Genomic DNA, 47,784 nt, shown 5'->3' with positions numbered 1-47,784 from the left:
GGGACTCTCAGTGGTCCTCCCCCGTGCAACGGGGGAGGGGGACCGCCGAAGGCGGTGGAGGGGGCGGCCGGAGGCGCCGGTGTTTGTGGTCGCCCCCTCCACCAGCTCCGCTGGTCCCCCTCCCCCGCTGCGCGGTGGAGGACCACTGAGAGATCGGTGGCTCTTCATATGCGATCGCCCTGCCCTTGAGGGGGAGGGTGGGGGGTGGGGGTCCATCGGTGATCACAGAACCATCCCCACCCCCAACCCCTCCCCTCAAGGGGGAGGGGAGCAGATCGACTGCCGGTCTACGCCGTTCCTACATCTTATGTTCCGCGTGCTCGCAGGTCACGGCCGGGTTGAACGGCATCAGGTCGCCCATCGGGTTGGCCCGATAGAGCCAGACATGCTGGTCGTAATGCGGCGTGAAGCCATGCGCCTCGTCGCCGGCTGTCGCCGGGTCGTCGGCCATGTGGTCCCAGGCGCGCCCGTTGAGCACCAGTTGTTCGGTCTTGCCCGCGGCATCCCAGGCCGCCTGGAACACCAGGTTCTCCACCGCCACCAGTTCGAGCGAGCCGTCGGCCTGCGGCTCGTAGATCAGCACCGAGGGCTTCATCCAGTCGGTATAGGTGCCTTTGCCGTCGACCCGCGGATCGGTGCCGGTAATCTCCAGCAGTGCTGGATGGATGTAGTGAATGCCCATGGCCCCAAGCTCGGCCGGCAAGCCGGAGTTGGCAGCCGAGACGCAATGGTTGTCCGGCGTGATGTAGCCATCGGCCAGCGCCACCTGCACGTCCTTGTACTTGTCGATGGCCTTGCGCATGTCGTCGAGGTTGACATCGGCGGCGACCGCCACCACCGGGCAAAGCGAAGCGGCCAGTGCGAGTAAAGCGAGTCCTTTCATCTGATCCTCCCAGAGACAGGCGCCGCAGGCGGGCGGCCGGCGGCTGCGGATGCAACATATCACGCCGAGAACGGCCCCAGCCAGTAACAGCTCGCGCGACATTCCTTGGTGATTTCTAGTACTTGCAAAAACGATTGGCGGGTCGCACAAGGCACATCGCGCATATCGTCTACAGATATGTTAGCATCCATGAGCCAGAATGACTGGCTCGCTATGACCGGATACTGACCTTGGTCGCCATCACACAGCAGAGTCTTTCCGCACTACTTTTCACCTGCCTCGGCGCGGCGGCGCTGGCCGCTGAAGCGGTCGTCGGCACGCCGCCAACCTGGGCCGACATAAACCCGATCGTCACCAGGCATTGCGTCATGTGTCATTCCGCCCAGGGCGCCGGGAAAGGCCTGCGCCTCGATAGCTACGCCCTGGCGCTTGCCGGCAGCACGGATGGCCCGGTGCTGCTGCCGGGCGACCCCGAAGGCAGCGAACTGATCCGGCGCCTCAAGGGGATCAGCAGCCCACGCATGCCGTTCCTGAGCTACCCGCTGGCGGATGACGAAATCGCACTGTTCGTGCGCTGGGTGGAGGCGGGGATGCCGGAACGGTAGAGGCGCCGACTGATAGAGACGGCCCCCACCCGGCCTCCCCCATAAAGGGGGCGGTGAAGAGGAGTTTGTGGCTCGATCGCGCCCGACGCATCGGCGGGGCACCTCCCCCTTTATGGGGGAGGATGGGAGGGGGCCGTCTGCTGCCGTTGATCGTCACTTCAAAGAGACGACCTACTTCCCCGCCAACGCCCCGATCCCGCCGCCGATCGCCACGTTCAGCGCCACATAATTGCTCGCATATTGCCGCGTCGAGGTCGCCAGTTGCGCCTTGGCGTCAAACAGGCTGCGCTCGGCGTTGAGTACATCGAGTATCTGCCCCTGCCCTTCCTGGTAGCTCTTTCGCGCCAGTTCGAGCTGCCGCTGCGCACTGTCGGAGACCTTGGTCGCCGCGTCGATGCTGCGGCCGTCGCGGCGAACGGCGGCGAGCGCGTTCTCGGTCTCCTCGATGGCGCCGCGCACCGCGCTCTGCCAGCTGAGATAAGCCTGATTCACTTTCGACAACGCCGCCTGGTGGTTGGCCCTGGCCCGTCCGCCATCGAGGAATGGCAGGTTGAGCGTCGGCCCGAACCCCCAGCTGGTGCTGTTGCCGCCGGCCAGCGCCGCCAGCTGGATATTGCCGCTCAGCGTGATCGACGGATACATCTGCGCTTCTGCGATCCCGGCATTGGCCGTCGCCGCCAGCAGCGCCCGCTCGGCCGCCTGGATGTCCGGCCGCTGCCGGATCAGGTCGGCCGGAACGCCGGCATTCACCTTGGCCCGCGGCCAAGGCTGCGGCGCGCCCTTGATCAGGTCCTTTTCGATGGCGCTCGTCGACTGCGCCGTCAATGTCGCCAGCCGGTTGAGGCTGCGCACGAACCCCAGCTCCTGGCTCGGCAGCTGCAGCGAGGCGGCATCGAGCGCACTCTGCGCCTGCAGCACGTCGAGCTGCGAGCCGGCGCCGTTGGTGAGCAGCGACTGCGTCAGCTCCAGCGTCTGCTGGCGGGTGGAGAGGCTCGAGCGCGTAAGTGCCAGCGATTCCTGATAGTAGCGCAGGTCGATATAAGCGTTGGTGAGTTCCGACAGGAAGGTCAGCCGCGCCGTATCGGCCGAGAGATAGGCGCTGTCGAGATTGGCCTCGGCGGCCCGGCGCGAGTTGCCATATTGCCCGAACAGGTCGAGCATCCACGACGCAGTCGCGCCATAGGTGACCGACGAACTCGACGCACCCGAGCCGCCGCTTTCGCGGCCGGCGACGCTGCCCGAGGCCGAGGGCAGCACCGTGGCGCCGACGGCGATCATTCCGGCATTGGCCTCGTTGATCCGTTCCACCGCCTGGGCGATCGAGAGGTTCTGGCTGAGCCCGCGATCGATCAGCCGGCTCAGCCGCTGGTCGCGGAACGCCGTCCACCACGCCGTCTTGCTGTTGTCGACCGAGGCTGCCTTGGGCGCGGCCTTGAACGTCGTCGGTACCGCCATCTCAGGCTTGTGGTAGGCGAGCGAGGAGCAGCCGGCGAGCAGCGCCGCCATGCCGGCAGCAACGAGGAGTCTCGCGGGGCGCCCGGCAGGCGCCCGCAAAGCCGATGCGGTGATCATATCAAGTCCTTGGGTTATCGGATCAGTGCGGGGCGACCTCGGCCGCCTCAGGCGTTGGGTGATGCTGCGCCGGCTCGCGCCGACGCAGCACACGCTTGACCAGTCCGCTCAACGAGTCGGTGTAGGTCAGCATCACGGGAACGACGACCAGCGTCAGCAGCGTCGAGCTGATCAGCCCGCCGATCACCGCGTGGGCCATCGGGGCGTTCTGGCTCGAACCTTCATGCAGGCTCAGCGCCAGGGGCAGCATGCCGAACACCATGGCCAGCGTCGTCATGATGATCGGGCGGAAGCGGGTGCCCCCGGCCTCGACCAGCGCCTCGTAGAGGTTCCAGCCTTCGCGCACATGCTGGTTGGCATTGTCGACGAGGAGGATCGCGTTTTTCACCACGAGGCCCATCAGCATGATGAAGCCGATCATCGACATCATGTTGAGCGTCGAGCCGCCGACCAGCAGCCCCACCAGGACGCCGATCAGCGACAGCGGCAACGCCATCATGATGGCGATCGGCTGCACGAAACTGCCGAACTGGCTGGCCAGCACCAGGTAGATGAACACCACCGCGAGCAGCAGCGCCGAGCCGGCGGACGAGCCGATCTCGCCCAGCTGTTCGGCATCGCCGCCCATCGACATCCGGTAACCCGCCGGCATCTCGATCGCGTCGATCGCCGCCTGGATCCTGGGCATCACGTCGCCAATGTTGGCGCCGCTCAGATTGGCATCGACCGTCACCTGCCGCGACAGGTCCTGCCGGTTGATCTCGGCCGGGCCGGTCGAGGTCTCGATATCGGCAATGTCGCCGAGCCGGATCACCGAGCTGTCATTGCGGCTGATCGGCAGGTTGGAGAGGAGCTCGACGCTGTTGCGCTCGCCTTCCGGCAACCGCACCACCAGCTTGTAGGTTTCCTCGGCCGGCGACGTCCATTCGCTGACCTCTTCACCTGACAGCATCGGCTGCAGCACCGCGCCGACCTGCTGCAGCGAGATGCCGGCTTCGCTGGCGAGCTCGCGATTGACCCGGATGCTGACGATCGGCTGCGCCGCATCGAGCGACGTCTCGATATCGGTCAGGCCGGGGATCTGCGCCAGCTTTGCCGCCAGCTGGTCGGTGAGATCGCCCAGCACGGCAAAACTGTCGCCATAGGCGGTGACCTGGATGGGCTTGCTCAGGCTGCCGAAACCACTGGAGACGCCGACAATGGTCTTCACGCCGGGCACCTGGGCGAGAAGATCTCGAACCGGCGCCGTCATTTCATGCGGCATCAGCTTCCGTTCGCCCGGCGGCACCATGGTGACGACGACGGTGCCGGCATTGGAGCTCGGGACGCCCTGCCCGCCGGCGACGGTGGCATAGGTGCGCTTCACTTCGGGCAGCGTGCGGAGCAGCGCTTCGACCTGCCGCACTTTCTGGCCGGTATACTCGAGCGAGGAGCCCTGCGGCGTCTCCACCTCGACCTGGAATTCGCTGTTGTCGGTGGCCGGCGTCACCTCGAAGCCGACCAGCGGTACCAGCGCGAAGCTTGCAAAGAACAGCGCTACGGCAGTGGCGAGCGTCGTCACCCGGTGCCTCAGGCACCAGCGCAGCAGCGCCCGATAGCCGCCGGCGCACCACTCGAAAAAGTGGTCGAACTTCGCCACCGCCCGGCCGAGCGGGCCGCGTTTGGCGCCCGGCTCGGAATCCGGGTCGTGCCAGACCGACGACATCATCGGGTCGAGCGTGAAGGCGACGAACAGCGAGATCAGCACTGCCACCGACACGGTGACGCCGAACTGCAGGAAGAACCGCCCCATGATGCCGTCCATGAAGGCGACGGGGAGGAACACCGCGACGATCGACAGGGTCGTCGCCAGCACGGCGAGGCCGATCTCGTTGGTGCCATCGAGCGCCGCCTGCACGTGGTTCTTGCCCATATGCAGGTGCCGCATGATGTTCTCGCGCACCACGATGGCGTCGTCGATCAGGATGCCGACCGACAGCGACAGCGCCATCAGCGTCATCATGTTGAGCGTGAAGCCGAGCGCGAACAATACCGTCATCGTGCCGATGATCGAGATCGGCAGGGTCAGCGCGGTAATGACGGTCGAGCGCCACGAGTTGAGGAACAGAAAGACGATCAGCACGGCGAGCACCGCGCCTTCGACGATCATGTTCTGCACCGTGTGGAAGGATTGCTCGACCGGAACCGCATTGTCGGCCACCACGTCGATGCTGACATTCTCGGGCAGCTCGCGTTCCTGAAGCCGCTCGAGCTCCTGGTGCACGGCCTTGGCGACGCCCACCGTGTTGGCGCCCTGCACCTTGATGATGTTGATCGCCAGCGCCCGCTCGCCATTGATGAAGGCGAGGCTCTCCTCGTCGCCCTGCCCCTGGGTGATGGTCGCGACATCGCCCAGCCGCACCGCCTGGCCGCCGGTACGGGAAACGATCATGTTGCGGAAATCCTCGACATCCTCGAGCCGGCCTTCGACCTGGATGGCGCGCGACACCGCGCCCTCCGTGATGGTGCCGGCCGGCAGGTCGAGATTGTTCTGGCGGATCGCCGCGATCACCTCGGACATGCTGACGCCGAACCCGTCGAGCCGGTCGGGATCGACCAGCACGTCGAGTTGCGCCGGCACCCCGCCGACGAGATCGGCGCTGCCGACGCCGGGGATGTTGCGCAGCCGATTGACCACCACGTCATCGGCCAGCTGCGTCAGCTCGCGCGAGCTGAGCGCGTCGGAGCGGATGGCCAGCGACATGATCGGCATGGCGTTGGGATCGAACCGCAGCACGCGCGGCTTGTCGGCATTATCGGGCAGGTTCGCTTCGATGCCGGCGATCTTGTCGCGCACCTCCTGCACCGCGTCGACCGAGCTCACCTCCATGTCGAACATCATGATGATCATCGCGGCGTTCTGCTGCGCGATCGATTGCAGCGTATCGATGCCGCTGATCGAGTTCACCGCGTCTTCGATCGGCTTGATGATGTCGTTCTCGACCGATTGTGCCGAGGCGCCGGGATAGCTCACCACCACCGCGACGACCGGCAGGTCGATATTGGGCATCTGCTCGATGGAGAGCCGCGAGTAGGAGTAGAGGCCGAACACCAGCAGCGCCACCATGACCATGGTGGCGAAAACCGGGTGGCGGACGCTGATTTTGGTGAGGAACATGGCTCAGTTCTCCACCACGGTGACGCGCATGCCGGGCTTGAGGTCGTCGAGCCGGCCAGAGACATAGCTTTCGCCGGCCGCGAGGCCCGAGGCGAGTTCGGTCATCCGGCTCGAGGCCCACTGGCGCTTGACCTCGACCGGCTGGCGCAGCAGCGCGCCATCGGCGATCCGCAGCACATAGCGCCCTTCGGCATCCTCGCGCACAGCCGCGTCGGGCACGGCAAACGCCCCCTTCGTCTCTTCGATGACGATGCTGCCCGAGGCGAACATGCCGCCACGGAGCTTGCCTTCGGGGTTGGGCACCGAGATCAGCACCGGCACGGTGCGGGTGCCCTTGGCCGCGACCGGGCTGACGCCCTCGACCGTCGCGGCAAAACTCTGGCCCGGCAGTCCCTCGACGGAGAGGGTTACGCCCTGCCCCGGCTTGAGTTGCGGACTGGCGCTCACCGGCACATAGGCGGTCATTTCCATCATCGAGAGATCGACGAGGTCGAACAAGGCGGCGCCCGAGGTGATCAACTGGCCCGGTTCGATCGAACGCGCCGCGACGATGCCGTCGAACGGCGCAGTGATGGTGGCGTTGCGGATCACCAGTTCCGCCGCCGCCACCTGCGCTTCGAGCGCCGCGAGGTTGGCCTTCAGCGCTTCGATCGAGGCTTTCTCGGATTCGACCGTCGCGCTGGGGGTGAGACCACTATCTGCAAGCCGCAGGGTGCGCTCGAGCTGGTTCTCGGCCTGCGCCAGCTGAGCCCGGGTGGCTGCCGCAGTGCTGCGCTGCTGGCTGAGCTGGATTTGCGAGGTCTCGACATCGACCGTCGCCAGCACGTCACCGGCCTTGACGCTGTCGCCGATGCGCGCCTCGACGCTTTTGAGCGTGCCGTTGACCTGCGAGGCAATGGCAATCGAGCGCCGCGGCATCAGCGAACCCGTTGCTTTGAGCGTTTCGGCCAGCGTCGTGGGAGCCGCCGTGGCGACGTCGATCGTCAGCAGCCGCTTCACCACATCCGCGGCCGGTGTGGCGGTTTCGGCCGGCGTCGAGGCCTGCGGCGCCAGCATCGGCGGCAACACGAACACCGCGAGGCCGACCACCACTATGGCGGCGCCGGCCCAAGCCCAGGGGAAGCGCGCCGGCTGGATACCGGCTGCCAGCAGCGCCCGTTTCTTCAGTTCGCGGCGGCTCAGCGCCCATTCGGGCTTCGGAGTCGGCTGGATTGCGGGCTCGTCCATGGCGCAGTCCTCAGGTAGATGGGTCCAAACGTCTCGCCGCCCTGGAGCGACCCGGGGCATTGCGAGCGATGGCTTGTCTGCCGCCAAGCTTGCATGAACCTTGCGCAGCCCCGGCGCGGCACGCATGGGTCGGTTGCGTGGTGCACCCGGCACGGCGCAACTGCTTGTTGTCGCCCGGCGCAACTACTTGTTGTCGCCCGGCGCAAGCTTTCGGCAAGCTTGATCGGCGATGACGACGAAGGAGGTGCCGATGCGGCTATTGCTGGTGGAAGATGAGCCCGACATGGCGGCGCTGCTGCGCGCCGCGCTGGAGAAGCACGATTTCGTCACCGATCACGTACCCTCGATCGAATACGCCATCGAGGCAATCGAGACGGTGGCGCATGATCTCATCATCCTCGATCGCCAGCTCGGCGATGGCGACGGCGCCTCGCTGATCGCCCATATCCGCAAACGCCGCCCGCACACCCCTATCGTCGTGCTCTCGGCCATGGGCGGCGCCAACCACCGCATCGAAGGGCTGAACCTCGGCGCCGACGATTACCTCGCCAAACCCTTCGTGGTCGACGAGCTGGTGGCGCGGCTGCGCGCCGTGCTGCGTCGGCCCAGCCAGGTGGAAACCGCGCCGCTGGCGATGGGCAACCTGTCGCTCGATCTCAACCACGGCGATGTCTTCGTTAGTGGCGACAAGGTCGACCTGCCGCGCCGCGAGTACCTGGTGCTCGAAAGCCTGATGCGCCGCTCCGGCCGCACCGTGCGCCGCGCCGTACTCGAAGAGGATGTCTACGGCTCCGACGACGAGATCCAGTCCAACTCGCTCGAAGCCCATATCTCGCGGCTTCGCCGCAAGCTCGCCGAGGCCGGCAGCACGGTGGAAATCCACCCGGTGCGCGGCGTCGGTTACCTCCTCAGGCAATCATGATCCGCGAACCGAGACCAATCCGCCTCGAACGCCGCCTCACCCGCCGCATGATCCAGGTGCAGGCGGTGGCGCTGCTGCTGTTCTTCGCGCTGGTGGTATTTCCGCTCGGCATCTACCCGGCACTCCGCTTCATCGACGCGCCGCCGCTCGATCCGGGCAACCCCGAGACGTTTGCCGAAGCGATCCGCCCCACCGCCGACGGTGGCGCCGAGGTGGAGATGACCCCCAAGCTCAAGGCACTGATCGCCGACAAGCCCGGGGTCTGGTTCCTCGCCTCGACCGAGGCGGGCACCAAGGTGTCATACGGCAAGATTCCAGTGTTCTACGATGAGTTGGATACGGCGCTGTGGGAGTTCGCCTCGGTCGATGTGCGCCCACGCGCCGGATCTCCGGTCGACGCGCTGCAGCTCGAGCGGCACCGCAGCCAGATCGGCGATGTCATGGTGGCGTCGGGCGGCGGGCGGACCATCGGCGTCGTATCGTTCGTCGCCGGGTTCTGGGCCCTGTTCAGCCTGGCGTTGCTCGCCATCACCGCCATCGCCGCCGCCATCATCATCCCGCGCGTCATCCGTCGCGAGTTGCGCGGCCTGAAGCAGGCGGCCGAACAGGCTGAGCTGATCGACATTGATGCCCGCGGCACGCAGTTGCCCACCGAGAACGTGCCGCACGAAGTCCGCGCCCTGGTCGACGCGGTCAATGGCGGCCTCGCCCGCCTCGACAAGGCCTATGCCCAGCGCGAACGCTTCCTTGCCGATTCCGCCCATGAGCTGCGCACCCCGATCGCCATCCTCCAGACCCGGCTGGAAACCGCCGAGCCCTTCCCTGAAAAAGCCCGGCTGCTGATGGATGTGGCTCGGCTGTCGAGTCTCGCCGACCAGTTGCTCGACCTGCAGCGCATGGACCTGGGCGAAACCGCCATGCAGCCGCTCGACCTGGTGGAGCTTGCCGGCAATGTCGTCAGCGACCTCGCCCCGCTCGCCCTCAATGCCGGCTACGAACTGGCGCTCGACGCCCCGGAGGCGCCGGTACTGGTCAAAGGCGACGAAGGCAGCCTCACCCGGGCTCTCGCCAATGTGGTGCAGAACGCCATTGTCCATGGCGCCAACCACGGCCAGATCATCGTCGAGGTCAGCCCCACCGGCGCCATCTCGGTGATGGACGACGGCCCCGGCATCGCCCCGGCCGACCGCGAACGCATCTTCGAGCCGTTCTACCGCATCAAGCCGCTCGCCACCGGCGCCGGGTTAGGGCTGAACCTCGTCGCCTCGATCGTCCAGCGCCACAAGGGGCGGGTCGCGGTGACGGAATCCCCCACCGGCGGGGCGAGATTCTCGATGCTGCTGCCATTGGTCGAGGGCTAGCACTGATAACGCAGTCGGTAATCCTCCCCCGCGTGGCGGGGGAGGACCACGGAGAGGCCGGTGCCCCTTACGAAGCCAGACTGATATGCGAGGTCGTGTCCCGCGCAATATAGCTCTGGATCTGCCGTACGATCTGCGCCGCGTGCCCGGCGGCGAGCTTATCCGCCAGCTCCGCATCCCCGGCAGCCACCGCCGCCACCATTGCCTCGTGCTCATCCACATATTGCCGCGGCAGCGTGTCGTCGAAGCTCTGGTAGTAGAGCCTGAGGATCCGCCGGCCCTCGTCCAGCAGCCGGGTGAACAGCCCGGTGAAATAGCTGTTGCCGCCGGCCGCGGCGATGGCGACGTGGAAATCGCGGTTGGACTGGATCATCTTCAGCGCGTCGCGCTGCTGCACCGCCTCGGCATAGGCCGCCTGCAGCCGTCGGATGGCCACCATGTCGCTGTCGCGCCGATGCACCGCGGCGCCCCGGGTGGTGACCCGATACATCAGGGTCAGCGCCTCGAAATAGATCGGCAGTTGCACGAAATCGATCGACGAGACGATGGTGCTGCGGTTGGGCAGCGTCGTCACCAGCCCCTCGGCCGACAGCCGCACCAGTGCTTCGCGGATCGGCGTGCGCGACATGTCGAACTGCACCGACAGGCCCACCTCGTCGAGCGGGCTGCCCGGCTCCAGCGTCAGGTCGAGGATCGACTGGCGCAGCTTCTCATAGACCGTCTGCGCCCCCTGCCCGCGCACCCGCACCGGCTCGTCGCCGCTCGGCGCCGCGGTCTTGCCCGCCGCTGCCTTGACCTTTGTCGCCCCGCGCATTGCAGCCACGACGATTCTCCTGAATTGCACCGAGCGCTAGAGAACCGGTTCCGCCGCCGATTGCAACGGCAGCTTCCGGCCTGCTCCCCTCCCCTTGAGGGGAGCAAACACAGCGACCGGCGCGGACCAATTTCTACGCTTCCAGCAGCCATACCAGCATGCCGCCTGGCGCGCGATTGGCCCAAAGATGATAGGGGATCGCCTTGAACCGCACCGGCTCCAGAGCCGACGGCGCCGTACGATACAGCGCCCCGCCCCAGCCGGCATCGCTGGCTTTGACCGCGCTGCCGCTGAGCGTCACCGCGCCGCCCAGCAGCCCCGGATCATACGCCGTCTCGATCGCCGCTCCGGGCGCCAGCCGTAGCCGCTGCGGTGCAAAGCCGTTATCGATCTCTTCGAGGCAATAGACCACCGGCCCGCGCTTCAGCGCCACCCGCCCGGCATCCTCGGTCACCTCGGGGTTGGCGTAGAGCCGCTCGACCGGCATGGCGAAGCCGATCCGCACCTCGTCGCCGGCCCGCCACTCCCGCTCGATGGTGGCATAGCCCTTCGTGACCTCCACCGGCGCGAAGGCGCCGTTGACGCTGAGCTTCGCCTCGCGGCACCAACCCGGCACCCGCAGCCTGAGCGCAAAGCGCTTCGGCATCGCCGGCGAAACGCCGAGCCGGATGTCGCCATCCCAAGGATAGCGCGTCTCCTGGCGGAGCTTGACCACGGTATCGCCCAGCACCGCCTCGGCGGTGTTGGCGCCATAGAGGTGCACGGCCAGTTCGTCCGGCTTGGTGGTGTAGAAATAGCTGCCGAGCGAGGCGATCAGCCGGGCAATATTGGTTGGGCAGCACGGGCAGTAGTGCCACTTCCAGCGCCTGTTATCGCCGTGGCTCTCCAGCACGTTCTCGTAGAAATAGTGCTCGCCATCGCGCGAAATACCCGACAGCGCGCCGTTGAACAGCACCAGTTCGACATGGTCGGTAAAGCGCCCGTCGAGCTCGATCTGCGCCATGCGATGGCCCCAGAACGCCAGCGCCACTGCGGCGCAGGTTTCGGCATAGGCGCTAGCGTTGGGCAGGTCGTATTCCCGCGTGAACCCTTCATTGGCATGCGCCGGCCCCAACCCGCCGGTGACATAGAGCTGGCGCCCGGTGAGGTTGTCGAACAGCCGGTCGGCGGCAGCGAACAGCGAGAGGTCGCCGGTTTCGGCCGCGACATCGGCCATCGCCGAGAACAGGTACATGGCGCGCACCGCATGGCCCACCACCTGGGTCTGCTCGCGCACCGGCATGTGGGCCTGGCTGTAGGAATAATCCTTGAAGATGTAGTCCCTGGGGTCGCTGCCGCGCCGACGCGCTTCTTCGTCGTAATAGGAGGGCTGCTGGCCCCGCTCGTTGACGAAGAAGGTGGCGAGCTCGAGATGTCGCGGATCGCTGGTCACGCCATAGAGCTTGATCAGCGCAATCTCGATTTCCTCATGCGCGTCATAGCCGCGGAGTTTCCCGGGCTCAGCCCCGAAGGTGTCGATGATGTGGTCGACCGCCCGAAGCATCACCTCGAGGAAGCGCCGCTTGCCGGTCGCCTCGAAATAGGCCACGGCGCCTTCGAGCAGATGCCCCATCGAATACATTTCGTGCAGGTCGCGCAGGTTGGTCCAGCGCTTCTCCGGCTCGCGCCTGGCGAACCAGGAGTTCAGGTAGCCATCGGCCATCTGCCCCTTGGCCAACTGCTCGACGATCTCGTCGATCTTGTCTTCCAGCTCGGGGTTGGGGTGGGCCTTCAGCGTATAGCTCGCCGCCTCGATCCACTTGCCGAAATCGCTGTCGAAGAAATGCTGCATCGAGAGCCCGCTCGGCTGGATCGGGCGGACCAGCGGCGCCGGCGGCAGGTGGAAGTTGAGGACTTCGAGAAAACCCTCCTCGTCGAGCCGCCGATGCTGCGTCGGCACGCTGACTTCTCTCACCGTCGCGCTCCAGCTCTCCCAGAACCCGCCGGAGAAATCGACCTTGGCATGATCGACCGGGGTGTAGCGATCGAGGCGAGGTGGGTTGGAGAGGTCGGTCATGGAGTGGGCTTTCGAGGGGTTGGGCTGCTCGCACTGCGACTGAGAGGTTCTGCCCCTCACCCTGACCCTCTCCCCAGCGGGGAGAGGGGACGCACTTTGCACCGGCAGCTCCACATCGCCCCCTCTCCCCGCTGGGGAGAGGGTCGGGGTGAGGGGCAGGACGCTCCGGTGGACTTCAATCGATCACCGCAATCGCCGCCGTCATCCGCTCGAGCCAGCCCTGCGCCGACGGCGACAACCGCCCCGACAGCGCCTCACGCACCCGCGCATGATAGCCATCGAGCCACGCCACCTCGTCGCGCGTCAGCTTCCCGACATCCGCCAATGCCAGATCGATCGGCGCCAGCGTCAGCGTCTCGAAGCGCAGGAACCCGGGGGCCGCTGCAACTGTCTCCACCTGGTTCTCGACCCTGAGGCCGAACTCGCCTTCGCGGTAGTAGCCCGGCTCGATGGTCATGATCACACCGGGCGCGAACTCGTAATTGTTCACCACCTTGCCGAAGCGCTGCGGGTGTTCGTGCACCGAGAGGAAGTGCCCGACCCCGTGCCCGGTGCCGTGGTCGTAATCGAGGCCGAGATCCCAGAGCGGACGCCTGGCCAGCGCATCGAGATGGTGCCCGCGCGCCGTCACCGGGAACTGCGCCGTCATCAGCGCCACAAAGCCCTTGAGCACCGCGGTATAGGTGCGGCGCACCTCATCGGAGACCGGGGCGAAGGCCGTGGTGCGGGTGACGTCGGTGGTGCCGGTGAGATATTGCCCGCCGGAATCGATCAGGTAGACGCCGCTGGTGGTCAGGGCCGCATTGGTCGCTTTGCTCGAAGCATAATGGCACATCGCCGCATTGGCCGCCGAGGCCGAGATCGAGCGGAAGCTCGGCTCGACGAAACCCTCGCCCCGCGAACGGAACTCCAGCAGCTTGTCCTCGGCTTCGAGCTCGGTGATCGGCTTGCCGGCCGCCTCGCGGGCCGCGACGTTGTCGGCGAGCCAGCTCAGGAACTCGGTGAGCGCCACGCCGTCGCTGACATGCGACGACCGGAACCCCGCGAGCTCGGTGCTGTTCTTGATCGCCTTGGCAATAGTGATCGGGCTGGTTTCCGAGAGCACCGTGCCCCCTGCCCCGGTCACGGCGATCGCAGCTGCCACCGAGGCGAAGCGCGGATCGACCAGCGCCCGCTTGCCATTGGAGCGCGCCGCAATGCCGGCGAGCAGGTCGGCCGGGGAACGGGTCGCCACCGCTTCGAGCTCATAGGCCTCGCGATCGTTGGGGAGCTTCTGCTCATCGACGAACCACTCGGTTTCCCCGCTCTTGTCGAGCAGCAGGAACGATTGCGGCAACGGCGTGTATTTGACATCTGCGCCACGCACATTGAGCAGCCAGGCGATATTGTCGGGCTGCGTCTCGACCAGGAAATCCGCCCCGAGTTCACTGAGCCGCGCCCCGATGCGGCGACGCTTCGACAAAGCCGTCTCGCCGGCATTGGCGAAACTGCTGATCCGCGCGGTCGGCGGCTCCGGCTGGTCCGGCCAGATCGCATCGATCGGATCGGCCTCGAGCGGCACCAGTTCGCCACCCGCCTGCCCCATCGCCGCTACCAGCCGCTGGTGCAGGTCCGACGGGATCAGCATCGGATTGAAACCGATGCGTTTTCCTCGTGGCAGTTTTTCGCCCAGCCAGCGCTCCAGCGGAAAATCATAGAAATGCGAGATCTCGAACGCCTCGAGATCGACTTCCTGGCGCACCTGCACCTGGTAGCGGCCATCGACGAAGATCACCGCCCTGTCGGCGGTGACCAGCGCGATGCCCGCCGAGCCGGTGAAGCCGGTGAGATAGCGCAGCCGCTCGTCATGCGGCGCGCAATATTCACCCTGGTGGGCATCGAAGCGCGGCACGATCACCCCGTCGATACCCAGGGCCCCGAGATGGGCCCGGAGCGCTTCGAGCCGGTTCATCTCAGAAGCCGTACTTGCTCAGATCCGGCCGGCTCTTCAGGCCGGCCTCGGTGATGGCGCGCACCCGTGCCTCTTCGGCCCCGACCAGCGGCAGGCGCGGCGCGCGGGTCACCGGCGAGGTGCCGCGGACGATGGCCTCGACCAGCTTGATGTTCTGGACGAACTTGGGCCCGATATCCATGCTGAGCAGCGGCAGGAACCAGCGGTAGATCTCAAGCGCCTCGGGAATGCGCCCCGCTTCCGCCAGCTTGTAGATGGCCACCGTCTCGCGCGGGAATGCTACCACCAGCCCGGCGATCCAGCCCGAGCAACCGAGGATCAGGCTTTCGAGCGCCAGGTCGTCGACCCCGGTCAGGAGCTGGTAGCGATCGCCCACCGCCCTGAGCGTCTCGTTGATGCGGCGGGTGTCGCCGGTCGATTCCTTGATGGCGACGAATTTCGGCTCGTCCGCCATCTCCTTGAGCATCGCTTCGGTGACGTTGATGCCGTAGGCGATCGGGTTGTTGTAGATGATGATCGGCAGGCCCGAGGCAGCGGCGATGGCGCGGTAATGCGCCACCACTTCGCGATCGTCGGCGAGATAGCGCATCGCCGGCAGCACCATCAGCCCCTCGATGCCGATGGCTTCGGCCTCCGCAGCTAGCGCCGCACCGGCCCGGGTGGAATCTTCCGCAATGGTGAGGAGGATCGGCTTCCGCCCCGCCGCTTCGGCAATCGCCGCCTTGGCGATGGCGAGCTTTTCCTCGCGCGTCAGGCTCGAGGCCTCGCCGAGCGAGCCGCAGACGATGACGCCGTCGACGCCGGATTCGATCTGGTAGGCAACATCGGCCCGCACGGCCGCGATATCGACCTCCTGATCATCAGTCATCTTGGTGGTGATCGCCGGGAACACGCCGCGGAAATCGCTCTTCTGCATTTCAGATCCTTGTCTCGCGGGCTACGGCCGCACTCGTCGTTTCGGACGCAAACGGGCATCCGGCTTTGCCAATCTCATAGGCGGAAACGCGACTGTCGGCAAGCTGTCGACATTACTATTGACAAGCTGCGTACAGACTGTCGACTATCGCATCACCGGAGCGGTTGCCGTCGGCGTCCGCTCGTCCATTCAGGAGGGAACCCATGGCGCATACCACCCCGAAACGCCGCAGTCTGCTGCCGCGGCTGGCGCTCGCCGGCCTCGTTGCCACTGCCCTGTCGAGCCTGCCCAGTTTCGCTCAGGACGCCCAGCCCGGCGGCACGCTGCGCATCCTCGGCACCGAGGATCTCGACCATTTCGACCCGACCTCGGCAGCCTTGGTCACCACCAACAATTTCCTGCGCGCCGTGTCGCGCCAGCTGATTTCCTACGAAGCGTCCACCGACGAGACAGTCCGCATCACCCCCAAGGGCGATCTCGCCACCGAAGTGCCGCAACCGACCGATGATGGCCTCACCTACACCTTCAAGATCCGCCAGGGCGCGCAGTGGAACGCACCCTCGGGCGCCCGCCAGATCACCTCGGCCGACCTTGAGCGCGGCTTCAAGCGCATGTGCAACCCGGCGCTCGGCTCGGCGGCGCTGACCTATTACTCGAGCCTCGTTGCCGGCATGGCCGAGTTCTGCGACGGCTTTTCGAAGGTCGAGCCGACCGTCGTGGCGATGAAGGCCTATATCGAGGGCAACGACATCACCGGCATCGAGACGCCGGATGATGAGACCGTGGTGATCAAGCTGACGCAGCGCGCCGGCGACTTCATCTACATGCTGTCGCTCGCCACCTCCGCCCCGGCGCCGATCGAGGTGCTCGACTACATGCCGGATGGTCCGGATTACCGCAGCAATTTCATTGCCAGCGGCCCCTATACGCCGGGCGCCTACACCCCGGATTCCTCACTGCAGCTGGTGCGCAACCCGGCCTGGACGGCCGACAGCGATCCGCTGCGCAAGGCTTATGTCGACCAGATCGACATCACCTTCGGCCTCACCGTCGACGCCATCATGCAGCAGCTGCAATCGGGCGACGGCGACATGACCTATGACGTCACCATTCCGCCGGCGATCCTCTCGATGCTGACCGCCCAGGGCGATGAAAAGCTGATGACGGTGTCGTCGGGCAACACCAACTTCATCTTCATCAACACCGTCTCCGGCAACAACAACGGCGCGCTCAAGGACCTGAAGGTCCGCCAGGCGCTGAACTATGCCGTCGACAAGGCCGCGATCGTGCAGCAGATGGGCGGGCCGTCGATCGCCAGGCCGGTCAACGGCATTTTCGGCCTCGGCGTGCTCGGCTACCACGAGTTCGATCTCTACCCCTCGCCCGAGGCCAAGGGCGACCCGGAAAAGGCCAAGGCGCTGCTCGCCGAAGCCGGCTTCCCCAACGGCATCACGCTCAAAATGCCGTTCCGCAACAAGGGCAACGAGCCGGCCGTGGCGCAGACCATCCAGGCCTCGATGGCCAAGGCCGGCATCACCCTCGAGCTGACCCCGGTGGCCCCGGCCGACTACTATTCGAAGTTCATGACCAACCCGGTGAACACCCAGGAAGGCACCTGGGATATCGCTCCGGTCGGCTGGACCCCGGATTGGGCCGGCGGCTCGGCGCGCTCGGTGTTCCAGCCGCAGTTCAGCTATGACGGCACGCACCAGACCTACAACTACACCGACTACAACAACGACAAGGCCAACGAGCTGGCCCAGCAGGCGATCAACGCCACGACGCCCGAGGAAGTCGGTGCGCTCTGGGCCCAGGTCGATGAGCTGGTAATGGCCGATGCCCCGGTGGTGCCGCTGATCGCCAACCTCATCGTGCTCTATCACGGCGCGGCGGTGCAGAACTTCCAGCCCTACTCGATCGGCGTCCAGGGCGACTGGACCAACGTCTGGCTGCAGCAATAGGCTGGAGTTGGTTGAACTCCCCCTCTTCCCCTCCCACGGGTGAGGGTAAGAGGGGTTTCGGCTATCACCAGCGGCGCTACGGGGGTCGTAGTTGAGTTGATCCACCGTGATCCCCCCACCACCGGCTGTCATCCCTGCGAAAGCAGGGACCCAATTCGCAGCCCGCGCGAGTGGACAGTTGGGTCCCTGCTTTCGCAGGGATGACAGCCGGTGGGTAAATCAAGGGCCGCGCCAGCCACTGGGCCGGAGCGGTATGTTGGACCAACGCACCTGGGTCGCCGGTCCTAGTCTGGAGCAGTTTGCGTGGCAGTTCTCGAAGCGCGGCATCTGAGCGTCGATATCCCCACTGAAGACGGCGTGATCCACGCGGTGCGCGACGTCTCCTTTGTGCTCGAAGCCGGCGAACTGTTCGGCATTGCTGGCGAATCCGGATCGGGGAAGAGCGTCCTCACTCAGGCCATTCTCGGCCTCCTCCCCAATGCCACCGTAACCGGCGAAGTGCTGTTCGAGGGCCGCAACCTCCTCGGCCAGAAGCCCGCCGAGTTGCAATCGATCCGCGGTTCGCGCATCGGCATGATCTTCCAGGATCCGATGTCGAGCCTCCACCCCTACTACACCGTCGGCACTCAGATCACCGAGATGATCCACGCCCATGAGAAGGTGGAAAAGTCAGTGGCGCGCCGTCGCGCCGTCGACCTCCTCGCCCGCGTCGGCATCAGTGACGCCGATCGGCGCTTCGACAGTTTCCCGCACCAGTTTTCCGGCGGCATGCGGCAGCGGGTGATGATCGCCATGGCGCTGGTGCTCAACCCGCCGCTGGTCATCGCGGACGAACCCACCACCGCGCTCGACGTCACGGTGCAGGCGCAGATCGTCGCGCTGCTCGACGAGATGCGGCGGGAGCGCGGCACCACCGTGGTGATGATCACCCACGATCTGGGCCTGCTCTCCAGCATCGCCGACCATGTGATGGTGATGTATGCCGGCCGCCGCATGGAGCTGGGGCCGAGCGCCCCGCTCTTTGCTGCCCCGGCCCACCCCTACACTGCGGGGCTGCTCGCCTCCTCGCCGGCCAATTACGAGGCCGGCGCCGAGCTGGTGCCGATCCCCGGCCGGCCACCGAGCCTGCTCGATACCCCGGTCGGTTGCGTGTTCGCGCCGCGTTGCGCCAGCGCCCTGCCGCGCTGCACCGCCGAGGCGCCGCCGCTGCGGGTGTTCAGCGACGGCTTGCAGTCGCTCTGCTGGCTGGAGGGCCCACCCGGCGATGCCGCCGCCAGGGTCTCGGGCACCGCCAAAGCCCCGGCCATCGACGAGATCGTCGTCAAAGCCGAAGGCGTCCGCCTGACCTATGGTGGCGGCAGCCTGTTCAACCCCGGCGCCGGCTTCGAAGTGCTGAAGGGCATCGATCTCGAACTGCGCCGCGGCGAAACGCTGGGCCTCGTTGGCGAAAGCGGCTGCGGCAAATCCACCTTCGCCCGCGTGCTCGCCGGCCTGATCCCGATGACCCATGGCAAGGTGGCGCTGCTCGGCCGCGACCTCGGCAGCCTCGATGCCAGCGCCTGGCAGGCGATGCGGCGCGAGGTGCAACTGGTGTTCCAGAACCCCTTCGGCGCCTTGAACCCGCGCCGGCGCGTCGGCGCCATTATCGGCGACCCCTACCGCATCCACGGCCTCGCCTCGGGGACCGAGCGGAAGCGCGAAGTGCAGCGGCTGATGGAACTCGTCGGCCTCAACCCCGAGCACTACAACCGCTTCCCCTCCGAATTCTCCGGCGGCCAGCGCCAGCGCATCGGCATCGCCCGCGCTCTGGCGCTCAACCCCTCGCTGATCATCTTTGACGAGCCGGTGTCCGCCCTCGATGTCTCGATCCAGGCGCAGGTGCTGAACCTGATGCGATCGCTGCAGCGCGACCTCGACCTCACCTATCTCTTCATCTCGCACGATCTCGCCGTGGTTCGGCATGTCTGCGACCGCATCGCCGTGATGCAGGCCGGCCAGATCGTCGAACTGGCCGATGCCGAAACGCTCTACCGCGCGCCCCAGCATCCCTATACGCGCACCCTGCTCGCGGCCTCCGTCAGCCCCCCGCCCCGCCACGCGGCGAGCGGGCGAACCCTCGTTGCTTCGCATGTACCGGAGGCCGCATGAGCACCGACGTCTCCACCGCGGTGGTGCAGCGCGGCTCGCTGGCGCTGACGCTGCGCCGGCTCGGGCGCGACCCGGCCATCATCGCCGCTCTGCTGTTCATAGTCTTCGTGCTGCTGTTCGCTCTTTCGGCACCGTGGATCTCGGCCCTGACCGGCCATTCCGCCATCGAGCAATATCGCGATACCGGCCTTTCGCCGATGGGCCTGCCGGTGGCGCCCAACGCCGAGTTCCTGTTCGGCACCGATCACCTCGGCCGCGACGTGCTGGTACGCCTCGCCTATGGCGCGCAGGTCTCGCTCACCGTCGGCGTTCTTGCCGCCGTGGTCGCGGCGTTTATCGGCATCACCGTCGGCATGGTCGCCGGCTATTTCGGCGGCTGGGTCGATACGGTGCTGAGCCGCGCCATGGACCTGGTGATGAGCGTGCCGTTCCTGCTCTGCGCCCTGGCGCTGGTCTCGGTGTTCGGCCCCAGCCTGTCGCTCAGCATCGGCGTCATCGTCTTCTTCAGCTGGACCACCATGGGCCGGGTCATCCGCGGCCAGGTGATGTCGCTGCGCCGGCAGGAATTCGTCGAAGCCAGCCGCTCGCTCGGCGCCGGGCCGCTTTCGATCATGTTCATCGACATCCTGCCCAATCTCAGCGTGCCGATCATCGTCTACACCACCATGATGATCCCCGGCTCCATCGTCTTCGAGGCGACGCTGAGCTTTCTCGGCATGGGCATCGTGCCGCCGGCCCCGAGCTGGGGCGGCATGCTGGCCGACGCCGCCGGCAACTCGCTCTACCTCGTTGCCGCCTGGCTGGTGCTGATCCCCGGCCTCGCCCTGCTGTTCACGACGCTCGCCTTCAACATCCTCGGCGATGGCCTCCGCGACGCACTCGATCCGCGCGGCCGCCCGGTGCGGAGGAAGGCCAAATGATCCGCTATCTCCTCGGCCGGGTGATGTTCGGCGCGCTGATCCTCCTCACCCTCAGCATGTTCGTGTTCTTCCTGTTCTTCGTCGCCCCGGGCGATCCGGCCCGCATGGTGGCGGGCGACAAGGCGACCGAGACGCAGCTGATCCAGATCCGCACCAATCTCGGCCTCGACCGGCCGATCCACGAGCAATATCTGAGCTTTCTGGGGAAGGCAGTGACCGGCGACCTCGGCTTTTCCTACCGCAACCAGCAGCCGGTGGCGAAGCTGATCTTCAACCGCCTGCCTGCCACCCTGTCGCTGGTGGTCGGCGGCGTGCTGGTCTGGCTCGCCGTCGGCATCCCCATCGGCATCATGTCGGCCCGCCATCCCGGCGGAGTGCGCGACCGGCTCGGACAGGGCTTCATCCTCATCGGCCTCAGCTTTCCGACATTCGTCCTCGGCATGATGTCGCTCTACCTGTTCTATTTCCTGCCCCGGCAGTCGGGCTTCATGCTGTTCCCGGCCGGTGGCTTCAAACCGTTCCTGCCCAATCCGGCGATCTGGGCCTGGCACCTGATCCTGCCCTGGACCACGCTGGCGCTCACCACCGCCGCGGTTTATGCGCGGCTGACCCGCGGCCAGATGCTCGAAGTGATGGGCGAGGATTACATCCGCACCGCCCGCGCCAAGGGGCTGAGTGAGCGAAAGGTGGTGTGGAAGCACGGCATGCGCGCCACCCTCACCCCGCTCGCCACCCAGCTCGGCGCCGATATCGCGCTGCTGCTCGGCGGCGCCATCGTCATCGAACAGGTCTATGGCCTGCAAGGCGTCGGCGCCCTCGCGGTGCAGGCGGTGGCCAACCAGGATCGCCCCATTATCATAGGCGTGGTGCTGCTCGGCGGCCTGTTCATCGTCGTCGCCAACATCATCGTCGACATCGCCTACGTGCTGCTCGATCCCAGGGTGCGGTGAGTGGCAACACTGACAGATAATTGGGCACAACGCCGCCCACCCACCGGCTGTCATCCCTGCGAAAGCAGGGACCCATTGCGCAGCCCGCGCCGGTGGATAGTTGGGTCCCTGCTTTCGCAGGGATGACATCGAGCGTGTTGGATCGCCGGTGAAAACGGCCAGAGGATGTGAAGGATTTTTTGAGAATGCCCGTCGCCGAATACACCATCCCCGGCATGCTGATCCGCGATCACCTGCTGCCGGTGCCGCTCGACTGGACCAAGCCCGAGGGCCAGACCATCGAGCTGTTCCTGCGCGAAGTGGTCGACCCGACAAAACGCCATGACGACCTGCCGCTCCTGGTGTTCCTGCAGGGTGGCCCGGGCGGCAAGTCACCGCGCCCGACCAAGGGCAGCCCGTCCTGGCTGGCCGAGGCGCTGAAGACGCATCGCGTCATCCTGCCCGACCAGCGCGGCACCGGCCGCTCCACCCGCATCGAAGCCGCCACCATGGCGCAGTTCGCCGATGCCGAGGCCGCCGCCGACTACCTCAGTCACTTCCGCGCCGACTCGATCGTCGACGATTTCGAGCACGCCCGCAAAACCCTGTTCGCCGGCAAGCGCTGGGAATCGCTCGGCCAGAGCTATGGCGGCTTCCTCACCCTCACCTATCTGTCGCGCTACCCCGAAGCGCTCGCCGCCTGCTACGTCGCCGGTGGCCTCGCCAGCCTCCGTCCCTCGGCCGACGAGGTCTACCGCCGCACCTATCCGCGCGCCGCGGCAAAGACCCGGCTCTACTACAAGCGCTACCCCGACGACGTCGCCCGCGTCGCCGCCATTGCGGACCACCTCGCCGGCAATGACGTGCGCCTGCCCGATGGCGACCGGCTGACCGTCAAGCGGCTGCAAACCATCGGCATCGACCTGGGCATGGCGCCGGGCCACGAGAACGTCCACTGGCTGATCGACGAGGCCTTCTCCGCCCCCGGCCGGCTGTCCGACCATTTCCTGTTCAGCGTCATGAGCCTCACCAGCTACGACACCGGCCCGCTCTTCGCGGCGCTGCAGGAGAGCATCTATGGCCACCTGGCCGGCGCCACCAACTGGGCGGCCGAGCGGGTGCGCGCTCTGCATCCCGAGTTCGACCCTGCAGCCCGCCCGCTGCTGTTCACCGGCGAGATGATGTACCCCTGGATGTTCGAGGACATCCGCTCGCTCCGCCCGTTCAGATCGGGCGTCGATGCTCTGGCAGCGCGCGAAACCTATTCGGCGCTCTATGATCCCGCTCGCCTCGCGCAGAACGAGGTGCCGGTGAGCGCCGTGGTCTACTATGACGATCTCTATGTCGACGCCGGCCTGTCGCTCGAGACGGCCGCCGAAGTCGGCAATCTCCAGCACTGGGTCACCAACGAATACGAACACGACGGCATCCGCCAGAGCGGCAATGTGTTCAAGCGGCTGGTGGAGATGGTGAAAGAAGTGGGCGGGCCGGTGAGGGGGTAAAGGAACCGAGGCGTGCAGTCAGGCGGATATCACGGCCGGCGCCACACCCGTCCCCTCGCCCCTGAGGGGAGAGGGTAGCGCAGGTAGGAGCGAAGCGACGTACCGTAGCTGGGTGAGGGGTTCAGCTTCTCAGCGAGCGCGTATGGCGCCGCTTCACCCCTCATCCGGCGCTACGCGCCACCTTCTCCCCTGAGGGGAGAAGCGATGGAGACGCCAGCGCAAGCCCACCCTCAATCCTCAAAATGCCCGCGCACCGCGAACCCACCGCCCTGTAGCCCCGCCATCTTCGGCTCCGGCAGCGGCCATCCCCCTGCTGGCGCCGGCAACTCCGCCGATGAATGCTCCGGCTTCCACCCCAGCGTCTGGTCCGGGTCGTTGACGTACCACGCCCCCGCATTGTCCGAGATCGCGAACACCGTCCGATAGCCCAGCTCCGGTGCATCGAGCCCGGCAAACACCAGCCCGGCGAGATCATCAGGGTGGCACCAGAGCTTCAGGTCGCGCTGCGAGCCCGGGTTGTTCGCCGCGCAGATCCTCATGTTCAGGCACGCGATGCCGAACTTGTCGTGGTAGAGCCGGCTGAGGTTTTCGCCGAACAGCTTGCTCACCGCATAGAGCGAATCCGGTCGCACCTCGGCATGCCGGTCGAGTGGCGCCACACTCACCGGATGCATCCCCAGCACATGGTAGGATGAGGCGTAGATCACCCGCTTCACCCCGGCCTGCCGCGCCGCCTCGAACACATTGTAGGTGCCGGCGATATTGGCATCGAGAATGGTCTGCCACGCTGCCTCGTTGGCCATGCCGCCGAAATGCACCACCGCCTCGACGTCGTCGCGCATCAACGCGTCCACCGCCACGCGGTCGGCAAGGTCGGCCAGCACCACCTCGCCAGCGTCGGCGGGGGATACGAGGTCAGTCGCCAGCAATGGCCGGCCCGCCCGTGCGAACGCAGCGCGCAGATGGCTGCCGAGCCGCCCGGAGGCGCCGGTGAGCAGAGTCTTCGGCATCACACTTCTACCACTTCAGCGCAGCCCGGAGCGCCCGGGTGCCTTCCTCATCAGGCGCCGTACGGATCCCAGCCATTGGCCTGGAACAGCGCGATGATATAGCCGAAGCAGAAGGCGAAGGCGGTTTCCATCGAGTTGTCGGCATCGATATGCGGCACATGGTCGGGCATGATCATGCCGTCATAGCCGACCTCGTGGTAGATCTTCAGCGCCGCCGGCATGTCCATGTCGCCATTGTCGGGGAACTCCTCGGTGAACGAGTAGCGGCCGCCCTTGATGTTGCGGAAGTGCACGTTGAAGATCTTCTTGCGGCTGCCGAACCAGCGGATCACCTCGCCGATCTCGGCCCGCGGGTTCTCCATCCCCTCGGCCACCGTGCCCTGGCAGAAATTGAGGCCGTGATACGGGCTCTCGCAGGTCTGCACGAACCGCATCAGCCCCTCGACGCTCGACAGCACCCGGCTTTCGAAACCGCGATAGCCCGGCGGGGTCATCGGGTCATGCGGGTGGCAGGCGAGCCGCACCTTGCTGGCCGTGGCCACCGGCACGACGCGCTCGAGGAAATACTCGATGCGGCCCCAGAATTCTTCGGAGCTCACCTTGCCGGCAATGGTCAGCGTCTCGCCATCGGTCGCCTCGTTGGCGCGCCAGGTCGAGAGCTTCTGCCCGCCGCGGCCGGTTTCCGACACCGTGCGCGGAATGCCCAGCACGTTGAAATTGTACTTGGCGGCGCCGATGCCGGCTTCCGCCAGGGCCTCGATGATCCGGCAGATGCCATCGATCTCGCGGTCGCGCTCGCCCGGCCTGCCGAGCACGATCCCCGGCGCCTGGTGGTTGCGCTCGATGCCCGAGGAGGGCAGCGGCAACTGCACCATGTCGAGGACGAGGCCGAAGCTCGCGACATGCTCGGCATGCCGCATCAGGATATCGCGATCCCACTGCCAGGGGTCGCCGACCGGGTCGATGCACACATGCTTGACCCCGAGCTGCGCCAGTTGCCTGAGATAGCGGTCGCCCACCTTGGCGAACTGATCGCCGCCGAGCTGCGTGCCTACATACATGTCATCCCCTCCTGTACTATGACTTTGGCAAACCAGTATGATAGATTCCTGAGATGACTGCACCCATCATCACCGTCGTCGATGCCGATCGCTGCGACATCGGCGAGAGCCCGGTCTGGGACGAACGGGCGAACCTGCTCTGGTGGGTCGATATCACCCCCGGCCTCATCTACCGCCTCGACCCCGCTAGCGGCGCGCGGCAACACTGGGAGATGGGCGAGCCGGTCGGCGCCCTTGGCCTCTGCCGCTCCGGCAGGCTGGTGGTGGCGCTCAAAAGCACGGTGATCCTGTTCGATCCGCGCGACGGCAGCCGCGAATTGCTGGCATCGGTCACCCACAAGAAGCCTGAGATGCGGCTCAACGACGGCAAGGTCGGCCCCGACGGCGCCTTCTGGGTCGGCTCGATGGATGCGAGCGGCGCCGCCGATCCGGCCGGCGTGCTCTACCGCGTCGCCCCCGATGGCGGCCTCAAGGCGATCACCGAGAATTTCCGCATTTCCAACGGCCTCGCCTGGAACCCCTCGGGCACCCGCATGTACCACTCGGACTCCCGCGGCATCTGGGTCGACATCTACGATTTCGACCCTGCGACCGGCGCGGCGACCAACCGCCGCCGCTGGCTCGACCTCGACGAATTGACCGGCCGCCCCGATGGCGGCGCCTGCGATATGGACGGCAATTACTGGTCCGGCGGCGCCTCCGCCAGCCGTCTCAACTGCTTCTCCCCCGAGGGCAAGCTCCTGCGCACGGTCGACCTGCCGAACTACCGCCCCACCATGCCCTGCTTCGGCGGCCCCGACCTCAGCACCCTCTATGTCCCCAGCCTCAGTGCGGGGGTCTCGGCGGAGGATCTGGCGAAATGGCCGCTCTGCGGCGCCATGGTGAGCGTGCCGAGTGGGACGAGGGGTGTATCGGTCAGCAGGTTCGCGGACTAGCGGTTTACGCATCCGGCGGCGCCCCGTCGTCCCCTCGCCCCTCTGGGGAGAGGGTCAGGGTGAGGGGCGCCAAGCACACCAGATGAGCAGCTGCATCAAGCCATCCTGATGCAAGATCTGAGCGCTTGGCGCCCCTCACCCCCGCCCTCTCCCCAGAGGGGCGAGGGGGCGTTGCGGCACCGCCGGCGTGTCCTCCCCACCTGCCCACTCCCTCATCACTTCCTACACCAACACCACACTTGCACAATTTTTCTGCATATCGACCCTCAATGCACACATCTCGATAGGCCACCGAGCGAGTCTGTGCATAATCAGCTCGACCACCACAGAGGGCCGAGCCTTGCAGATTTCTCCCGTCACCGCCGTACGCCAGGCCCTCGCGGCGCTCAAAGCCTACGACGACCCCGCCACCTTCATCAGCCTCAAATCCGAAGTGGCGCTGCTGGACGAAGCCGCGGCGCTTGAAGCCGCCGGCCCGACAGACAAGCCGCTCTACGGACTGATCTTCGCCGTCAAAGACAATATCGATGCGGCCGGCCTCCCGACCACCGCCGCCTGCCCCGATTTCGCCTATACGCCGGAGCGCTCGGCCTTCGTCGTGGCGCGCCTCGAAGCGGCCGGCGCTATCGTCCTGGGCAAGACCAATCTCGATCAGTTCGCCACCGGCCTCGTCGGCGTACGCTCACCCTATGGCGTGCCGCGCAATGTGCAGCGCGCCGACCTGGTGCCGGGCGGCTCGAGCTCCGGCTCGGCCGTCGCCGTAGCCGCCGGCATCGTCGATTTCGCGCTCGGCACCGATACCGCCGGTTCGGGCCGCATCCCGGCGGGGATGAACGGCATTGTCGGGCTGAAGCCCAGCCTCGGCCTGTTCTCGGCCTCGGGCATGGTGCCGGCCTGCCGCACGCTCGACACCATCTCGGTTTTTGCCGGCGATGTCGATACTGCCTTCCGCGTCAGCACGGTCGCCGCAGCCTTTGACGCCGCCGATGCCTATTCGCGGCAACTGCCGGCGCCCACGCTGTCGGCGATGCCGCCGCGCCTGCGGGTCGGCGTGCCGCTTGACGCGCAGCGCAAGTTCTTCGGTGATACCGCTGCCGAAGCCTCCTATGCCGAGGATCTCCAGCGTCTCGAGGCGCTCGGCGCCGAGATCGTCGAGGTCGATTTCGAGCCGCTGCACGCCGTCGCCCGGCTGCTCTACGAAGGCCCCTGGGTGGCCGAGCGCTACGCCGCCACCAGGACCCTGCTGGAAGCCAGCCCGGGCTCCTTCCATCCGGTGACCCGCAGGATCATCGAAGGCGCCCGCGGCCTCACCGCCGTCTCCGCCTTCGAGGCCACCTACCGGCTGATGGACCTGAAGCGCGACGTGGCGCCCCTGCTCTCCAGCCTCGATTGTCTCGCCGTTCCGACCGTGCCGCGCGCCTATACCGTGGCGGAACTCGCCGCCGACCCGATCACCCTCAACTCCAACCTCGGCAGCTATACCAACTTCGTCAACCTGCTCGATCTCGCGGCGCTGTCGGTGCCCACCGGCACTCGCTCCGACGGCTTGCGCGGCAGCCTGACGCTGATCGGCAAGGCCAACAGCGACGGCTACCTCGCCGGTATCGGCGCCGCGCTGACGGGGGAGGTGTTGAGCACGCCGTTGCGAGCTGCAGCAGAGCGCATCGAGATCGCCGTGGTCGGCGCCCACCTCTCCGGCCTGCCGCTCAATGGCGAGCTGACCGCCCTCGGTGGCAGCTTCGTGCGCGAGGCCGATACGACCCGCGACTATCGCCTCTTCGCCCTCCCCGGCACCGTCCCGCCCAAACCCGGCCTGCTGCGCGTTGGCGATGGCACGGGGGCAGCGATCGCTACCGAAGTGTGGTCGCTCGACGCCGCGGGGTTCGGCGCGTTCGTCGCAAAGATCCCCGCGCCGCTTGGCGTGGGCACGCTGCGGTTTGCCGATGGCACCACGGCCAAGGGCTTCCTCGTGGAAGCCGAGGCGGTCGGGAATGCGCGGGACATCTCGGAATTCGGTGGCTGGCGGAAGTTTCTCGCAGCGAAGGTGCTGGCTTAGCGATCACCGGCTTCTCAGTGGTCCTCCACCGCGCAGCGGGGGAGGGGGACCGCCGGAGGCGGTGGAGGGGGCGGCAGGATGCGCCGGTGTGTGTGGCCGCCCCCTCCACCAGCTTCGCTGGTCCCCCTCCCCCGTTTCACGGTGGAGGACCACGGAGAGCCCAGTGGCTGTTTATGGGCGATCCCCGCCCCACTACCCCTGCGCCAGCCGCCCATAGGCATCGCCGACAATCGCGATGTGCCGGCGCATCGCCGCTTCCGCTTCACCGCGGTCGCCGCGCAATATCGCTTCGACGATCAACCCGTGCTCGGCATGCGATTGCTGGAGACGACCACGGGCGGCGAACTGGGCGCGCCGGAACGGCTGCAGCCGCTGCCGGGTCGAGATGGTGATCTCGCTGAGATAGCCGTTATGCGCCCCCTCGTAGATCGCCGTGTGGAACGCATCGTTCGCCTCGGCATAACCGGTGGCGTCGCCCGCTCGCACGATGCCGGCCATTTCGGCATGCTGGGCATCGAGCGCCTCGCGCTCGGCCGCCGTCATCATCTGGGCGCAGAGCCCGGCGCACAGCGCTTCGAGATAGCCCATCACCTCGAACATCCCGGCGAGTTCATCCGGCGCCGGCTTCGCCACGAGGGCGCGGGCATGCGGCTTCTGATCCACCAGCCCGCTGGCCGCCAGCAGCCGCAGCGCCTCGCGTACCGGGGTGCGTGACACCGCGAACTCGCCGGCCAGCAACGTCTCATCGAGCGGCGTGCCCGGTTCGAGCTCGCCGGCTATGATGCGGCTGGCCAGCACTCGGCGAATCTCCTCGCCGGAGGTGCGTTTCAGCATAGTCCCCTCTAGTCCTCGCGCTTTCCTTGAAAGCGCTTTAGTCGTCGATGACGCTGACATGCGCCGCGGCGACGCGCCAGCCATCCGGCATCCGTATCCACGTCTGCATCTGCCGCCCGACCTTGCCCGGCGCGCTGTCATTGTGAAACAGCGTCGAGACCACGGCGGTGTCGCTGCCGTAGCTGGTAATCACCGTCTGGACCAGGTGCCGGCCCGGCCCCGCCAACGGTCGCAGCCGCCGGAACTCGCGGATCGCCGCGCTGCCATAGAGGTTTTCAGCAATGCCGTAACGGATGGTCAGCTCGCTATCGAGAAACAGCTCGTCCAGCACCGCCAGGTCATTGGCGACCAAAGCTGCCTCGTAGCGTGCGAACACCGCTGCCACTTCGGCGACCACCGAGGGATCGTTGACCATCATGCCAGCACCGCCGCTTCCAGCGTCGCAAACGGTGTCACCCAGCCGACAATGCCGCCCTGTGCCGCAATCATCTTGAGGGTCGCCGCCTTGAACTCGGCAAAGTAGCTCTCCGTCGCATCCTCGATCAGCAGGCATTCGTAGCCGCGGTCATTGGCCTCGCGCATCGAGGTCTGGACGCACACCTCGGTGGTAACCCCCGCAAACACCAGATGGCTAATTCCCAGCCCCTGCAACTGCCCATGCAGCCCCGTGGCCCAGAACATCCCCTTGCCCGGTTTGTCGACGACGATTTCGCCATCGATCGGAGCCAGCGCATCGACGATCTGGTTGCCCGGCTCGCCCCGTATCAGCAGCCGCCCCATGGCGCCGGCCTCGCCGATCTTGAGGCTCGGGTTGCCGCGCCGGATCTTGGCCGGCGGACAGTCGCTGAGGTCGGGCTGGTGCGCCTCGCGCGTATGGATCACCGGCCAGCCCTGCGCCCGGAACAGCGCGATGAGCGCCGCCGTGGTCGGGATGATCGCCTCGAGCCGAGCCACATCATTGCCGAGCGAATCCCCGAACCCGCCGCGCTCGATGAAATCGCGCTGCATGTCGATGACCACCAGCGCGGTGTGCGCGGGGTCGAGCGGGTATGGGTAGGGGCGGGAGGGGACGGAGATCATCGGCGGACATCCATGACGAAGGAGCCGCGGCAGGGGATGTGGAGGACGAGGTAGTCGGCGGGTTCCCCGCCTGCGGCGACCTCCGCAGTCGGCAATCGGCAGTAGGCAGTCGGCAGTAGCCAATGGGAAGCAGGCATTGAGGCATTCGCCTCCAACCTCCGATTGCCGATTGCCGATTGCCGACTGCCGACCCCAAACCCGATCCCGCCAAACAATCTGGTGAGGGGGCCCTTCGCCCTGCCGCGGGGAGCCCCCTCACCCGGCGCTGCCCACCGCCAGCCTGTGCCCCAATGGGGTTTCGTCTGCCCTGTCGCGGTCGCAGCGTCCATCTCAGTGTCCTGCCATGTGTTGTCCGATGGTGTTGCGGTCGGTGTCCTCGATGCGGGCCACGTAGTTGATCGTGCCGCCCGACATCACCGCCACCCGGTCGGCCAGTTCCAGGATCTCGTCGAGGTCCTCGCTCACCAGCAGCACCGCCGCGCCGCGGTTGCGCTGCTCCATGATCTGGCTGCGGATATCGGCCACCGAGGCGAAATCCAGCCCGAAGCAAGGGTTGGCGACGATCAGCACGTCGACATCGCCGCTGAGTTCGCGCGCCAGCACCGCCCGCTGCACATTGCCGCCCGAGAGCGTCTCGATCGGCGCGTCCGGCCCCTGGGTCTTCACCCGATACTTGGCGATCAGTTCCTTGGCCTTCTCGCGCATCGGCCCCGGCGACATCCACCAGCCGAGTTTCGCCACCGGCGGCTTGTCGAACGAGCGGAACGCCAGGTTCTCGGCAACGCTCATCCGCGGCACGGTGGCGTTCTTCAGCGGTTCCTCGGGCAGGCCGAAAACCTTGTAGCGGTCGAACGAGCCACGTTTGGGCCGGAAGAACTCGCCATTGATGTAGATGCCGCCATCAGACAGCGGCCGCTGCCCGCTCAGCGCTTCGACCAAAGCCGATTGACCGTTGCCCGATACCCCGGCAATGCCGACGATCTCGCCCGCTTTCACCTTGAGGTTGACCGATTTTATCGCCGGCAGCCCGTCATTGTCCTCGGCGAACAGCCCCGCCAGTTCCAGCCGATCCGGGCCTTCGGCGTGCGCCCGGCGCGCGGCGCGCTCCCGGATTGCCGTGTCGCCGATCATCATGGCGCTCATTTCGGGTACGCTCGCCGTCTTGGCGTCGCCCGCCCCGGTGAAGCGGCCGCGCCTGAGCACGGTGAAATGATCGCAAAAGGCTTTCACCTCGCGGAATTTGTGCGAGATCATCAGCACGGTGATCTCCTTGCGCTCCGCCATCCCGCCGAGCAGCCCCAGCATCTCGTCGGCCTCGCCCGGCGTCAGCACCGAGGTGGGTTCGTCGAGGATCATGAAGCGCTGGTCGAGATAGAGCAGCTTCAGGATTTCGAGCTTCTGTTTTTCGCCGGCCGACAGCGACGACACCTGGGTATCCATCGGCACCCGGAACGGCATCTGCTGCATGAAGGCGTCGAGGTGCTTCTTCTCTTTCGCCCAGTCGATGAGCTGTGGCGTATCGGCCCGCGAGATCACGAGGTTTTCCGCGCCCGTCAGGCACGGCACCAGGGTAAACTGCTGGTAGACCATGCCGATGCCGTTGGCCCGCGCATCCCGGGGCGAACGGATCGAAACCTCCTTCCCGTCGAGCTTAACCTGCCCTTTGTCGGCGCTGTAAAAGCCCATGATGCACTTGACCAGCGTCGACTTGCCGGCCCCGTTCTCGCCGAGCAGCGCATGGAACGAGCCGGCTTCGACCTTGATCGATACATCGTCGAGCGCCACCAGCGGCCCGAACACCTTGGTCATGCCGATGGCTTCGAGCGAGGGCGCGCGAGCGGCCATCACAGCACCTCCATCAGCGCTTCGGAGGTCGAGACGGCGCCGAACACCCCGCCCTGCATCTTGATCATGTCGATGGCAGCGAGGTGGTTGTCATGCTTGGTGGCGGCGCAGCAATCTTCCAGCAGCACGCATTCGAAGCCGCGATCGTTGGCCTCGCGCATCGTGGTGTGGACGCAAACATCGGTGGTGATGCCGGTGAGGACGATGTTGCGGATGCCCTTGAGCCGAAGGATCAGTTCGAGGTCGGTGGAGGCGAACGAACCCTTCCCCGGTTTGTCGATGATCGCCTCGCCCGGCTCCGGCGCCAGTTCCGGGATGATCTCCCAGCCAGGCTCGCCCCGCACCAGGATGCGCCCTTGCGGCCCCTGGTCGCCGATGCCGGCGCCGATCCGCTGCGAGCGCCAGCGCTTGTTGGCCGGCAGGTCCGAGAGGTCCGGCTTGTGGCCCTCGCGGGTATGGATGATCGGATAGCCCTTGCCGCGGAACGCCGCGAACAGCTTCTGCAACGGCACGATCGGCGCACGGGTCAGAGAAATGTCGTAGCCCATCGAGTCGACATAGCCGCCCGGCCCGCAGAAATCGGTCTGCATGTCGATGGCGATGAGCACGGTATTGTCGGGCCGGAGGTCGCCATCATAGGGCCAGGGATAGGGCGTCGAGGCGATGGTCCTGCCACCGGGCACGGCAGCAGCATCGATCCGTTCATCGGCAAGGCTCATTCGGCAGCCTCCTGGAAGGTTTCGCCATAACGGCGGGTCGGCTTGGCAAAGCCCGAGGGCGTCCCGTCAGTGACCTTCACGCTCGCCTCCCAGGGCAGCCGGTACTGCCCGGCGACGAGATCGCGCATGAAGGTGTAGGGGCAATCCTGCGCGCCACCGTCGACGGCCGTGAAGCCGCGGTGGCCGAGCTGGTAGATGTTGTTTTCGACGCCCCAGTTGGCCCGTGCCTCGCGCACCAGGTCAGGGCGCACCTCGGCGGTGATGATCTCGTCGGCCCGGCCGGTCGTGCCCTCGGCGACAATGCTGCCGTCGAAATCGACGATCATCGCCTCGCCCATCGAGTCGAACGTGCCGTCCGAGCCGCACATGCAGACATTGGCCGTCACCATCAGGTTGTGAAAGCTGTTCGCCTGGTTGGTGAAGCGCCAGGCCTGCCGGATCGGAGCGGTGTAGCCGGCGGTGCGCAGCATGATCTCGGCGCCCTTGTAGGCCGCCTCGCGCGCCATCTCGGGGAACATCCCGTCATGGCAGATGATCAGGCTCAGCTTGCAGCCTCTGGGCCCGTCGATCACCGGGATGCCGAGATCGCCCGGCTCCCACGGTTCTACCGGCACCCATGGGTGGAGCTTGCGATAGTAGAGCCTGAGCTCGCCCTGGTCGTCGATGATCAGGCCGGAATTGTAGGGGTTGCCGCCCGGATTGAGCTCCATGATGGAAAAGCAGCCCCAGATGGCGTTGGCCCGGCAGGCCGCCTTGAACGCCGCGACCTCCGGCCCATCCAGCGAACACATGATCGCCGGGTTGGTATCCATCGACAGCCCGTGCAGCGCGTATTCGGGGAATACCACGAGGTCCATGGTCCCGAGGTTCCGTCGCGCCTTGCCGACCATTTCGACGATACGGGCCGTCTGCCGCTCGAGGTCGGCCGGCGTCACCACCACCGGCAGTTGCAGCTGCACCAGCCCGATCACCACCCCATTGTCGGATTTGTTGAGACCGCCCAGACCACTCATGACAAGGTTTCACTCATCGGAACGCTCCTATTTGGTGATCGACAGTTCGCCCGGCACATCGCGGGCCGAACTCCTGGAGCCGGCTGAGATGATCATGATGATCAACGTCAGGATGTAGGGGGCGGCGTTGAAGAAGTAGTAGCCCTGGGAAATGCCGATCGACTGCAGCGACGGGCCTATCGCCCCCGCGGCTCCGAACAGCAGCGCCGCCCAGATGCACTTGATCGGATCCCTGCGCGCAAAGATCACCAGCGCCACGGCCATCAGCCCCTGCCCTGAGCTCAGCCCCTGGTTCCAGCTGCCCGGATAGTAGAGCGACAGGAACGCCCCGCCGATGCCGGCGAGGAAACCCCCCGCCGCGGTGGCGAGGAAGCGCACCAGGTCGACCGATACGCCCATCGCCTTGGCCGAGGCGGCGCTGTCGCCGGTCATCCTGACGATCAGCCCCCAGCGGGTGTTCCTGAACGCCCAGAACATGAAGATGGCGAGCGCAATGCCGACGAAGAACAGCGGGTTGACCTGCAGCGCCTGGGCCAAGGCCGGGTTGCCGGTCCAGTCGCCGAGCGCGATGGCATCGAGCCGCGGCGCTGTCGGCTGGATGAACGGCTTGCCGAAAAAGAAGGCGATACCCGTGCCAAAGCTCATCATGGCAATGCCGACGGCAATGTCGTTGACCCGCGGCAGCTTGCAGATATAGCCGTGCAGCGCGCCGAGAAAGAGCCCCGAACCGCCGGCGGCCAAGACGCCGAGCCAGGCATTGCCGGTGAGGTAACTCACCGCATAGGCGACCATGGCGCCGAGCACCAGGTTGCCCTCGAGCCCCAGGTTGATGCGGCCCGATTTCTCGGTGAGCGTTTCGCCCAAAGCCACGAACATGAAGGGGGTCGACACCCTTATGGCGCCGCCGAGCATGGCAATCAGCACGGTGAGCAATGCATTGTCCATCAGATGCGCTCCCCGCTCGCCTTGGGCTGGAACAGCTTGAACCGGCCGTAGAAGGTTTCAGACACCAGCAGCACCACGAACATGATCCCCTGCAGCACGAGGATGGTGGCGTCGGGCATGCCCATGCGCCGCTGGATCACCCCGCCGGCCGCCGCCAGCGCGCCGAACAGGATGGCGACCGGGATCACTGCAAGCGGGTTCTGCCGGGCAAGGAAGGCGACGAGAATGCCGGTGAAGCCATAGCCCGCCACCAGCGAGGCATTGGCCTGGCCGTGGATCGCCGCCACTTCGAAGAAGCCGGCAAGCCCGGCACAGGCTCCGGCAATGGCGCAGCACACCACCATCAGCATGCCCACCGGCAGGCCCTGCGCCCGCGCCGCCCTGAGGTTGCCGCCGGTCATCCTTGCCGCGAAGCCGAAGGTGGTGCGGCTCATCAGCACCCAGAGCAGGATGGCCAGCACGACACCTGCTGCAAAGCCCCAGTGCACGTCGGTGCCGGGGATCGAGCCGATCCGATAGGCATCGCCGATCGGCATGGTCGAAGGTTTGTTGGCCGAGGCCGGGTCGCGCAGCGCCCCCTCGACGAAGAAGTTCATGATGGCGATGGCGATATAGCTCATCAGCAACGAGGCGATGGTCTCGTTGACCCCGCGCGCGTATTTGAGCCAGCCGGTGAACCCCACCCACAGCCCGCCGACCAGCATGCCGGTCGCGGCCATCAGCAGTAGCGTCAGCGGCACCGGCGCCGCGCTCGACACCAGCGGAATGGCGATCGCCGCGGCGGTGAATCCACCCAGCACCAGCGCCCCCTCCCCGCCGATCATGGTGAGCCCGATGCGGGCCGGAATGGCGAAGGCGAGGCCAGTGAGGATCAGCGGCGCGGCCCGCTGCAGCGAGTTCTGGATCGAGAACGACGAGCCGAACCCGCCGGTCCAGATCAGCTGGTAGAACTGGATCGGGTCCTTGCCGATGGCGAGGAGGAACAGTGCAAACAGCAGTGCGGACACCACCAGTGCGCCGACGGGAATGGCGATCGACTCGGCGAAGCGGAGCACCTGCAGGTTGGCGCCAGGATTGGCGGCGGCTGCGGTGCTGTCGGCGGTTTCAGCGGTCATGTTGCACTCCGCACTTTCCGAAAGGCCCCCTCACCCGGATTGCTGGCGCAATCCGACCTCTCCCCCAAGGGAGAGGTAGCGGCGGGGCAGGATCTCGCCACCCCACCACCTCTCCCTTGGGGGAGAGGTCGGCGCGCAGCGCCGGGTGAGGGGGCCTTTTTTCGGGACATATGGGCTACTGCCGGCTCAAGTGATCGAGCCCTGCACGCCCTCGAGCAGCCAGTTCATGCCGTCGAGATACGGGTCGTAATTGTCGTAGTCCTTGTCGACCACGACATTGCCGGCATTGTCCTTGAGCGTGCCCTTGTAGATCGGCGCTCCGCCGACCAGCGCGGCGATGGCGGCATCGGCCGCGGCGATCGCCTCGGGCGTGGCGCCCGCGCCATAGGGCGTGTTGCGCAGCATGTCGTTGTTGTAGCCGCCGACGAGGAAGTTGGGCGGGGTTTTGCCGGCGGCGATATCGTCGGCATAGGATTTGTAGATCGTCTCCCACTTGTATTCGGCGCCGGTGATGAAGCCCTTGGGCGCCAGCGGCGCCTGGCTGGCATTGTGGCCGGCGGTCTTCACGCCGCGGCCCTCGGCGGTCTCGATCACCACCTTGGGGCTGTCGACGTGGCAGGTGATCACCTCGCAGCCGGCATCGACCAGCGCGTTGGTGGCCTCCGCCTCGCGCACCGGCAGGCTCCACTCGCCGGTGAAGATCACCTGCACCGTGGCATTGGGGTTTACCGAACGCGCCCCGAGCAGCGCCGAGTTGATGTTACTGAGCACCGACGGGATGGGCTTGGCCGCCACGAACCCGATCTTGCCGCCCGACGACAGCCCCGCCGCCACGCCATTCACGTAGTGCGCCTGGTTGAGGTAGGGGAAGTACGAGCCGGCATTGGCCGGGTCTTTGTCCTTGTTCCACAAGGGCGCCGCATGCCGGAAGGTGACGTCGGGATATTTCTTGGCCAGTTCGACCACGAACGGATTGTAATAGCCGAACGAGGTGGCGAGGATCAGGTTGGCGCCATCGAGGTTGATCATCGACTCCATGGACTTGGCCACGGCGTCGGTCTCGGGCACATTCTCTTCTTCCACCACGGTGATGCCGGGCAGTGCCTTCAGCGATTCCACCGATACGGCATGCGCCTGGTTCCAGCCGAAATCATCCTTCGGCCCGACATAGACGATGCCCAGCACGACATTGGTCTGCGCCCGGGCGATCCCAAATGGCAGCGCCGATGCGGCAAGCCCGGCTGCACCGACCTTGAGCAACCTGCGGCGTGAGATAGCGGTTAGTGTCATGACGTCTTCCCCTGGATTGCACCTTTGGGCGCCGCCTTCTGAGCCCGACGCCGGTATCCATGAAGGTCAATGCAATCCATGTGCCAAGCCGGAGCGGCGCCCGATCGGCGCCATTCCATCAACGATTCCAGCGCATTGGGTGGAATGACCGGAGAATGCTGCTTGCCGGGCTTGAGCAATGAATGCTTAATGCATCCGCACGATCGAACTAACTGCCTACAATTTGATCACGTGCACGTGCATTGCATACAATACGTTGATCATAACTAACCAAGGACGTCTCGCCCATGGCTGACTGGATACCGATTGCTTTGGGCCGCGACGTGCCTGACGGAGTCACGCGGGCGGTGATCGTCGATAACCGTGAAGTGATGATCTGGCGCGGCGAGGATGGCATGGCGCATGTATGGGAGGATCGCTGCCCGCATCGCGGCATGCGGCTGAGCCTCGGCTTCGTGCGCGGCAACGCGCTGAACTGCCTCTACCACGGCTGGCAATATGGCGCCGGCGCCAACTGCCTGCGCATCCCGGCCCACCCGGATCTCACCTTACCGCCCACCATCCGCGCCAATGCCTATGCCGCTGCCGAGACCGGCGGCATGGTGTGGATGAACGGCGACAGTGCGGACCCACCACCGCTGCTGCCCGAGCAGACCCCGGTGGTCAGCCTCGCCGTCGAAGCGGCGCCGGAACGGGTACTTGCCGCGCTGGGTGGCTCGACTGCGCAGCCGCTGATCGCCCTGCCCTTCGCCGGCGGCGCCCTGCAGGTCGGCTGGCACCGTGCACATGCCGCAAAGACCATGCTGCATGCGACTGGCGCCGACGTCGATATCGCCGCCGCCACGGCGCATCTGCGGGCCCTGCGCCAGAACCTCGAACAGGGTGCCGCCGCATGAGCCTCACCGACGACCGGGCCGCGCTCGACCAATGGTACACGCTGGGCGCGCTCCAGGATTTCCCCATTGGCGCCGAGGTCCACTCCCGCCTCCTCGGTGAAGATCTCAGCGTCCGCCGGCTTGCCGACAGCATCGAGGTCCGCGCCGCCGACCGCGCCCTCACCGTCCGGACCGATTACGGGCACCTGTGGACCAGTTTCGGCACTCCGGAGCGCGACCTGTTCGAGCTGCCCGAAACCCGCGAGTCGGATCGCCGCTGGATCCATTGCGGCCCGGTCCGCGTCCGCGCCTCCGGCCTGCGGCTGGTCGAGAATTTCCTCGATCTCGCCCACTTCCCCTATGTCCACACCGATATCCTCGGCTCCGAGGATCATCCGGAGGTGGCCAAATACGAGGTCGAACAGCGCCGCGATGTCGATGAGCTTTGGGCCACCAAATGCGAGTTCTACCAGCCCAAGGCGGCTGCCGCTTCCGACGAAGGGCAGATCAGCAAGTACATGTACCGGGTGGTGAGCCCGTTCAACGTCATGCTCTACAAGACCCCACCCACCGCACCCGACCGCTGGGACGTCATCGCGCTGTTCGTGCAGCCCGTCGATGAAGCGGTGTCGGTCGCCCACGCCTTCATGCTGGTGATCGACGCGACCAGCACCGACGCCGAACTCAGCGCCTTCCAGCAGATGATCTTCGTCCAGGACAAGATCGTGCTCGAGAACCAGCGCCCATCGCTGCTGCCGCTGCAGCCGGGCCGCGAAACCCCGACCCGCGCCGACCTCAGCTCGGTGCTCTATCGCCGCTGGCTGAAAGAAAAGCAGCTCCGTTTCGGCACCGAACCGCGCACGGATCTGCCCAATGCCTAAGCTCTACGACTACGTGCTTTCGGGAAGCTGCTACAAGGTGCGCCTGCTGCTCAGCATGCTCGGCATCGCCTATGAGGCGCAGGCGGTGGATTTCTTCCCTGGCCGCGCGCACAAGCAGCCGGACTTCCTGGCGCTGAACCCGCTCGGCCAGCTGCCGGTGTTCGAGGATGAGGGCCTGGTGCTGCGCGACGCGCAGGCGATCCTCTGCCACCTCGCCAACAAATACGACACCTCGGGCCAGTGGCTGCCACGGGACGAGCGCTTCGGCCCTGCCATGATGTGGCTGAGCTTTGCCGGCGGCGAACTGATGGCGATCTCCGGCGCCCGGATGATCGCCATGCTGAACTATCCCGGCGATCTCGCCGCGCTGCAGGCCAAGGCCCGCACCGCCCTCCGCCTCCTCGACGACCACCTCGCCGACCGCGCCCAGGCAGGAAAACTATGGATCGTCGGCGAGACCCCGACCATCGCCGACATCGCCACGTTCCCCTATGTGGCGCTGAGCCACGACGCCGGCATCGGCCACGAGGATTATCCGGCAATCAACCTGTGGCAACGCCAGGTCCGGAAACTGCCGGGATTTGTGGGCATGCCGGGAGTGCCGGATTACTTCTAGTGCCAGTAGTCGGCGCACCTCTCCCGCTTGCGGGGGAGGGGGACCAGCCGAAGGCTGGTGGAGGGGGGTGCCCCACGCACTGACATTGGGCAGATGGGCAAAGGCCGGTGTTTGTGGCTCCCCCCTCCACCACGCTTCGCGCGGTTCCCCTCCCCCGCTAGCGGGAGAGGTTTCGCCGACTGCAAGCTAGTGAACCAAGCCTCAGCCCCGCACCTCAAACCCATTCCCCACCGGCCCCGCCTCATCCACCGCTTCGATCGTCTCGACCAGCGCTTCCAGCGGCCCGAGCGTGCAGGCCATCTCCAGTGCCCCGACCAGCGCCTCCGGCCCTGCGGCCACCAGCGTCACCGCCGCGCCGTCAGCGCTCACCCAGCCACGGATATCGAGCCAGCGGGCCCGCTCGGCGACGAATGTCAGATAGCTCGCCACCTCCAGCCGGCCGCTGATCGCATAGCGTCGCCGCACCGGCGCGCCGCCTTCGATATCGGTGGAATAGTGATTGTGCACGCCAACAGCCTATCGTCGCCACCTCGAGCGCGAAAGGGCTCAAGCGATGGCCGGCGTGCGCCTCGCCAGCACCAACCGCCCCACCTGCACCAGGTTAAGCACAATGAAGAACACATTCCACGCCACGACGTTCAACATCGGCGTTGGCTGGCTGTAGAAATACACGGCGAGACAGCAGGCCGCGGTCACCGTGAGGAGGCGCAGGCGCAGCATGTCCATGGTGAAATAGGCGATCACGTAGAGCACGTTGGCCGCGTTGATGAGGATGTCCATCGAATTCTCTCATGGCTGGAGGTGAAGCTGGCGCCCGGGTTCAACTCCGGGCGCCACGCGATCAGTCGCCGCCGAATTCGGACTTGAAGGTCGCGAAGTCGATCTGCATGCCGTTGAGCACGGTGCTCCAGTGGCGGACATAGGCTGCCTGAGCCACGGCCTCGGCGACCTCGGCGTCCGTGGCGCCGCTGCCCTTGGCCGTCTTGGTCTCGAGCCAGATGCAGTACTGGCACGGACTCTGCGCCGCGACGGCGAGGTTGATCAGCGCTTTGACCTTCGGCTCGAGCACGTTGCTCTCATCGAACAGCAGGCCCTTGGTCATCGCCCAGGCGCCGGCCACCGCCGATGGCGGGTAGGCCTTCACGTGGCTGGGCAGCACGCCGAGTGTCGCCTCTACATCCTGGTAGGTCTCTTCCGCGGTGGGGAACTCGGCGGCGCCGGCGAACGAGAACAGCGACAGCGTGGCTGTGACGGCAAGCGCTGCGATGGTGATGGTCTTTTTCATGAATTGGTCCTTGTCTTTCAGGTTGTGGCGGCTGACGTGCCGCCGATGGACCAGCCGTCTAGTCGTGTGGCCGCCTGGCTGATAGGTTGGTTTCCGACGAAAACGGTTCAGATCGGACAAAACGAATGCCTATCGCCGACGAAAAGCCCCTGCTCGTCGCCGTCGTGGCGACGCCACACACGGGTACTGCCGGCACCTTCATCGCCATGGATCTGCTTGCCACTGTGGGCACCTATTGGCAGATGCTGCATGGCGAAGCGGGCGGCATGCCGCGGTTCCTGCCGCGACTCGTCACCTTCGATGGCGAGCCCTATCGCGATTATCACGGCGTGCTGATCACCCCGCATGGCGCCTTCGCCGATTTTCCCGCGCCTGACATCGTCATGATCCCCGACCTGACGCTCAGCCCGCACGAGCCCATCCCCAACACCTTCGCGCCGATCGCCGACTGGATCCGTTCGACCTACGAAAGAGGGGCAATCGTCGCCTCGATGTGCTCGGCCACCTTGCTGCTCAGCGAAACCGGCTTGCTCGATGGCGAGGAGGCCACCTCGCATTGGGGGTTTTGCGATGTGATCAAGGCCCGCCACCCCGGCATCGTCATGCGCAAAGAGCGCGTCCTGGTGCTGGCGGGCGATGGCCACCGGCTGATCACCACCGGCGGCTTCGCCTCATGGCACGATCTGCTGCTCTACCTGGTCGGGCGCCTGGCCGGCCAGGAGGAAGCTCGCCGCCTGGCCAAGCTCTTCCTGCTCGATTGGCACAGCGACGGCCAACTCCCCTATGCAGCGCTGACCGTCGGCCGCAAGCATGAGGACCCGCTGGTCACGGCGGCGCAAGTCTGGGTCGCCGACAACTATCGCACCCCCAACCCGGTCGCCGCGATGGCCGCCGAGAGCGGCCTCACCGAGCGGAGCTTCCTCCGCCGCTTCAAGCGCGCCACCGGCCAGTCACCGATCGAGTACGTGCAGACCCTGCGCATCGAGGAGGCCAAGCAGATGCTGGAAACCAGCGACGCGCCGTTCGACGAGATCGCAGCCGAAATCGGCTACACCGAACCCTCCGCCTTCCGCCACCTGTTCCGCAAACTGGTCGGCGTCACGCCGTCCGCCTACCGCCGCCGCCATCAGCGCCCGCTGTCGGAGACGGAGCGGCAGTCGGGGTGACTGGTCGCGCTGATTACCGACCGTGCCCCAGCGTCCCCTCGCCCCTTTGGGGAGAGGGGTGAGGCGGTGCCACATGCTGGACGAGCCAGCACGCCGAGAAGCTGAACCCCTCACCCGAGCTCCGCTAGCTCGCTAACGCTCGCAAGCTGCGCTTGCCCTCTCCCCTCAGGGGAGAGGGAGCCCCACCCGCGCCGTCGAACCGCGCTCGACCAGCGTCACCGGCAGCACCACATCCACCGTCGGCCGCTGCCGGTCATCGAGCCGCGAGATCAACAGGTCGGTCGCCTGGCTGCCGAGTTCGGCCAGTGGCTGGCGGATGGTGGTCAAATCGATCAGCGGCCAGCTCGCCCATTGCATATCATCGAAGCCGAACACCGAGACATCGCTCGGCGCGCTCATGCCGCTGTCCTTGAGCACGCTGAGCGCAGCGATGGCGACGAGGTCGTTGACGCAGGCGATCATCGTCACCTCGCGCCGACGGATCGCCTCGACGGCCGCCGGCGGCAGCTGCGGCACCAGGTGGACGTTCACCTCCCACACCAGCTCAACTCGTCCAGCCGCGGCATCGACGAAGCCCTGGCGACGCTCGAAGCTGCTGGTCAGATCCTGGAAGCCCGACAGCATGCCGATGCGGCGGTGGCCGAGCGCGATGGCGTGCTCGGCCATCAGGCGGCCGCCCGCATAGTGGTCGGCATGCACGCTGTCGAGCCCGGGGAATCTCGCGTCGAGCGACACGATCGGGAAGAGCGGCGGGTCAGCCAGCTTGAAGTTGGGGTGCAAGAGCGCCACCGCCCCATCGACACCGTGCTTGGCGAGGGTACGCACCACCTTTTCCTCGCGCATCGGCGCATTGCCGGAATCGATCACCAGCGTCGCATAGCCATGCGCCTCGGCGCGCAGCTGCACCGCCTGGGCGATTTCCGGGAACACCGGGCTGGTGAGAGTGGGCAGGATACAGCCGATAATGTTGTTGCGGCCGGTCTTCAGCGCCCGCGCCGCATTGTTGCGCGAATAGCCGAGTTCCTTCGCTACCCGCCGCACCAGCGCATCGACTTCCGGCGTGACCTTGTTGAGATCGTTGAGAACATAGGACACCGTCGCCGAGGAGACCCCGGCGACCTTCGCCACGTCCTTGATGGTCGGGCTCCTGCCCCTGCTCATCTGATCCCACGCCCCTGTCGCCATCTGTGGACGAAGTTCATTGCGATGCCAATAGCTTAGGACACCACTGCGAAAACCATCTTGACTCCCCCTATAGCACCTCGCTTATCTATTTACACGATTAAACGACCGGATCGTTCAGTTTCATCGGATCGCTATGGAGGAGTCTTTCATGTCCAAATCCCTAACCCGCGTGGCGTTGCGCCGCGCTGCCCTCGGGCTGGTCAGCGCCACCGCGCTGCTCGCCGCCACTGCTGCCGGCGCCCTCGCCGCCGACAAGGTGCTGCTGCTGGTCAACGGCGCCCTCGGCGACAAGTCCTTCTTCGACTCGGCCAACAAGGGCATCGAGGAAATCAAGGCGAAGTACGGCGACGAGGTCGAGACCAAGGTGCTCGAGATCGGCGACGATCCGACCGGCTGGGAGCCGGCTTTGCTCGAAGTTTCCGAGCAGGATTGGGACCTGATCATCGGCGGCACCTTCTCGCTCTCGGAAACCCTGGGCGCCGTGGCGGACCAGTACCCGGACAAGAAATACATCCTGTTCGATGCGAGCCTGCCCTTCGAAGGCGGCGCCTACCCCAATGTCTACGCCGTGCAGTACAAGCAGAACGAAGGCTCCTACCTCGGCGGCATCCTCGCCGCGGGCCTGTTGAAGTCCGGCCTCCCGGCCGATGCCGGCACGGCGCTCGGCTTCCTCGGCGGCATGGATATCCCCGTCATCAACGACTTCCTTGTCGGCTACATCGCCGGCGCCCAGTCGGTCACCCCCGACGTCAAGGTGTCGGTTGCCTATGCCGGCTCGTTCACCGATGCGGCCAAGGGCAAGGAACTGGGGCTCGCCCAATATCGCTCCGGCGTGGCGCTCGGCTTCATCGCCGCCTCGCAGGCTGGCCTCGGCCAGGCCGCTGCCGCCAAGGAAACCGGCAAGTTCGTGCTCGGCGTTGATTCCGACCAGGAGGCGATCTTCGCTGAAAGCGACCCTGGTATTGCCAGCCAGGTGGTGAGCTCGGTGTTGAAGAACGTCGATGTCAGCCTCGTCCGGGCCTACGACCTCTACAAGGAGGGTAAGCTCCCCTTCGGGTCGGCCGAAACCGTCGGCCTCGCTGAAGGCGCCGTCGGCATCGTCGAGACCGGTAACTACGAAAAGCTCGCCTCCGCCGAAACCAAGGCCGCCATCGCCGCCGCCAAGCAGAAGATCGCTTCGGGCGAAGTGGTCGTGCCGACCGCCTTCGGCATGGACACCGCCGCGATCAACGCCATTCGCGACGCCGTCCGTCCGTAAGCGCCGATGAGCAACTCGCCGCAAATGGCCGAAGGCCCCATCGTCTCGTTCCGGGGGGTATCCAAGACCTACCCGAACGGCACCGTGGCCCTCACCGATGCCACCTTCGATATTCGAAGGGGTGCAATCCACGCCATTTGCGGCGAGAACGGCGCCGGCAAATCGACGCTGATGAAGATCCTGTTCGGGCTCGAAAGCCCGAGCGCCGGCGAGGTGCGGATCGACGGCGCTGCCGTCGATCCCGCGACGCCGGATTTCGCAGGCAGGCACGGCATCGGCATGGTGCACCAGCATTTCTCTCTGGTGCCCATCCTCACCGTCACCGAAAACATCATTCTCGGCCACGAGCCGCGCTCCTCGATCTTTATCGATCGCTCCAGGGCGCGTCGCCAGGTGGTCGAACTCAGCCAGCGCTTCGACCTCGCCGTCGATCCCGATGCGGTGACCGACACGCTCTCGGTCGCCGCGCAGCAGAAGGTCGAAATCCTCAAAGCCCTGTCGCGCGACACCCGCCTGCTCATCCTCGACGAGCCCACGGCGGTGCTGTCGCCGCCCGAAATCGAGGAACTGTTCAATCGCCTGCGCGATCTGTGCGCCGCGGGCATGACCATCCTCTTCATCTCCCACAAGCTGCACGAAGTGCGGGCGCTGGCCGAAACCGTCACCGTGCTGCGCGCCGGCAAGGTGGTGGGCACCACGCCGCTCGCCGAGGTCGACGACACGACAATCACCCGCATGGTGATGGGTAGGGATGTCGACGTGCCGCGCCGCCAGCGGCAGCGCACCGACGCGCCGGTGGTGCTCGAACTCGACCGCGTTTCCACCCGCTCGCGCGACCCGGCCGACCGGATCGAGGACATCTCGCTATCGATCCGCGCCGACGAGATCGTCGGCATTGCCGGGGTCGATGGCAGCGGCCAGCGCGGCCTCGTCGGCGTGCTGAGCGGCCTGATGCACCCGGCCACCGGCCACATCCGGTTGGCCGGCGCCGACATGTCGCGCGCCGCGGCGCCCGACTGGCGCAGGGCCGGCCTCGCCTACCTGCCCGCCGATCGCTATGCCCGCGGCGGTACCGCTGCCCTCAGCCTCGCCGATAACGCCATTGCCGGCACCGATGGCGACAAGGCGCTGCACTGGGGCCCCTTCCTCCGCCGCGGCGCGATCAGGAAGCGCGTGCAGCAGATGATCGCTGATTACGCGGTGCGGGCCGGCGGCACCGGCGAGCGGTTGGATTCACTGTCGGGCGGCAATGCCCAGAAGCTGATCGCGGCGCGCGAACTTGCCGGCTCACCGAAACTGCTGATCGCCGACCAGCCGACCCGCGGCGTCGATGTCGCGGCCGCGGCGCTGCTGCATGCCCGCATCGATCAAGCCGCCCGCAACGGCGCCGCCGTGCTGCTGATCACCGCCGATCTCGATGAGCTCTTGCGCCTCGCCGATCGCGTGCTGGTGCTGTTCAACGGCAAGATCGTCGCCGATCTCGCAAACCATGCCGGCCTGACGCCCGCGGCGCTCGGCCCCTATATGCTCGGGCTGGAGACGGCTGCATGACCCGCTCCATCCTTGCCGGCCTCACCGAATTCGCCCTCACCGCGCTCGTCATCGCCCTGGTGATCCTCGCCGTGCTGGTGCCACTGGCGCTGTCGCAGCCCGATCCGTTCGAGGTACTGCGGCTGTTCATCCTCGGCCCGTTCGGCACCATCCGCCATATGGGCAACATTCTAGAGGCGGCGACGCCGACCATGATGACCGGTCTCGCCGCGACCATCATTTTCCGCGCCGGCATGTTCAACCTCGGCGTCGAGGGCAGCTTCTTCCTCGGCGGCCTCGCCGCTGCCGCGACCGCCGTGCTGCTGCCGCTGACCGGGCTCGTCGCCACGCCCGCTGCGATCCTCATCGGCGCCCTGGTCGGCTCGCTCGCCTGCATCGTGCCGGGTTATCTGCGGGTGCGCTTCGGCGCTTCCGAGATGGTCAACTCGCTGGTCCTGAACTTCGCCTTCCTGTTCGCCGGGGTCTACTTCCTCAACTACGTGCTGCGCGACCCCAATGCCGGCGCGCTGATGTCCTACAAGCTGCCAGCCGATTTCACCCTTGATCGGCTGCTGCAGGGCACCCGGCTTCATACCGGTGTGGTCATCGCCTTCGTCGCGTGCCTCCTCGGCGGCATCTGGCTCTATGGCACCCGCTCCGGCCTCAATATCCGCATTGTCGGCTCGAGCCCCGGCTTTGCCAGCCATCTCGGCCTCGCTTCCTCCAAGCTGCTGACGCAGGCGCAGATCGCCGGCGGGCTGATTGCCGGCATGGCCGGCGCCATCGAAGTGCTCGGGCTCTATAGCCGCTTCTCCTGGACGGCCCTGCCCGGCCATGGCTGGACCGGCATCACCGTCGCCATCCTCGCCCGCGAGAACCCGTTCCTCGTCATCCCGGCCGCCCTGTTCCTCGCCTACCTGCAGGTCGGCGGCGACATGCTGGCGCGCAACCTCGACGTGCCCTCAGAAATCGTCGGGCTGGTCACTGCCGCCATCATGCTGGCCGTCACCGCGGCCGCCATCTTCCGCCACCCGGCCTTCCTGCGGTTGATCCGCGACATCAAGGGCCAGGAGCAAGGCGCATGATCGAGTTCTTTGGCGCCATCGGCGATCCCGCCATCTTCGCCACCGTGCTGAGGGTGATGACCCCGCTGCTGCTCGCAGCACTCGGCGTCCTGATCTCCGATCGGGCAGGCGTCCTCAATATCGGCATGGAAGGCATCATGCTGTCGGGCGCGCTGATCGGGGTGCTGGTCAGCGCCGCCACCGCCAACCCGTTCCTCGGGCTGCTCGCCGCCTTGGTCGGCGGCGGGTTGCTCGGCGCCCTGATGGCGTTCTTCATCAATGGTCTCGGGACCCAGTTCATCATCACCGGAATCGCGCTGAACATGGCAGCGCTGGCCGCGACGACGCTGGGCCTGTTCCTTGCCACCGGCGACAAGGGGATGTCGGGCGCGCTGAAAAGCGGCGTGCTGCCCGATATCGACATCCCCTTGCTCGGCGACGTGCCGGTGCTCGGCCCGCTGCTTTCCGGGCACCACATGCTGACCTATGTGGCGATCCTCGCCGTGCCGGCCGTCGCCATCATGCTGGCCCGCACCCCGTTCGGCCTCCATGTCCGCGCCGTCGGCTCCGACCCCAAGGCGGCGGCTGCCGCCGGCATCTCGCGCAATCGCGTGCAGCTCTATGCCCTCACCCTCTCGGGCGTCTTCGGCGGCGCGGCCGGCGCCTACCTCTCGATGGGCTATGTCAGCTGGTTCGCCCAGAACATGACCGCCGGCCGCGGCTTCATCGCGCTCGCCGCCGAGGTGATGGGCATGGGCACCGCCTGGGGCACCTTCGCCGCGGCCGCCGTGCTCGGCATCGCCGAAACCGTCGCCATCACCATGCAGACCAAAGGCCTGCCCAGTGAGCTGATGCAGATGATCCCCTACATCGTGCCAGCCGTCATGCTCACCGTTTACGCGGCGCGCCGACAGGCCAGAGCCCGCAAGATTTCCTGACCACCCCTAGATACGAGAGTAGCCCATGAAAGCCTGGGAACTGACCCGCGACCTGCTGCGCGACACCCTGCCGATCGTCCGCACTGCCGAAGAGCAGACCTGGGACGCCAGCGCCATCATGAATGGCGGCGACATGCTGATGGCGATGTACTGGCAGAG

General features: G+C 66.4%; 41 protein-coding genes. 18 read left to right on the top strand and 23 right to left on the bottom strand.

Going from position 1 to position 47,784, the window contains the following annotated elements:
- Nucleotides 1-298 precede the first annotated feature (298 nt).
- On the bottom strand, nt 299-883 hold the full coding sequence (locus VGV07_RS15855) for a hypothetical protein (RefSeq protein WP_326869691.1): 585 nt from the start codon (nt 881-883) through the stop codon (nt 299-301).
- 230 nt (nt 884-1,113) lie between these two features.
- Here VGV07_RS15855 and VGV07_RS15850 point away from each other — a divergent pair, with 230 nt between their 5' ends.
- A complete protein-coding gene (locus VGV07_RS15850; protein ID WP_326869690.1) occupies nt 1,114-1,488 on the top strand; it encodes a c-type cytochrome domain-containing protein in 375 nt (124 codons plus the stop codon).
- 171 nt (nt 1,489-1,659) lie between these two features.
- Here VGV07_RS15850 and VGV07_RS15845 read toward each other — a convergent pair whose 3' ends face one another.
- The 3 genes from VGV07_RS15845 to VGV07_RS15835 are packed head-to-tail and all read right to left on the bottom strand — an operon-like array spanning nt 1,660 to nt 7,444.
- The gene (locus tag VGV07_RS15845; protein ID WP_326869689.1) at nt 1,660-3,060 is read right to left on the bottom strand and encodes an efflux transporter outer membrane subunit; all 1,401 of its coding nucleotides are present in this window, start codon (nt 3,058-3,060) and stop codon (nt 1,660-1,662) included.
- A gap of 22 nt (nt 3,061-3,082) precedes the next feature.
- The gene (locus VGV07_RS15840) at nt 3,083-6,217 is read right to left on the bottom strand and encodes an efflux RND transporter permease subunit (protein ID WP_326869688.1); all 3,135 of its coding nucleotides are present in this window, start codon (nt 6,215-6,217) and stop codon (nt 3,083-3,085) included.
- Nucleotides 6,218-6,220: 3 nt separating this feature from the next.
- Entirely contained in the window at nt 6,221-7,444 is a 1,224-nt protein-coding gene (locus tag VGV07_RS15835) for an efflux RND transporter periplasmic adaptor subunit (protein ID WP_326869687.1), read from the bottom strand.
- Between the two features lie 250 nt (nt 7,445-7,694).
- On the opposite strand from VGV07_RS15835, the gene VGV07_RS15830 reads away from it, so the two are divergent.
- Nucleotides 7,695-8,366, top strand: coding sequence for a response regulator transcription factor (locus tag VGV07_RS15830; protein WP_326869694.1), 672 nt, complete (start codon nt 7,695-7,697; stop codon nt 8,364-8,366).
- The gene (locus VGV07_RS15825; protein ID WP_326869686.1) at nt 8,363-9,727 is read left to right on the top strand and encodes a HAMP domain-containing sensor histidine kinase; all 1,365 of its coding nucleotides are present in this window, start codon (nt 8,363-8,365) and stop codon (nt 9,725-9,727) included. The genes VGV07_RS15830 and VGV07_RS15825 overlap by 4 nt, the downstream gene beginning before the upstream one ends.
- Nucleotides 9,728-9,794: 67 nt before the next feature.
- On the opposite strand, the gene VGV07_RS15820 is transcribed toward VGV07_RS15825, so the two are convergent.
- From VGV07_RS15820 to VGV07_RS15805, 4 genes are all read right to left on the bottom strand, one after another.
- Nucleotides 9,795-10,541, bottom strand: coding sequence for a GntR family transcriptional regulator (locus VGV07_RS15820; RefSeq protein WP_326869693.1), 747 nt, complete (start codon nt 10,539-10,541; stop codon nt 9,795-9,797).
- A 133-nt stretch (nt 10,542-10,674) separates the two neighbouring features.
- Nucleotides 10,675-12,597, bottom strand: a complete 1,923-nt coding sequence (locus VGV07_RS15815) for a glycoside hydrolase family 127 protein (protein WP_326869685.1) — start codon at nt 12,595-12,597, stop codon at nt 10,675-10,677.
- A 175-nt stretch (nt 12,598-12,772) separates the two neighbouring features.
- The gene (locus VGV07_RS15810; protein ID WP_326869684.1) at nt 12,773-14,548 is read right to left on the bottom strand and encodes a M24 family metallopeptidase; all 1,776 of its coding nucleotides are present in this window, start codon (nt 14,546-14,548) and stop codon (nt 12,773-12,775) included.
- Between the two features lies 1 nt (nt 14,549).
- Nucleotides 14,550-15,464 carry a dihydrodipicolinate synthase family protein gene (locus VGV07_RS15805; protein ID WP_326869683.1) on the bottom strand — a complete coding sequence of 305 codons (915 nt, stop codon included), beginning with the start codon at nt 15,462-15,464 and terminating at the stop codon, nt 14,550-14,552.
- Nucleotides 15,465-15,667: 203 nt separating this feature from the next.
- Here VGV07_RS15805 and VGV07_RS15800 point away from each other — a divergent pair, with 203 nt between their 5' ends.
- The 5 genes from VGV07_RS15800 (at nt 15,668) to VGV07_RS15780 (ending at nt 22,924) form a co-directional block, all read left to right on the top strand.
- The gene (locus tag VGV07_RS15800; protein ID WP_326869682.1) at nt 15,668-17,425 is read left to right on the top strand and encodes an ABC transporter substrate-binding protein; all 1,758 of its coding nucleotides are present in this window, start codon (nt 15,668-15,670) and stop codon (nt 17,423-17,425) included.
- A gap of 303 nt (nt 17,426-17,728) precedes the next feature.
- Nucleotides 17,729-19,573 (top strand): ABC transporter ATP-binding protein, encoded by a 1,845-nt coding sequence (locus tag VGV07_RS15795; protein ID WP_326869681.1) that lies wholly within the window; start codon nt 17,729-17,731, stop codon nt 19,571-19,573.
- Nucleotides 19,570-20,493, top strand: coding sequence for an ABC transporter permease (locus VGV07_RS15790; protein WP_326869680.1), 924 nt, complete (start codon nt 19,570-19,572; stop codon nt 20,491-20,493). The genes VGV07_RS15795 and VGV07_RS15790 overlap by 4 nt, the downstream gene beginning before the upstream one ends.
- Nucleotides 20,490-21,443 (top strand): ABC transporter permease, encoded by a 954-nt coding sequence (locus tag VGV07_RS15785; RefSeq protein WP_326869679.1) that lies wholly within the window; start codon nt 20,490-20,492, stop codon nt 21,441-21,443. The genes VGV07_RS15790 and VGV07_RS15785 overlap by 4 nt, the downstream gene beginning before the upstream one ends.
- A gap of 185 nt (nt 21,444-21,628) precedes the next feature.
- Nucleotides 21,629-22,924: an alpha/beta fold hydrolase gene (locus VGV07_RS15780; protein WP_326869678.1), complete on the top strand. Its 1,296-nt coding sequence runs from the start codon at nt 21,629-21,631 to the stop codon at nt 22,922-22,924.
- 230 nt (nt 22,925-23,154) lie between these two features.
- On the opposite strand, the gene VGV07_RS15775 is transcribed toward VGV07_RS15780, so the two are convergent.
- Nucleotides 23,155-23,934 carry an NAD(P)-dependent oxidoreductase gene (locus tag VGV07_RS15775; protein WP_326869677.1) on the bottom strand — a complete coding sequence of 260 codons (780 nt, stop codon included), beginning with the start codon at nt 23,932-23,934 and terminating at the stop codon, nt 23,155-23,157.
- A gap of 50 nt (nt 23,935-23,984) precedes the next feature.
- Nucleotides 23,985-24,995: a mannonate dehydratase gene (locus VGV07_RS15770; RefSeq protein ID WP_326869676.1), complete on the bottom strand. Its 1,011-nt coding sequence runs from the start codon at nt 24,993-24,995 to the stop codon at nt 23,985-23,987.
- 53 nt (nt 24,996-25,048) lie between these two features.
- Between VGV07_RS15770 and VGV07_RS15765 the strand changes: the two genes are divergently transcribed.
- Together VGV07_RS15765 and atzF are read left to right on the top strand one after the other, a co-directional pair.
- Complete coding sequence (locus VGV07_RS15765; protein WP_326869675.1) at nt 25,049-25,930, top strand: SMP-30/gluconolactonase/LRE family protein; 882 nt, start codon at nt 25,049-25,051, stop codon at nt 25,928-25,930.
- A gap of 214 nt (nt 25,931-26,144) precedes the next feature.
- The gene (gene atzF, locus VGV07_RS15760) at nt 26,145-27,986 is read left to right on the top strand and encodes an allophanate hydrolase (RefSeq protein ID WP_414649962.1); all 1,842 of its coding nucleotides are present in this window, start codon (nt 26,145-26,147) and stop codon (nt 27,984-27,986) included.
- Nucleotides 27,987-28,178: 192 nt separating this feature from the next.
- On the opposite strand, the gene VGV07_RS15755 is transcribed toward atzF, so the two are convergent.
- From VGV07_RS15755 to VGV07_RS15715, 9 genes are all read right to left on the bottom strand, one after another.
- Nucleotides 28,179-28,820, bottom strand: a complete 642-nt coding sequence (locus VGV07_RS15755) for a GntR family transcriptional regulator (protein ID WP_326869673.1) — start codon at nt 28,818-28,820, stop codon at nt 28,179-28,181.
- Between the two features lie 37 nt (nt 28,821-28,857).
- Nucleotides 28,858-29,238: an oxalurate catabolism protein HpxZ gene (gene hpxZ / locus VGV07_RS15750; RefSeq protein WP_326869672.1), complete on the bottom strand. Its 381-nt coding sequence runs from the start codon at nt 29,236-29,238 to the stop codon at nt 28,858-28,860.
- Nucleotides 29,235-29,900: a cysteine hydrolase gene (locus tag VGV07_RS15745; protein WP_326869671.1), complete on the bottom strand. Its 666-nt coding sequence runs from the start codon at nt 29,898-29,900 to the stop codon at nt 29,235-29,237. Before VGV07_RS15745 ends, hpxZ begins: the two co-directional genes overlap by 4 nt.
- Nucleotides 29,901-30,230: 330 nt before the next feature.
- Nucleotides 30,231-31,745 (bottom strand): ABC transporter ATP-binding protein, encoded by a 1,515-nt coding sequence (locus tag VGV07_RS15740; RefSeq protein ID WP_326869670.1) that lies wholly within the window; start codon nt 31,743-31,745, stop codon nt 30,231-30,233.
- Nucleotides 31,745-32,464 carry a cysteine hydrolase family protein gene (locus VGV07_RS15735; RefSeq protein ID WP_414649961.1) on the bottom strand — a complete coding sequence of 240 codons (720 nt, stop codon included), beginning with the start codon at nt 32,462-32,464 and terminating at the stop codon, nt 31,745-31,747. Before VGV07_RS15735 ends, VGV07_RS15740 begins: the two co-directional genes overlap by 1 nt.
- On the bottom strand, nt 32,461-33,477 hold the full coding sequence (locus VGV07_RS15730) for a formamidase (protein ID WP_326869669.1): 1,017 nt from the start codon (nt 33,475-33,477) through the stop codon (nt 32,461-32,463). Before VGV07_RS15730 ends, VGV07_RS15735 begins: the two co-directional genes overlap by 4 nt.
- 27 nt (nt 33,478-33,504) lie before the next feature.
- Nucleotides 33,505-34,422, bottom strand: a complete 918-nt coding sequence (locus VGV07_RS15725; RefSeq protein WP_326869668.1) for an ABC transporter permease — start codon at nt 34,420-34,422, stop codon at nt 33,505-33,507.
- Nucleotides 34,422-35,537 (bottom strand): ABC transporter permease, encoded by a 1,116-nt coding sequence (locus VGV07_RS15720; RefSeq protein WP_326869666.1) that lies wholly within the window; start codon nt 35,535-35,537, stop codon nt 34,422-34,424. The genes VGV07_RS15725 and VGV07_RS15720 overlap by 1 nt, the downstream gene beginning before the upstream one ends.
- 186 nt (nt 35,538-35,723) lie before the next feature.
- Complete coding sequence (locus VGV07_RS15715; RefSeq protein WP_326869665.1) at nt 35,724-36,827, bottom strand: BMP family ABC transporter substrate-binding protein; 1,104 nt, start codon at nt 36,825-36,827, stop codon at nt 35,724-35,726.
- A 287-nt stretch (nt 36,828-37,114) separates the two neighbouring features.
- Between VGV07_RS15715 and VGV07_RS15710 the strand changes: the two genes are divergently transcribed.
- The 3 genes from VGV07_RS15710 to VGV07_RS15700 are packed head-to-tail and all read left to right on the top strand — an operon-like array spanning nt 37,115 to nt 39,199.
- Nucleotides 37,115-37,723, top strand: a complete 609-nt coding sequence (locus VGV07_RS15710) for a Rieske 2Fe-2S domain-containing protein (protein ID WP_326869664.1) — start codon at nt 37,115-37,117, stop codon at nt 37,721-37,723.
- Entirely contained in the window at nt 37,720-38,583 is an 864-nt protein-coding gene (locus VGV07_RS15705; RefSeq protein WP_326869663.1) for an aromatic ring-hydroxylating dioxygenase subunit alpha, read from the top strand. Before VGV07_RS15710 ends, VGV07_RS15705 begins: the two co-directional genes overlap by 4 nt.
- Nucleotides 38,576-39,199, top strand: a complete 624-nt coding sequence (locus tag VGV07_RS15700) for a glutathione S-transferase family protein (protein ID WP_326869662.1) — start codon at nt 38,576-38,578, stop codon at nt 39,197-39,199. Before VGV07_RS15705 ends, VGV07_RS15700 begins: the two co-directional genes overlap by 8 nt.
- A gap of 201 nt (nt 39,200-39,400) precedes the next feature.
- On the opposite strand, the gene VGV07_RS15695 is transcribed toward VGV07_RS15700, so the two are convergent.
- The 3 genes from VGV07_RS15695 to VGV07_RS15685 form a co-directional block, all read right to left on the bottom strand.
- Complete coding sequence (locus tag VGV07_RS15695; protein ID WP_326869661.1) at nt 39,401-39,706, bottom strand: acylphosphatase; 306 nt, start codon at nt 39,704-39,706, stop codon at nt 39,401-39,403.
- Between the two features lie 39 nt (nt 39,707-39,745).
- The gene (locus VGV07_RS15690) at nt 39,746-39,979 is read right to left on the bottom strand and encodes a hypothetical protein (protein ID WP_326869660.1); all 234 of its coding nucleotides are present in this window, start codon (nt 39,977-39,979) and stop codon (nt 39,746-39,748) included.
- Between the two features lie 61 nt (nt 39,980-40,040).
- A complete protein-coding gene (locus VGV07_RS15685) occupies nt 40,041-40,484 on the bottom strand; it encodes a carboxymuconolactone decarboxylase family protein (protein WP_326869659.1) in 444 nt (147 codons plus the stop codon).
- Nucleotides 40,485-40,609: 125 nt separating this feature from the next.
- Here VGV07_RS15685 and VGV07_RS15680 point away from each other — a divergent pair, with 125 nt between their 5' ends.
- Nucleotides 40,610-41,650 (top strand): GlxA family transcriptional regulator, encoded by a 1,041-nt coding sequence (locus VGV07_RS15680; RefSeq protein ID WP_326869658.1) that lies wholly within the window; start codon nt 40,610-40,612, stop codon nt 41,648-41,650.
- Nucleotides 41,651-41,815: 165 nt separating this feature from the next.
- Here VGV07_RS15680 and VGV07_RS15675 read toward each other — a convergent pair whose 3' ends face one another.
- Nucleotides 41,816-42,811 carry a LacI family DNA-binding transcriptional regulator gene (locus tag VGV07_RS15675; RefSeq protein WP_326869657.1) on the bottom strand — a complete coding sequence of 332 codons (996 nt, stop codon included), beginning with the start codon at nt 42,809-42,811 and terminating at the stop codon, nt 41,816-41,818.
- Between the two features lie 172 nt (nt 42,812-42,983).
- Between VGV07_RS15675 and VGV07_RS15670 the strand changes: the two genes are divergently transcribed.
- The 4 genes from VGV07_RS15670 to VGV07_RS15655 are packed head-to-tail and all read left to right on the top strand — an operon-like array spanning nt 42,984 to nt 47,625.
- Nucleotides 42,984-44,093, top strand: coding sequence for a BMP family ABC transporter substrate-binding protein (locus VGV07_RS15670; protein WP_326869656.1), 1,110 nt, complete (start codon nt 42,984-42,986; stop codon nt 44,091-44,093).
- Between the two features lie 6 nt (nt 44,094-44,099).
- Nucleotides 44,100-45,644, top strand: coding sequence for an ABC transporter ATP-binding protein (locus VGV07_RS15665; RefSeq protein ID WP_414649960.1), 1,545 nt, complete (start codon nt 44,100-44,102; stop codon nt 45,642-45,644).
- Nucleotides 45,641-46,708, top strand: a complete 1,068-nt coding sequence (locus VGV07_RS15660; RefSeq protein WP_326869654.1) for an ABC transporter permease — start codon at nt 45,641-45,643, stop codon at nt 46,706-46,708. Before VGV07_RS15665 ends, VGV07_RS15660 begins: the two co-directional genes overlap by 4 nt.
- A complete protein-coding gene (locus VGV07_RS15655; protein ID WP_326869653.1) occupies nt 46,705-47,625 on the top strand; it encodes an ABC transporter permease in 921 nt (306 codons plus the stop codon). Before VGV07_RS15660 ends, VGV07_RS15655 begins: the two co-directional genes overlap by 4 nt.
- The last annotated feature ends 159 nt before the right edge of the window (nt 47,626-47,784 follow it).

The organism is Devosia sp. (assembly GCF_035944845.1).
Lineage (GTDB): Bacteria > Pseudomonadota > Alphaproteobacteria > Rhizobiales > Devosiaceae > Devosia_A.
The sequence above is the reverse complement of the archived record's forward strand: the minus strand, read 5'-3'. Positions and strand labels throughout refer to the sequence as shown.

What these genes read in the sequence shown, in the direction of transcription:
- VGV07_RS15855 (WP_326869691.1), bottom strand. Translation starts at nt 883, where the DNA reads ATGAAAGGACTCGCTTTACTCGCACTGGCCGCTTCGCTTTGCCCGGTG.
- VGV07_RS15845 (WP_326869689.1), bottom strand. Translation starts at nt 3,060, where the DNA reads ATGATCACCGCATCGGCTTTGCGGGCGCCTGCCGGGCGCCCCGCGAGA.
- VGV07_RS15840 (WP_326869688.1), bottom strand. Translation starts at nt 6,217, where the DNA reads ATGTTCCTCACCAAAATCAGCGTCCGCCACCCGGTTTTCGCCACCATG.
- VGV07_RS15835 (WP_326869687.1), bottom strand. Translation starts at nt 7,444, where the DNA reads ATGGACGAGCCCGCAATCCAGCCGACTCCGAAGCCCGAATGGGCGCTG.
- VGV07_RS15830 (WP_326869694.1), top strand. Translation starts at nt 7,695, where the DNA reads ATGCGGCTATTGCTGGTGGAAGATGAGCCCGACATGGCGGCGCTGCTG.
- VGV07_RS15825 (WP_326869686.1), top strand. Translation starts at nt 8,363, where the DNA reads ATGATCCGCGAACCGAGACCAATCCGCCTCGAACGCCGCCTCACCCGC.
- VGV07_RS15820 (WP_326869693.1), bottom strand. Translation starts at nt 10,541, where the DNA reads ATGCGCGGGGCGACAAAGGTCAAGGCAGCGGCGGGCAAGACCGCGGCG.
- VGV07_RS15815 (WP_326869685.1), bottom strand. Translation starts at nt 12,597, where the DNA reads ATGACCGACCTCTCCAACCCACCTCGCCTCGATCGCTACACCCCGGTC.
- VGV07_RS15810 (WP_326869684.1), bottom strand. Translation starts at nt 14,548, where the DNA reads ATGAACCGGCTCGAAGCGCTCCGGGCCCATCTCGGGGCCCTGGGTATC.
- VGV07_RS15805 (WP_326869683.1), bottom strand. Translation starts at nt 15,464, where the DNA reads ATGCAGAAGAGCGATTTCCGCGGCGTGTTCCCGGCGATCACCACCAAG.
- VGV07_RS15800 (WP_326869682.1), top strand. Translation starts at nt 15,668, where the DNA reads ATGGCGCATACCACCCCGAAACGCCGCAGTCTGCTGCCGCGGCTGGCG.
- VGV07_RS15790 (WP_326869680.1), top strand. Translation starts at nt 19,570, where the DNA reads ATGAGCACCGACGTCTCCACCGCGGTGGTGCAGCGCGGCTCGCTGGCG.
- VGV07_RS15785 (WP_326869679.1), top strand. Translation starts at nt 20,490, where the DNA reads ATGATCCGCTATCTCCTCGGCCGGGTGATGTTCGGCGCGCTGATCCTC.
- VGV07_RS15780 (WP_326869678.1), top strand. Translation starts at nt 21,629, where the DNA reads ATGCCCGTCGCCGAATACACCATCCCCGGCATGCTGATCCGCGATCAC.
- VGV07_RS15775 (WP_326869677.1), bottom strand. Translation starts at nt 23,934, where the DNA reads ATGCCGAAGACTCTGCTCACCGGCGCCTCCGGGCGGCTCGGCAGCCAT.
- VGV07_RS15770 (WP_326869676.1), bottom strand. Translation starts at nt 24,995, where the DNA reads ATGTATGTAGGCACGCAGCTCGGCGGCGATCAGTTCGCCAAGGTGGGC.
- VGV07_RS15765 (WP_326869675.1), top strand. Translation starts at nt 25,049, where the DNA reads ATGACTGCACCCATCATCACCGTCGTCGATGCCGATCGCTGCGACATC.
- VGV07_RS15755 (WP_326869673.1), bottom strand. Translation starts at nt 28,820, where the DNA reads ATGCTGAAACGCACCTCCGGCGAGGAGATTCGCCGAGTGCTGGCCAGC.
- hpxZ (WP_326869672.1), bottom strand. Translation starts at nt 29,238, where the DNA reads ATGATGGTCAACGATCCCTCGGTGGTCGCCGAAGTGGCAGCGGTGTTC.
- VGV07_RS15745 (WP_326869671.1), bottom strand. Translation starts at nt 29,900, where the DNA reads ATGATCTCCGTCCCCTCCCGCCCCTACCCATACCCGCTCGACCCCGCG.
- VGV07_RS15740 (WP_326869670.1), bottom strand. Translation starts at nt 31,745, where the DNA reads ATGGCCGCTCGCGCGCCCTCGCTCGAAGCCATCGGCATGACCAAGGTG.
- VGV07_RS15735 (WP_414649961.1), bottom strand. Translation starts at nt 32,464, where the DNA reads ATGAGCCTTGCCGATGAACGGATCGATGCTGCTGCCGTGCCCGGTGGC.
- VGV07_RS15730 (WP_326869669.1), bottom strand. Translation starts at nt 33,477, where the DNA reads ATGAGTGGTCTGGGCGGTCTCAACAAATCCGACAATGGGGTGGTGATC.
- VGV07_RS15725 (WP_326869668.1), bottom strand. Translation starts at nt 34,422, where the DNA reads ATGGACAATGCATTGCTCACCGTGCTGATTGCCATGCTCGGCGGCGCC.
- VGV07_RS15720 (WP_326869666.1), bottom strand. Translation starts at nt 35,537, where the DNA reads ATGACCGCTGAAACCGCCGACAGCACCGCAGCCGCCGCCAATCCTGGC.
- VGV07_RS15715 (WP_326869665.1), bottom strand. Translation starts at nt 36,827, where the DNA reads ATGACACTAACCGCTATCTCACGCCGCAGGTTGCTCAAGGTCGGTGCA.
- VGV07_RS15710 (WP_326869664.1), top strand. Translation starts at nt 37,115, where the DNA reads ATGGCTGACTGGATACCGATTGCTTTGGGCCGCGACGTGCCTGACGGA.
- VGV07_RS15705 (WP_326869663.1), top strand. Translation starts at nt 37,720, where the DNA reads ATGAGCCTCACCGACGACCGGGCCGCGCTCGACCAATGGTACACGCTG.
- VGV07_RS15700 (WP_326869662.1), top strand. Translation starts at nt 38,576, where the DNA reads ATGCCTAAGCTCTACGACTACGTGCTTTCGGGAAGCTGCTACAAGGTG.
- VGV07_RS15690 (WP_326869660.1), bottom strand. Translation starts at nt 39,979, where the DNA reads ATGGACATCCTCATCAACGCGGCCAACGTGCTCTACGTGATCGCCTAT.
- VGV07_RS15685 (WP_326869659.1), bottom strand. Translation starts at nt 40,484, where the DNA reads ATGAAAAAGACCATCACCATCGCAGCGCTTGCCGTCACAGCCACGCTG.
- VGV07_RS15680 (WP_326869658.1), top strand. Translation starts at nt 40,610, where the DNA reads ATGCCTATCGCCGACGAAAAGCCCCTGCTCGTCGCCGTCGTGGCGACG.
- VGV07_RS15675 (WP_326869657.1), bottom strand. Translation starts at nt 42,811, where the DNA reads ATGAGCAGGGGCAGGAGCCCGACCATCAAGGACGTGGCGAAGGTCGCC.
- VGV07_RS15670 (WP_326869656.1), top strand. Translation starts at nt 42,984, where the DNA reads ATGTCCAAATCCCTAACCCGCGTGGCGTTGCGCCGCGCTGCCCTCGGG.
- VGV07_RS15665 (WP_414649960.1), top strand. Translation starts at nt 44,100, where the DNA reads ATGAGCAACTCGCCGCAAATGGCCGAAGGCCCCATCGTCTCGTTCCGG.
- VGV07_RS15660 (WP_326869654.1), top strand. Translation starts at nt 45,641, where the DNA reads ATGACCCGCTCCATCCTTGCCGGCCTCACCGAATTCGCCCTCACCGCG.
- VGV07_RS15655 (WP_326869653.1), top strand. Translation starts at nt 46,705, where the DNA reads ATGATCGAGTTCTTTGGCGCCATCGGCGATCCCGCCATCTTCGCCACC.